The sequence below is a fragment of the Ferruginibacter sp. HRS2-29 genome (genome assembly GCF_024343615.1).
In the GTDB taxonomy this organism is placed as follows: Bacteria; Bacteroidota; Bacteroidia; order Chitinophagales; family Chitinophagaceae; genus Ferruginibacter.
This window is the reverse complement of sequence record NZ_RJUB01000136.1, coordinates 1-57,671: the sequence shown is the minus strand read 5'-3', so window position 1 is coordinate 57,671 and position 57,671 is coordinate 1. Positions and strand designations below refer to the sequence as shown.

The 57,671-nt window shown below is 44.8% G+C and carries 54 protein-coding genes (1 of these 54 running past the window's edge); 22 read left to right on the top strand and 32 right to left on the bottom strand.

The features are described 5' to 3' along the window. Nucleotides 1–2,352, bottom strand: the 5' portion of a protein-coding gene (locus EGI32_RS14935) for a DUF2723 domain-containing protein (RefSeq protein WP_255156161.1). Its footprint begins 936 nt before the window's first position; the window shows 2,352 of its 3,288 coding nt (coding positions 1–2,352); its start codon is at nucleotides 2,350–2,352; its stop codon lies beyond the left edge, outside the window. A gap of 247 nt (nucleotides 2,353–2,599) precedes the next feature. Here EGI32_RS14935 and EGI32_RS14930 point away from each other — a divergent pair, with 247 nt between their 5' ends. Next, nucleotides 2,600–3,469 (top strand): DMT family transporter, encoded by an 870-nt coding sequence (locus EGI32_RS14930; protein WP_255156160.1) that lies wholly within the window; start codon nucleotides 2,600–2,602, stop codon nucleotides 3,467–3,469. A 136-nt stretch (nucleotides 3,470–3,605) separates the two neighbouring features. Here the strand turns inward: EGI32_RS14930 and EGI32_RS14925 are convergent, their stop codons facing one another. After that, nucleotides 3,606–4,022, bottom strand: coding sequence for an OsmC family protein (locus tag EGI32_RS14925; RefSeq protein WP_255156159.1), 417 nt, complete (start codon nucleotides 4,020–4,022; stop codon nucleotides 3,606–3,608). A 135-nt stretch (nucleotides 4,023–4,157) separates the two neighbouring features. On the opposite strand from EGI32_RS14925, the gene rpmB reads away from it, so the two are divergent. From rpmB to ftsY, 4 genes are all read left to right on the top strand, one after another. Further along, complete coding sequence (gene rpmB, locus EGI32_RS14920) at nucleotides 4,158–4,394, top strand: 50S ribosomal protein L28 (protein ID WP_255156158.1); 237 nt, start codon at nucleotides 4,158–4,160, stop codon at nucleotides 4,392–4,394. A 26-nt stretch (nucleotides 4,395–4,420) separates the two neighbouring features. Then, nucleotides 4,421–4,603: a 50S ribosomal protein L33 gene (gene rpmG, locus EGI32_RS14915; RefSeq protein ID WP_255156157.1), complete on the top strand. Its 183-nt coding sequence runs from the start codon at nucleotides 4,421–4,423 to the stop codon at nucleotides 4,601–4,603. A 68-nt stretch (nucleotides 4,604–4,671) separates the two neighbouring features. Next, the gene (locus EGI32_RS14910) at nucleotides 4,672–4,842 is read left to right on the top strand and encodes a DUF4295 domain-containing protein (RefSeq protein WP_255156156.1); all 171 of its coding nucleotides are present in this window, start codon (nucleotides 4,672–4,674) and stop codon (nucleotides 4,840–4,842) included. 194 nt (nucleotides 4,843–5,036) lie between these two features. After that, a complete protein-coding gene (gene ftsY, locus EGI32_RS14905; protein ID WP_255156155.1) occupies nucleotides 5,037–6,005 on the top strand; it encodes a signal recognition particle-docking protein FtsY in 969 nt (322 codons plus the stop codon). Between the two features lie 358 nt (nucleotides 6,006–6,363). Here ftsY and EGI32_RS14900 read toward each other — a convergent pair whose 3' ends face one another. The 5 genes from EGI32_RS14900 to EGI32_RS14880 all read right to left on the bottom strand — a co-directional run bounded on the left by EGI32_RS14900 (nucleotide 6,364) and on the right by EGI32_RS14880 (nucleotide 11,121). Further along, nucleotides 6,364–6,666: a hypothetical protein gene (locus tag EGI32_RS14900; protein ID WP_255156154.1), complete on the bottom strand. Its 303-nt coding sequence runs from the start codon at nucleotides 6,664–6,666 to the stop codon at nucleotides 6,364–6,366. Then, on the bottom strand, nucleotides 6,663–7,478 hold the full coding sequence (surE, locus tag EGI32_RS14895) for a 5'/3'-nucleotidase SurE (protein WP_255156153.1): 816 nt from the start codon (nucleotides 7,476–7,478) through the stop codon (nucleotides 6,663–6,665). Before surE ends, EGI32_RS14900 begins: the two co-directional genes overlap by 4 nt. 10 nt (nucleotides 7,479–7,488) lie before the next feature. Beyond that, nucleotides 7,489–7,956, bottom strand: coding sequence for a hypothetical protein (locus EGI32_RS14890; RefSeq protein WP_255156152.1), 468 nt, complete (start codon nucleotides 7,954–7,956; stop codon nucleotides 7,489–7,491). Between the two features lie 224 nt (nucleotides 7,957–8,180). Then, nucleotides 8,181–9,533, bottom strand: coding sequence for a hypothetical protein (locus tag EGI32_RS14885; RefSeq protein WP_255156151.1), 1,353 nt, complete (start codon nucleotides 9,531–9,533; stop codon nucleotides 8,181–8,183). 19 nt (nucleotides 9,534–9,552) lie between these two features. Beyond that, entirely contained in the window at nucleotides 9,553–11,121 is a 1,569-nt protein-coding gene (locus EGI32_RS14880) for a tail fiber domain-containing protein (protein ID WP_255156150.1), read from the bottom strand. Between the two features lie 310 nt (nucleotides 11,122–11,431). Between EGI32_RS14880 and EGI32_RS14875 the strand changes: the two genes are divergently transcribed. Then, the gene (locus tag EGI32_RS14875; RefSeq protein WP_255156149.1) at nucleotides 11,432–12,187 is read left to right on the top strand and encodes a LexA family transcriptional regulator; all 756 of its coding nucleotides are present in this window, start codon (nucleotides 11,432–11,434) and stop codon (nucleotides 12,185–12,187) included. A gap of 315 nt (nucleotides 12,188–12,502) precedes the next feature. Continuing rightward, nucleotides 12,503–12,955, top strand: coding sequence for a single-stranded DNA-binding protein (locus tag EGI32_RS14870; protein ID WP_255156148.1), 453 nt, complete (start codon nucleotides 12,503–12,505; stop codon nucleotides 12,953–12,955). Between the two features lie 92 nt (nucleotides 12,956–13,047). Here EGI32_RS14870 and EGI32_RS14865 read toward each other — a convergent pair whose 3' ends face one another. The 4 genes from EGI32_RS14865 to EGI32_RS14850 form a co-directional block, all read right to left on the bottom strand. After that, nucleotides 13,048–13,326, bottom strand: a complete 279-nt coding sequence (locus tag EGI32_RS14865; protein WP_255156147.1) for a hypothetical protein — start codon at nucleotides 13,324–13,326, stop codon at nucleotides 13,048–13,050. Nucleotides 13,327–13,525: 199 nt separating this feature from the next. Beyond that, the gene (locus EGI32_RS14860; protein ID WP_255156146.1) at nucleotides 13,526–17,194 is read right to left on the bottom strand and encodes a T9SS type A sorting domain-containing protein; all 3,669 of its coding nucleotides are present in this window, start codon (nucleotides 17,192–17,194) and stop codon (nucleotides 13,526–13,528) included. 379 nt (nucleotides 17,195–17,573) lie between these two features. Beyond that, nucleotides 17,574–18,098: a DUF4199 domain-containing protein gene (locus tag EGI32_RS14855; protein WP_255156145.1), complete on the bottom strand. Its 525-nt coding sequence runs from the start codon at nucleotides 18,096–18,098 to the stop codon at nucleotides 17,574–17,576. A 118-nt stretch (nucleotides 18,099–18,216) separates the two neighbouring features. Further along, complete coding sequence (locus EGI32_RS14850; RefSeq protein WP_255156144.1) at nucleotides 18,217–18,702, bottom strand: response regulator transcription factor; 486 nt, start codon at nucleotides 18,700–18,702, stop codon at nucleotides 18,217–18,219. Nucleotides 18,703–18,753: 51 nt separating this feature from the next. Between EGI32_RS14850 and EGI32_RS14845 the strand changes: the two genes are divergently transcribed. Then, nucleotides 18,754–19,818, top strand: coding sequence for a DUF2891 domain-containing protein (locus EGI32_RS14845; protein ID WP_255156143.1), 1,065 nt, complete (start codon nucleotides 18,754–18,756; stop codon nucleotides 19,816–19,818). A 162-nt stretch (nucleotides 19,819–19,980) separates the two neighbouring features. Here EGI32_RS14845 and EGI32_RS14840 read toward each other — a convergent pair whose 3' ends face one another. From EGI32_RS14840 to EGI32_RS14825, 4 genes are all read right to left on the bottom strand, one after another. Further along, nucleotides 19,981–20,742, bottom strand: a complete 762-nt coding sequence (locus EGI32_RS14840; protein WP_255156142.1) for a LytTR family DNA-binding domain-containing protein — start codon at nucleotides 20,740–20,742, stop codon at nucleotides 19,981–19,983. 6 nt (nucleotides 20,743–20,748) lie between these two features. Beyond that, nucleotides 20,749–21,777, bottom strand: coding sequence for a sensor histidine kinase (locus EGI32_RS14835; RefSeq protein WP_255156141.1), 1,029 nt, complete (start codon nucleotides 21,775–21,777; stop codon nucleotides 20,749–20,751). Nucleotides 21,778–21,844: 67 nt separating this feature from the next. Beyond that, nucleotides 21,845–22,780, bottom strand: a complete 936-nt coding sequence (locus EGI32_RS14830; protein WP_255156140.1) for a fasciclin domain-containing protein — start codon at nucleotides 22,778–22,780, stop codon at nucleotides 21,845–21,847. Between the two features lie 182 nt (nucleotides 22,781–22,962). Further along, a complete protein-coding gene (locus EGI32_RS14825; protein WP_255156139.1) occupies nucleotides 22,963–24,615 on the bottom strand; it encodes an amino acid permease in 1,653 nt (550 codons plus the stop codon). A 140-nt stretch (nucleotides 24,616–24,755) separates the two neighbouring features. Between EGI32_RS14825 and EGI32_RS14820 the strand changes: the two genes are divergently transcribed. The 5 genes from EGI32_RS14820 to EGI32_RS14800 all read left to right on the top strand — a co-directional run bounded on the left by EGI32_RS14820 (nucleotide 24,756) and on the right by EGI32_RS14800 (nucleotide 30,755). Beyond that, nucleotides 24,756–26,330, top strand: coding sequence for a dicarboxylate/amino acid:cation symporter (locus tag EGI32_RS14820; RefSeq protein WP_255156138.1), 1,575 nt, complete (start codon nucleotides 24,756–24,758; stop codon nucleotides 26,328–26,330). A gap of 278 nt (nucleotides 26,331–26,608) precedes the next feature. Continuing rightward, nucleotides 26,609–27,583: a DedA family protein gene (locus EGI32_RS14815; protein WP_255156137.1), complete on the top strand. Its 975-nt coding sequence runs from the start codon at nucleotides 26,609–26,611 to the stop codon at nucleotides 27,581–27,583. Continuing rightward, nucleotides 27,580–28,812: an MFS transporter gene (locus EGI32_RS14810; protein WP_255156136.1), complete on the top strand. Its 1,233-nt coding sequence runs from the start codon at nucleotides 27,580–27,582 to the stop codon at nucleotides 28,810–28,812. The genes EGI32_RS14815 and EGI32_RS14810 overlap by 4 nt, the downstream gene beginning before the upstream one ends. A 169-nt stretch (nucleotides 28,813–28,981) precedes the next feature. Next, nucleotides 28,982–29,995 carry a glycosyltransferase family 9 protein gene (locus EGI32_RS14805; protein WP_255156135.1) on the top strand — a complete coding sequence of 338 codons (1,014 nt, stop codon included), beginning with the start codon at nucleotides 28,982–28,984 and terminating at the stop codon, nucleotides 29,993–29,995. Nucleotides 29,996–30,179: 184 nt separating this feature from the next. Continuing rightward, nucleotides 30,180–30,755, top strand: a complete 576-nt coding sequence (locus tag EGI32_RS14800; RefSeq protein ID WP_255156134.1) for a hypothetical protein — start codon at nucleotides 30,180–30,182, stop codon at nucleotides 30,753–30,755. Here the strand turns inward: EGI32_RS14800 and EGI32_RS14795 are convergent. Together EGI32_RS14795 and EGI32_RS14790 are read right to left on the bottom strand one after the other, a co-directional pair. Continuing rightward, nucleotides 30,745–32,625, bottom strand: coding sequence for an Nramp family divalent metal transporter (locus tag EGI32_RS14795; protein WP_255156133.1), 1,881 nt, complete (start codon nucleotides 32,623–32,625; stop codon nucleotides 30,745–30,747). The genes EGI32_RS14800 and EGI32_RS14795 overlap by 11 nt on opposite strands. After that, nucleotides 32,622–33,278, bottom strand: coding sequence for a metal-dependent transcriptional regulator (locus tag EGI32_RS14790; RefSeq protein WP_255156132.1), 657 nt, complete (start codon nucleotides 33,276–33,278; stop codon nucleotides 32,622–32,624). The genes EGI32_RS14795 and EGI32_RS14790 overlap by 4 nt, the downstream gene beginning before the upstream one ends. A 156-nt stretch (nucleotides 33,279–33,434) precedes the next feature. Here EGI32_RS14790 and glgP point away from each other — a divergent pair, with 156 nt between their 5' ends. The 4 genes from glgP (at nucleotide 33,435) to EGI32_RS14770 (ending at nucleotide 38,415) form a co-directional block, all read left to right on the top strand. After that, nucleotides 33,435–35,087 (top strand): alpha-glucan family phosphorylase, encoded by a 1,653-nt coding sequence (gene glgP, locus EGI32_RS14785; protein WP_255156131.1) that lies wholly within the window; start codon nucleotides 33,435–33,437, stop codon nucleotides 35,085–35,087. 76 nt (nucleotides 35,088–35,163) lie between these two features. Then, entirely contained in the window at nucleotides 35,164–35,595 is a 432-nt protein-coding gene (locus EGI32_RS14780) for a thioesterase family protein (RefSeq protein WP_255156130.1), read from the top strand. A gap of 11 nt (nucleotides 35,596–35,606) precedes the next feature. Continuing rightward, nucleotides 35,607–36,821, top strand: coding sequence for an MFS transporter (locus tag EGI32_RS14775; protein ID WP_255156129.1), 1,215 nt, complete (start codon nucleotides 35,607–35,609; stop codon nucleotides 36,819–36,821). A 76-nt stretch (nucleotides 36,822–36,897) separates the two neighbouring features. Continuing rightward, a complete protein-coding gene (locus EGI32_RS14770) occupies nucleotides 36,898–38,415 on the top strand; it encodes a hypothetical protein (protein WP_255156128.1) in 1,518 nt (505 codons plus the stop codon). Nucleotides 38,416–38,482: 67 nt separating this feature from the next. On the opposite strand, the gene EGI32_RS14765 is transcribed toward EGI32_RS14770, so the two are convergent. Continuing rightward, nucleotides 38,483–39,310, bottom strand: coding sequence for a DUF6263 family protein (locus EGI32_RS14765; protein ID WP_255156127.1), 828 nt, complete (start codon nucleotides 39,308–39,310; stop codon nucleotides 38,483–38,485). 131 nt (nucleotides 39,311–39,441) lie between these two features. After that, on the bottom strand, nucleotides 39,442–39,645 hold the full coding sequence (locus tag EGI32_RS14760) for a cold-shock protein (protein ID WP_255156126.1): 204 nt from the start codon (nucleotides 39,643–39,645) through the stop codon (nucleotides 39,442–39,444). Nucleotides 39,646–39,785: 140 nt separating this feature from the next. Between EGI32_RS14760 and EGI32_RS14755 the strand changes: the two genes are divergently transcribed. Beyond that, on the top strand, nucleotides 39,786–40,349 hold the full coding sequence (locus EGI32_RS14755) for an isoprenylcysteine carboxylmethyltransferase family protein (protein ID WP_255156125.1): 564 nt from the start codon (nucleotides 39,786–39,788) through the stop codon (nucleotides 40,347–40,349). 40 nt (nucleotides 40,350–40,389) lie between these two features. Further along, entirely contained in the window at nucleotides 40,390–41,463 is a 1,074-nt protein-coding gene (locus EGI32_RS14750) for a 3-oxoacyl-ACP synthase III family protein (protein WP_255156124.1), read from the top strand. A 94-nt stretch (nucleotides 41,464–41,557) separates the two neighbouring features. On the opposite strand, the gene EGI32_RS14745 is transcribed toward EGI32_RS14750, so the two are convergent. The 3 genes from EGI32_RS14745 to EGI32_RS14735 all read right to left on the bottom strand — a co-directional run bounded on the left by EGI32_RS14745 (nucleotide 41,558) and on the right by EGI32_RS14735 (nucleotide 46,155). Further along, a complete protein-coding gene (locus EGI32_RS14745) occupies nucleotides 41,558–41,875 on the bottom strand; it encodes a hypothetical protein (protein WP_255156123.1) in 318 nt (105 codons plus the stop codon). A gap of 224 nt (nucleotides 41,876–42,099) precedes the next feature. After that, the gene (gene gcvP / locus EGI32_RS14740; protein ID WP_255156122.1) at nucleotides 42,100–44,982 is read right to left on the bottom strand and encodes an aminomethyl-transferring glycine dehydrogenase; all 2,883 of its coding nucleotides are present in this window, start codon (nucleotides 44,980–44,982) and stop codon (nucleotides 42,100–42,102) included. Nucleotides 44,983–45,369: 387 nt separating this feature from the next. Next, complete coding sequence (locus tag EGI32_RS14735; protein ID WP_255156121.1) at nucleotides 45,370–46,155, bottom strand: universal stress protein; 786 nt, start codon at nucleotides 46,153–46,155, stop codon at nucleotides 45,370–45,372. Between the two features lie 81 nt (nucleotides 46,156–46,236). Here EGI32_RS14735 and EGI32_RS14730 point away from each other — a divergent pair, with 81 nt between their 5' ends. Next, nucleotides 46,237–46,716, top strand: a complete 480-nt coding sequence (locus EGI32_RS14730; protein WP_255156120.1) for a YkgJ family cysteine cluster protein — start codon at nucleotides 46,237–46,239, stop codon at nucleotides 46,714–46,716. Between the two features lie 78 nt (nucleotides 46,717–46,794). Here the strand turns inward: EGI32_RS14730 and EGI32_RS14725 are convergent, their stop codons facing one another. The 5 genes from EGI32_RS14725 to folK form a co-directional block, all read right to left on the bottom strand. Then, the gene (locus EGI32_RS14725; protein ID WP_255156119.1) at nucleotides 46,795–47,304 is read right to left on the bottom strand and encodes a DUF1572 family protein; all 510 of its coding nucleotides are present in this window, start codon (nucleotides 47,302–47,304) and stop codon (nucleotides 46,795–46,797) included. 160 nt (nucleotides 47,305–47,464) lie between these two features. Beyond that, nucleotides 47,465–48,376 (bottom strand): MBL fold metallo-hydrolase, encoded by a 912-nt coding sequence (locus EGI32_RS14720; protein ID WP_255156118.1) that lies wholly within the window; start codon nucleotides 48,374–48,376, stop codon nucleotides 47,465–47,467. Between the two features lie 130 nt (nucleotides 48,377–48,506). Then, nucleotides 48,507–49,748 carry an MFS transporter gene (locus EGI32_RS14715; protein ID WP_255156117.1) on the bottom strand — a complete coding sequence of 414 codons (1,242 nt, stop codon included), beginning with the start codon at nucleotides 49,746–49,748 and terminating at the stop codon, nucleotides 48,507–48,509. A gap of 130 nt (nucleotides 49,749–49,878) precedes the next feature. Next, nucleotides 49,879–50,511, bottom strand: a complete 633-nt coding sequence (locus EGI32_RS14710; protein WP_255156116.1) for a deoxynucleoside kinase — start codon at nucleotides 50,509–50,511, stop codon at nucleotides 49,879–49,881. Nucleotides 50,512–50,547: 36 nt separating this feature from the next. Next, entirely contained in the window at nucleotides 50,548–51,027 is a 480-nt protein-coding gene (gene folK, locus EGI32_RS14705; RefSeq protein ID WP_255156115.1) for a 2-amino-4-hydroxy-6-hydroxymethyldihydropteridine diphosphokinase, read from the bottom strand. 183 nt (nucleotides 51,028–51,210) lie between these two features. On the opposite strand from folK, the gene EGI32_RS14700 reads away from it, so the two are divergent. Further along, nucleotides 51,211–52,326 (top strand): ABC transporter permease, encoded by a 1,116-nt coding sequence (locus EGI32_RS14700; RefSeq protein ID WP_255156114.1) that lies wholly within the window; start codon nucleotides 51,211–51,213, stop codon nucleotides 52,324–52,326. A gap of 1 nt (nucleotide 52,327) precedes the next feature. Further along, nucleotides 52,328–52,846 carry a hypothetical protein gene (locus EGI32_RS14695; protein ID WP_255156113.1) on the top strand — a complete coding sequence of 173 codons (519 nt, stop codon included), beginning with the start codon at nucleotides 52,328–52,330 and terminating at the stop codon, nucleotides 52,844–52,846. 175 nt (nucleotides 52,847–53,021) lie between these two features. Here EGI32_RS14695 and EGI32_RS14690 read toward each other — a convergent pair whose 3' ends face one another. The 5 genes from EGI32_RS14690 to EGI32_RS14670 all read right to left on the bottom strand — a co-directional run bounded on the left by EGI32_RS14690 (nucleotide 53,022) and on the right by EGI32_RS14670 (nucleotide 57,575). After that, nucleotides 53,022–54,215: an anhydro-N-acetylmuramic acid kinase gene (locus EGI32_RS14690; protein ID WP_255156112.1), complete on the bottom strand. Its 1,194-nt coding sequence runs from the start codon at nucleotides 54,213–54,215 to the stop codon at nucleotides 53,022–53,024. 2 nt (nucleotides 54,216–54,217) lie between these two features. Next, the gene (queG, locus tag EGI32_RS14685; protein WP_255156111.1) at nucleotides 54,218–55,156 is read right to left on the bottom strand and encodes a tRNA epoxyqueuosine(34) reductase QueG; all 939 of its coding nucleotides are present in this window, start codon (nucleotides 55,154–55,156) and stop codon (nucleotides 54,218–54,220) included. A 186-nt stretch (nucleotides 55,157–55,342) separates the two neighbouring features. Next, nucleotides 55,343–56,146, bottom strand: a complete 804-nt coding sequence (locus EGI32_RS14680; RefSeq protein ID WP_255156110.1) for a hypothetical protein — start codon at nucleotides 56,144–56,146, stop codon at nucleotides 55,343–55,345. A gap of 129 nt (nucleotides 56,147–56,275) precedes the next feature. Next, a complete protein-coding gene (locus tag EGI32_RS14675; RefSeq protein ID WP_255155385.1) occupies nucleotides 56,276–56,893 on the bottom strand; it encodes a hypothetical protein in 618 nt (205 codons plus the stop codon). 85 nt (nucleotides 56,894–56,978) lie between these two features. Next, entirely contained in the window at nucleotides 56,979–57,575 is a 597-nt protein-coding gene (locus EGI32_RS14670; protein WP_255155386.1) for a Pr6Pr family membrane protein, read from the bottom strand. Nucleotides 57,576–57,671 lie beyond the last annotated feature (96 nt).

Here is a 57,671-nt window from a genome sequence, read left to right as displayed (position 1 = left end):
ATTGTACACCACATCGCGTTTCGAACCTTCGATCTGTTCTGCGCTCCAGATCGGATCCATCGGGTCGCTGTCGTTTACTTTATAACGCAGCTGGTTGATGTACCAGTCGGTACCCAGCAGGCTGCTGTTGATCACCCTTACATCGGTACGGATGCCCTGCACTTCCTGTGCGTACCAGAGCGGGTAAGTATCGTTATCGCCGAATGTGATGAGGATAGCGTTCTTTTCGCAGCTCTGCAGGTAATCGATCGCCAGATCCCTTGCCAGTACTTTTTTGCTCCTGTCGTGGTCATCCCATTCCTGGCTGGCCATCAATACCGGTACTGCCAGCAGGCAAACCAATGCGGCTGCATAACCCGCGGTCTTTGCATTTTTTGTAGCAGAGAAAAACAGGTCTTTTACATACAGCACGCCCAATCCGATCCAGATGCTGAATGCGTAGAAAGAACCTACAAACGCATAATCCCTTTCCCTTGGCTGGTTGCCCGCCATGTTGAGGTAAAAAGCAATGGCGATACCGGTAAAGAAGAAAAGCAAGCCAGTTACCAGTGCATCGCGGTCGTCTTTTTTAGCCTGGTAAAACAGGCCAAGAAGCCCGAGGATGAATGGAAGGGCGAATAATTTATTGTTCGCTTTGTTATTTTTAAGCGTATCCGGAAGGGTGCTTTGATCGCCCAGCCTGATCTTATCGATGAAACCGATGCCGGTCTTCCAGTTGCCATCGCGAACATTGTTCATATAAACACCCTGGTTATCGTTTTGTTTGCCGGCAAAATTCCACATGAAATAACGGAAGTACATCCAGTTCATCTGGTAGGCCATGAAGAATTTGAAGTTGTCGCCGATAGATGGTTTGGCTACTTCGCCATCTTCTGTGAGGTAATTGCCATCGCTGTCTTTTTTGAAAGAATCGGTGCCGGGGTTTTGCTGCAGCCCCATCCAGGCGGCGTAATAATCAGCCCTACCCTGGTCGTTGCTGGCATCCCACATTCTTGGGAAGAAATGTGTTGCGCCGGGCGCATATACGTAAGATTCCAGTTTCCTTCCGGAAAGTTCATATTTATCTTTTCCTTTTACATAGGAATTAACCATTTTATAATCCTGTACCTGATCGGTAAAATCCTGTCCGTACAGGATCGGCCAGTCGCCGTATTGCTCGCGGGAAAGGTAGCTTAAGAAGTTCACCGGGTTATCTACTTCGTTCATATCCAGGGCTACGTTGGCGTTACTGCGAACAAGCGTGGTGAAATATGAAGAGAAGCAACCCAACAGTATGAACAGGAAGCACCACAGGCTGAGTTTCAAAAATTTGAGGTTGGATAATTTTACAAAATACGTACCTGCTACCGCTGCACCGATAATGATGATCCGTACAAAGATCCTTCCGCCCAGGCCGTCATCGCCTGAATAAAGGATGGCAGGGAGGATCAGGAATGCAATCAGGGATCCGAACCAGATACCCATTTTGGCCTTGGTCACTTTTTCTTCCCTGAACCTCAGCCCGATCAGCAACAATAGAACTACTACGATGAAATAGAAGGCGAAACCGGAGAAGAAAGGCAATCCGAAGTTATTTTTGAAAAGGATATCCAGGTTGCCCGCATCTTTAACGGTCCACTGGATAAGGGCCTTCTGCATGAAACCGGTGATGACACAACCGATGATGAATGCGAAGAAAGTCCTCCATTTGGTTACCCTGTACCTTTTGAAATAATAGATCATTACGATCGCCGGGATGGTAAGCAGGTTCAATAAATGCACACCGATCGACAATCCCATCAGGAAAAATATAAGGATGATCCACCTGTCGGCTTTGGTAAAATGGCCTTTGATACCGGCCAGTTGTTCGGCGGTAACATTGTTTTCCCATTTCAGCATCAGCCAGAAAAGCAATGCGGTGAAGAAAGAGGAAAGAGCGTATACTTCGCCTTCTACAGCGCTATACCAGAATGAATCGGAGAAAGTATATGCCAATGCTCCCACAACACCTGCAGCCATGATGGCGAACAATTTTCCTCCATCGGGTTGTTCGTTATCTTTTACCAGCAGTTTTTTTGCAAAATGAGTGATGGTCCAGAACAGGAATAAGATGGTAAAACCACTGGCGAGCGCACTCATCAGGTTGATACCGGTGGCGGCATGTTCAGGGCCAAATGGCGCCATGAAAAGCCTTCCTATTAATACGAAGAAAGGTGCACCCGGCGAGTGCGGAACCTGGAGCTTGTAGGCACTGGAGGCAAACTCGCCACAATCCCAGAAGCTTCCTGTAGCTTCCATGGTTAAAATGTACACTGAACAGGCAATGATGCAAACTACCCATCCGGTAATGTTGTTGATGCGTTTAAAGGTCATATCTGATAGTTGATTAAAGTGGGCAAATATAATAAAGTTTGGTTAAGAGTTTAGGGATTAGGGATTAGTGGTTATTTGCAGGTGCGTGCCTGTGGTGCGTACATCATGCAGGTTTAAATATCAGGTGAAAAAGATTGTTGGGTTTTAGAGAAATATAAGTGCTATGGAATGTAGTATTTTTGCAGATATAACAATTCTAAAATAACAAAATAAAGTACGCGCCACAGGCACGCACCTACAAACCAATTTGAAGAAAGCTTTTCTACAACTCCATGCAGCCGTATTTCTAGCCGGATTTACCGCGATCCTGGGCAAACTTATCGAACTCAACGAAGGCCTGCTGGTATGGTACCGCATGTGGATGACGGCATTGATGCTGGGAATATGGTTGCTGATACGGGGACAGCTGAAAAAACTCCCTTTCCGCGATGTGGCCAAAACAGCCGGGGTGGGACTGGTGATCGCGTTTCACTGGGTGGCTTTTTATGCCAGTGTAAAATATTCAACCGTATCGGTAGCGCTGGTGTGTTTTTCGGCTACGGGGTTCTTTACGGCAGTTTTTGAGCCCATTATGTTGCGCAAGCGGATCGTCTCGCAGGAATTGCTGCTCGGCATGCTCGCTATTTCAGGTATATATGTGATCTTCGATTTTCACCCGCAATATAAAGTGGGCATCGCTTTCGGCATCATCGCGGCTATGGGCAGCGCACTATTCCCGGTGATGAACAAACAATTGCTGCTCCGGCTGGAGCCACGTACGCTTACTATTTATGAAATGGCGGGCGGATGGGTGCTTTTCAACTTATTATTGCCGGTTTATCTTCATTTTTTTCCGGCCACCTATTACATACCCACCGGCGCCGACTGGGGCTGGCTCATCATTTTATCTGCGCTCTGCACGGTGGTATGTTTTGACCTGCAATTGAATGCGTTGAAAAAGATCTCCGCGTTTACGGCAAATCTTACCTACAACCTGGAGCCGGTTTATGGGATCATCCTGGCGTTCATTTTCTTCCAGGAGGGAAAAATGCTGAACGAATGGTTTTATCTCGGGCTGGGGCTGATCATGCTGGCGATAATATTACAGATGATCCGCGTGTCGCGGAATAAGAAATAAGGAATATAAAATAAGAAATAAGGAATCAGGAATGGGGCGAAAACCCCGTCAGCGGTTGAAAACCCTGACGGCGGTTTAAGGCAAGGAACCGCCGTCAGGGTTTTCAACCGCTGACGGGGTTTTGTTTTCTTATTCCTTATTCATACTTTATCTCCGTCTCCACTTTGGCGAAAGCCTTAAACATCGCCATTACCCCACAGTATTTATCTTCCGACAGGCCTACCGCCTTTTCCATTTTGGACCGGTCGGCTTCTGTCAGCTTTATTTTATAAACAATTTTCACCTGGTGGTAGATTCGGGGGTGTTCTTCCGTGAGAAAACCTTCCACATCCATGGTGAAATCGGAAAAACTAACTTTCATTTTGTTGAGGATAGACACTACATCAATGCCGGTACATCCTGCCAGGCTGGTGAGCATCAGCTTTTTAGGCCCCGGCCCGCTGTCGATGCCGCCTTCGGTAGGGGAAGCGTCCATCAACACTTCATGATCGCCGATCCCGGCATTGAAAGCCATGCCGCCTGTAAATTTTGTGGTAATAAAATGACTTGCCATAGAGATTATTTGGGTGTAAATTGCATGAAAATTAGGAGATTGGAAGTTATTTACAGGGGTTTTGTAAAATAATTAGATTTTATTAGTTGTATATGAACATTTTTCATTACTTTTGCCGTCCAAAATTTTAGGACAATGGCTAGAGTATGTCAACTTACAGGAAAGAGACCAATTACAGGTAATAAGGTATCACATTCCAACATCAAAACAAAGCGCAGGTTTTTACCAAATTTGCAAACCAAGCGTTATTTCCTTGCAGAGGAAGACACATGGGTGACCATGAAAGTTTCTTCAGAAGCTATCAGGACCATCAATAAGAATGGTTTGTATTCTGTGGTTAAAGAAATGCGTGCTGCAGGCGTAAAAATCTAATTTAAGCGTTTTTAAAATAAATAACAATGGCAAAGAAAGGAAACAGAGTACAGGTAATTCTGGAATGTACGGAGCACAAGACCAGTGGTCAGCCCGGCACAAGCCGTTACATCTCTACCAAAAACAAAAAGAACACTCCTGAGCGTCTGGAGTTAAAGAAATTTAACCCGATCCTTAAGAAAGTAACTGTTCACAAAGAAATCAAGTAATCAATCTGCTGATCATCGAAAGATAGTTAGCTGATTATATATCATTACAATTTTTAAATTAACTACCAATGGCAAAAGCAGCATCAAAGAACGCTAAGGTTAAGGATTTGAAAGCAGCAGCAGATGCGAAGAACTGGACAAAAGTGATCCGCACTGTACGCAGTCCTAAGACTGGTGCGTATACTTTCAAAGAACAGATCGTTCACAAGGATAAGGTTACCGACTTCCTCGCTAAATAATCGTCTTATTTTTTGATAAATTTATAGAAGCTGTTCCGTTTACGGGATGGCTTTTTTAGTTTCTCAAATGTAAGATCTATGATGTATGATGTATGATCTGAAGAACGTTCTAAGGGTCATACGTAACGTATCATACATCATACATCTTACATCATACATTATGTTATCTTTGCCCTCTAAAACAACCACCACCAATGGGTCTTTTTGATAAATTATTTGGAAAAAAACAACAGCAGGAAACCATCGACCAGGGGCTTCAGAAGACCCGGGAAGGTTTTTTAGGAAAAATCACCAAAGCCATCGCCGGCAAGAGTACTGTAGATGCTGAAGTGCTTGACAACCTGGAAGATGCACTCGTTAGCGCCGATGTTGGGGTAGAAACTACCGTACAGATCATAGAAAAGCTGGAAAAAAGGGTGGCGAAAGATAAGTACCTGAACACCGCCGAACTGAATACCATCCTCCGGCAGGAGATCCAGGACATCCTGGTGGCTGCGCCGGGCGATACCAGCTACGAAAATTACGAGCTCCCCAAAGGGCATTCGCCACATATCATATTAGTAGTGGGGGTAAATGGGGTGGGCAAAACCACCACGATCGGCAAACTGGCGCATAATTTCTCCAAAGCCGGCAAATCCGTATTACTCGGTGCCGCGGATACCTTCCGTGCCGCCGCGGTAGATCAGCTGACCATCTGGAGCGAACGCACCGGCGTGGATATCGTTAAAAAAGAAATGGGCAGCGATCCTGCATCCGTAGCATATGATACCGCCATCAGCGGCGTTGCCAAAAAAGTGGACGTGATCATCATCGATACCGCGGGAAGGCTCCACAACAAGCTTCACCTGATGGATGAGCTTACGAAGATCAAACGTGTCATACAAAAAGTGATTCCCGAAGCACCCCATGAAGTGTTGCTGGTGCTCGATGGCAGCACAGGGCAAAATGCACTCGAACAAGCCAAACAATTTACCGCTGCCACGGAGGTAACAGCACTTGCCATCACCAAGCTGGATGGCACCGCAAAAGGCGGGGTGGTGTTGGCCATTGCCAATCAATTCAAGATACCGGTAAAATTTATCGGGGTGGGGGAACAGGCAACGGATCTGCTGGTGTTCGATAAGCAGCAGTTTGTGAACGGGCTTTTTAATCAACCGATATAAAGGTTCAAAAGTTCAAAAGTTCAAAAGTTTACTACACTTCATTAGAATGTTAAGCTTTTGAACCTTTTGAACCGGCTACAAAAAAAGAGGAGCCCCCAAGACTAGGGGCTCCGTTTACCAAAACTAACTGCTTATGAGAAATTCTTAATTGTAATATTGAGATACAAATCTCGCAACATTGAGCAACATTCGCTGTTAATAAATAGCCAATGATGTATTAAAGGAGCGTTAAGAAAGTCAAAGACGATCACCGACCAACGGCAACAGGCCACAGCCGATATATGCAAAAGGACTTTCGAATGAAAGTCCTTTTGCATATATCGGCTGTAGTCCGTCGTCCGTAGTCTGTCGTCGTTCTTTACGAAAACGTTTTCATCAGCAGTATCACCAGGCCATATACACAGGTAAGTGCGAATATACCTTTAGCCGTTTTGTCCCTGCGGCCATTGATGTAAACGGTGAAGAGTATAGCATTCACCAGCAAAGCCAGGCTGAGCGCTACAGATATGGTTCTGTGCCCCTGCTCCTTATACATATATTCGATCGTGTTGGCGAAAGTAAAAGAAGAAAATTTTGTGAACTTGAATATCAGCAATCCTACCAACGGGCCTATGAAGCCCAGGATAGCCCCGAAAATCAGGTTGTCTTTTTTAAAGATCATTGGAACAGTTTTGATTTTTCTAATTGTTTTTTCAACTCGTAATTCGTCAGGTCGAATTGTACCGGTACTACACTTACATAATTATTTTTGAGTGCCCATACATCGGTGTCTTTACCCTTGTCGAAGTTTTTGAATTCACCGGTAAGCCAGTAATATTTTTTCCCGTGAGGGTCCAGCCTTTCCGAAAAATCTTCTTCATATTTTGCATAAGCCTGTTTACAGATCTTGATGCCTTTTATTTTTTCAGGCGGAGCGATCGGGATGTTCACATTCAGCAGGAAATGTTTGACGAGTTTCTTGTTTAAGATAGCGCTCACCATTTTATGTACCACCTGTTTGGCGGCCGTAAAATCCGCGTCGTATTTATAATCCAGCAAAGAAAAACCGATGCTCGGAATTCCTTCGATGGCTGCTTCCATAGCTGCCGACATGGTGCCGCTGTACAACACGTTGATGGAATGGTTGGCACCGTGATTGATCCCGCTGAGGCAGATATCCGGCTTGCGGTGAAGTACTTTGTCTACCGCCAGTTTTACGCAGTCAACAGGCGTGCCGCTGGTTTGCCACGACTCCACATCATCTCCAAAGAAATTCACTTTATTCATCCTTAGCGGAAACCCGATCGTGATAGCATGTCCCATTCCGCTTTGCGGCCTTTCGGGCGCTACTACCACTATTTTGCCAAGCCCGCGTACAGCATCCACGAGGCTGCGTATACCCGGGCTGGTGATATCATCGTCATTGGTGATCAATATGATGGGCTGTTCTTTTTTTAGTACTGTTTTTTTTGCAGCAGCTTTTTTTGTCGCCATAAGTTTTAGTTTAATTGAACCACCTGAAAAGTGGTCTTGCTATCTCGTTACGAAACGGCCATGGAATAGAAATAAATATGATCAGTAAGGCAATGCCAAAAAAGATCAATGTCTTTTTGTGTTTTGCGGCAGAAGTGGTAGCTCTTTTTGCCGATGCCCGCCCGATGTGTACAAACACCAATGCTATCAGCATCATGGCCGCATGCTCTACGGTAAAGAACCGATCGTAGGCATTTTTCATGGTGGCACCCATGCCGTTTGTTTTGATCTTATCCAACCAGGAGTTGAGGAAGAACAACAGCAGGCCGAATAACAACTGAATATCGCAAAATATCATGAACAGTAAACTGCTCCTGTTATCACTTGCCGAATAAGGCCGTTTGGATGCAACTCCTGAAATGGCGCCAATCAAAGCCCATAGCCCGAAAATCAATACACCCCAGCGAAGGATGTTGTGTAAGATCAAAACTGTTTGCATAAAAATATTTTTTGCAAAAGTAATATAAATGATCTGTAACTGGATGCAGGTGCCGCCATCGTATATTGCCCCTCCCCTCAAAACTTTAAATATACCAAAAGCACCTGGAGTGTATCGGCGACATGGCTATGATCGTTTATCACTTGCCCCCATACATTCCGTTTTCAATAAACTAAATATAAAAAGGGCCGAAGCCCCTTTTTTAGATCAGGTAACGATATGATTTATTTTACAAAAGGAACCGTTTCCTTTGTACCATCCTCAAAAACAATGATAAGGTAGTAGCTTCCTGCAGGCAGGCCCGCGAGGCTGGGGGAGAGCTTGTTAATGCCTGGTTTTACAATAACTTTCTGCCTGATGAGTTCTGCACCTGCGGCGTTGATGATCTTCAGGTCGCCCGTAGTTTCTTTCACACTGCTGATGACCACAACAGAATTATTTGATACCGGCACCGGTTGGATCTTTACTGCAATATTCCTGTTTTTGCACGCACTTACTCTCTGCACGGCAGAAAAGGTAAATGAGCCATCTGCGTCAACAGATTTCAGGCGATAGTAATTTACCCCACCAACAGCGGAGCCGTCGGTAAAGCTGTATTCTCTGCCCACACTGCCGCCCGATGGCACCTGCGTATTTATATCATACCATTGCGCAGCGTTGGAACTGCGTTGCACTACAAATTTTTCCATATTGATCTCTTGTGCTGTTTTGAACCTGATGACAGTGTTGTCATGCTCGCAGGATGCAGTAAACGAAACGATCAAAACAGGCAAAGTGAAAGCATCACTTGTTAGTGTAAATCTTGCAAAGCTGTTCACGTTGCTTTTATTTACAAAATTGGAAGTGGTGTTCCTGCTGTTGAATCCTTCATCTGTAAAGCTCACACCGTTGTTGGTACTTTTGAAGAATTTGAGGCCGTTTTCATCAATGCCATCCAACTCCGCATCCAGGTAGTTGATGCGGAATATGGTGCCAAGGTTCACATTATTAGTTGGTGTGATGTCGTAATACCTGAGAATGCTTTTGCCGGGCCCTGCGACCTGCTGCTTATGCCCACGCCTGATGACTACGTTCCCAAAATCTTCCGCGGAAGTAAAGGTGGCTCCAAGGTTGCCCGGATTTTCAGCCAGCGGGCCGTTCAGGTTTACCGTAAGCCCGATCGTTCCGCCCAACGGTGAGATAATCCTATTGGTTTCCGTTTCACCGGCAAGGCTGCCTGTAGGGGAAAGATTTATATTTTTTCCGTTGAGGTCCAGTATACCTGCCTGTAACACTACCTGGTTCTGCACTGCGAGGTCGTTTCCTATTTTTGCAGTGCCCGCAGTTTTATTGATGTACAGGTTTTGAATGCTGAGCGGAGTAGTACCGCTTAACATTCCATCGGTAGTGCCGCTGAGAAAAATGCTGGAAGATGTTATGTCACCGTTACCGTTGTTAACAAGATTACCGTTGTTAACAACAATGGAAATATTGCCGGTTGTTCTTAATGTGGCACCACTCTGGATCGTTAAGCCCTGCGCCAGTGAGGCCATGGCAGGCAGCATCAGCAGGGCAGTAATGAGTATTTTATTTTTCATTTTACTGTGTGCTTTTGACTTATTGGTTTAAAGAGGTTCTTACAGCGTTGATGGATGTTTCTTTTGCAGCGGCTATCTTGGCATCGTTCAATTGCTGCTGCATGGCAATGATCTGTTCCTGCATCTTATTGATTTTTGCGAGCTGATCTTTCAATGCTTCATTTTCCTCTTTCACTATTTTTAGTTCAGTTGCCACGTCTACGAGCCGCGTTTTGAGTAAGGCATTTTCTTCCTTCTGTACGGTAGTTCTTTTTTCAAGTCCCTGCAGCATGATCATCATGATGCCGTCCATATCAGCCCCTGCAAGTAATGTATCGCACCCGATATTGCCATATTTATCTTTACCGAATGAAGAGTAAATCTCCTGCGCCATTGGCCCGTAATGCCTGTAGGCGGCAGCACCCTTATAATTCCAGGAACCAAGTTTCAGGTTTGCAAGCCTGTTTAAAAAATATTCTTTGTCAGCTGCCGCAAATTTTTCTTTTTTAGTAGAATCCGATATGGATGACCAGGAGTTTCCGTTTGCAGCAAGCACGACGCCTGTTGCAGCGGTACCACCGGAAGTCAGCGCGCTGTAAAACCGGTATCCGCCGGCATATCTTGCTACAAACTGGTTATCGGCCAATGCCCTTACGGAATCAGTAGTCGATTCATCACCCATTACCATTGTTCCTGAATGGCCATTGTTAGTGGCGCGGTACCCTAAAGACACACAATAATCCTGTAAGGCCGTACAACGATAGCCGATTGCTACAGATCCCTGTCCGCCCGCTTTATTTGTATACCCGATAGCCGTGCCGCAAAAGCCTGACACGGTGTTGGATGCCCCCGAGCTGAAACCTGCCGTACCGGTAACCGTTACCGCAGAGCCAAATCCAACGCCTACTGTAGATGTAACATTCACCTGGTCTCCATAAGCAAAAGCGCCATACCCGCTTGCCCTCACCTGGTTGCCTCCGGCAAAAGTAAAGTCGTCCAGGTTAACATCATCCCATTCCGTACCGGTTGCACGCCCAAACCTCAGGGCGCCTCTTGGTGCAAACCACATGAACCTGGTGCCTGGTCCGGTGACGGGGATCTTGTTAGCAGCGCCGGTTGTATTGCCTACATCGAGTACTTTACCTACCGCAAGGATATTACCTACGGTATCGAAGCGAAATGCTTCGGCATCAAAAGTGATTCCATTCACAATGTTTTTTGTCTTGATGCTCACGCCACCGTTATCCAGTATCCTGATGCCGTTGGCAGTACCAGTTTTTGAAATATAATTGTTGCCAGCAACAAGATTCTGGAGCATTATGTGATTGCCCAGGTGATCCTGCATAGGTCCCCATGTGCTTCCGTTGTAATAATAAAATCCCGGTGTATTATCTGTCTGGTAAATGATAAGGCCGGTAGCAGGTGAGCTGATAAGGTTTCTTGCGTTGAGGTCCATACGGGGGATCAGTAATCCTTTGTTCGCGGATTTTACATCCAGGACCGCAGATGCGTCAGCAACGGTACCGTCCGTATTGATAGCAATGCTTTGAGCACGGACGAAAGATACGCTAATCAATAGCGCCGATAAAAAAAGCGAGAACTTCTTCATTGGAATGAGTTTAGCCGATTGGCGGTGAAAATTAGTTTTTAGAAGCAATTTACTTTGCTTAATACTATCAACCAATACCCTTTTTGGGTTATTAAATTTTTGCGATTTGCCCGGCCGCATGGGCGCATTTACCCGGTTTCCCCCGGAGGCTGATTTTTCTTCCGGCATGATATTCCCAAAACATCCATCGCATTGTATTTTTTATTTTTGCCTTTGCGCGAAATTCGGTGTGTATCTGCAATAAAAAATATCCTCAAAATTTTGTTTAACTAAAAAAATTAGTATATTTGTACTAATCAAATTAGTTGTCATGTCACAAGCCGGATTAAATTTGAAGTACCTGCGCAAGTTGCGTGGTTGGACGCAGGAAGAATTTGCCAATAAAGTAAACATCAAACGTTCGTTGGTAGGCGCTTACGAGGAAGAGCGTGCAGATCCGCGGCTGGATGTACTGGAGATCGTGGCCGATATTTTCAAGCTAAGTCTTGATGAACTGTTGCTGAAGGACCTCAGTAATCAATCCGGCAGTTACCTGATGAAAAGGCGTCAGCAAAAAATGATGACCGCCGACAGGAACGTGATCCATTTTGTACCGGTGAAAGCGGCTGCGGGTTATTTAGCCGGTTATGCCGACAGTGAATTCATCGACGAGCTGAATACATTTACCCTGCCGATGCTCAGCGGGGGCAACTACAGGGCTTTTGAGATCATCGGGGATAGTATGCTTCCTACTCCAAGTGGCAGCATCATCGTAGGCGAAAAAGTATCGGGTGGCATAGATGAAGTGAAATCCAATGCGGCCTATATAGTGGTGAGCCGCAATGAAGGGATCGTCTATAAAAGGATCGTAAAAAGTAATAAAACAAAAAATAAAGTCTCCCTGGTCAGTGATAATCCTACCTATCAGCCTTACCAGGTAAATACGGAAGATATCATCGAATTGTGGCAGGCACAGGTAGTGATCGGGAAAATAGCCCAGCAGCAACGTTGGGATGTGAATTCCCTGGCCAGCCTGGTCAATAATTTACAGGACCAGGTAAGCACATTGAAAAAGAAAATGAACTAAGTAGTGAATGGTGAATGGTGAAATCATCGTACTTTATAATGTGATAGTAGGCCCTGAATTGAGAAAAAAGTTACTTCTCTCAATAAGAGCCACGTTGTATGAGAAGTTCTTTGTACAATAAACGTTGGAATTTTACAAACTGCATTTAATTCGTGTAATTCGCGAAAATTCGTGTAATTAGTGTTAAGAAAATATGCATAACCTGTTCCGCCATTCTCAACATCTGTGATTAATTTTAAGGCAAAACCAGATACATCGATTAATAAACAATTCCGGCTGATCATCTGATGATCAGCGGGAGCAAAATTCACAGTTATGATTAAGTTACAAGTGATCGGCAACCTCGGAGGAGATTGCATTCAAAAAGAAGTGAACGGTAAAACCGTTATCAATTTCAATGTGGCGCACAGTGAAAAATTCAAGGATGCCCAGGGGAATTTAAAAGAAAGGACAACGTGGGTAAATTGCGCCTACTGGACAGATCGTACCGCGATCGTACAATATCTCACAAAAGGTAAAACCGTTTATGCCGAAGGAACACCCGAAGCAGATGGTTATACAAATAAAGAAGGCCAGGTAACCGCCACCCTTCGCATGAGGGTGCAAAATCTGCAATTGCTGGGTGGTAATCAGCAAGGCGAAGGAGGAAGTAATGCAGGGAATGTTTCCAACGTAGGGTACAACAACCCACCGGTAGCAAGAACACAACCATCCACGCCTTCACCGGCACCGGCATCAGTGTCATTGGATGATGACCTTCCGTTTTAAATTTTATCCGAAATGGCAAAAAATAAAAAGGCGTCCCGAAAACTTCGGGACGCCTTTTTATTTAATACTTTAACTATTTACGTTGAATAAGCTTAGGCCGTAGGATCCTGCACCGCGGCCAGGTTATTTTTCGTGTAGAAATTATCCCGGTGTTGCTGAAATTCTTCCACCAGGGTCCCCATAATTTCTATACTGGAATCCACCTCCGTATGTATATCAGGCAACTTATCATCCAGTATCGCTACCCCAAGATTGATATTGTCCGCTTCTATCTGGGCCAGCTTCTTTAATACGGAAGTCTGGCTGTTTTTCAGGTCATCCAGCTCCCTTAAAATCTTATCCATCAGGTCTAATTGCTGTAATTTTTCCATGTCTCTTTTTTTTAGTTAACACAGACTATCAAACAAGAACCATGCGGGGATCTATGATCTATGATGTAAGATCTATGATCTCTTAAGTATTGAAGGACTAACTATTAGCAGTTACTTCAATCCATACGTTTTACAGATCCCCGTTCGGACTATGTTCACCCGGGCTGGCCATCATACATCATACATCATAGATCATACATCACAGATATACGATTTTCTCTTTCACCACTTCCGCGGTTTCCACATCTTCGATCCTGAGTATATACATTCCTTTGATCATGGCAGCAGTTCGTGGCAGTTGTAATTTGCTGTTCCCATCTGCCGTGAAATTTCTGTTGCCGATCACCTGGCCAACTGTGTTGATAAGGCTGATCCTGTAATTATGTTTCCTGGTCACTTTGAAATCTATCGTAAGCATATCCCTTACCGGGTTCGGATAAATGCTGTACCATTTTTCTTCTTTATCATTTTGCAACATTACCACGCTGCTGTAAGTGATGGTTCCGTTTTTATTCACCAGGCGCAGGCGATATTGATTGGTTCCTTTCGACGGATTAACATCAGTGAACGAATAGCTATGTTCCGTACCGGTAGACAAAGAAATATCCGTTCTTCCAACAGGGGTATAAATTCCGTTGCCATTCTTTCTTTCAATAGTATAATGGCTCAGCGAACTTTCATCGGAGGCTTCCCATGTCAGCAGGTTGCCCGCGGCTGTTACCTGCCCTTTGAAATCCTGCAGCTTCACCGGAAGTACGATGTAACACAATCCATCGAGGTGGAACCAATAAGCCCTGTTGATACATCCGGAATTTACCGATACATAACATACATACCAGCCGGTTTCAAACAAGGTTACTTCAGGTATATAATAACTTGTAGCCGAGCCGATATAAGTGCTGTCCGCACTGTTGATCGTAGTTTTTTTATACCACGAATAAGTTGCATTGAGCATCGGGTCTATGCTGAGAGTAGTAGGTTGGGTAAAACAATTGCCGGTAGCTTCAATGCCCGTCATCGCCAGAGGCAGTATGCTGGCATCGCCTAAAGTGGCATTGCCACAGGCATCCAGCGCACGCAGCCTGATCAACGAATAGGTAGTGCCATTGTTGATATTGAAAATAGGGCTTGCTTGCGGGACACTGATGATCGACGGGAATGCCGGAATGCTGCCGATGATCTCGTAAGTAAATGGCGGCACACCACCCGAGGCGATAGCGCTCACACTAAATCCGTTTACATCACATTGATAAGCCGAAGACCTGCTCAGGTTGGGGAACTGGTAAGGCTGGATCGTGATGGTATCGCTGAATTTTTTATTGCAGCTATTTTCCGATGAAGTAAGAATATAAGTCCCTGGCCCCAGATCAGTGAAGGTGAAAACACCTCCGGATACTGAATTCGGAACAAGCGCCGGTGAATAGGTTACGCCATCTTTTTTAACGATACGGACAGTCAAGGCACCAAGGTTGGTATTCACCGCTATCTGGATATCACCGGACCCGTTTGCCCATGATGATCCCGGGCATTTTGGCAATACGGCAGGAACATGCGTGAAATAACTTGCCGGAGCGCCAAGCATTAATGTGTCCTTATTGCCACAATTATCAGTTGCGATGATGGTGTAAAAATTACCGGTAGGAATGCCCGGAATACTATCGATTGTAACACTGTTGGTGTTGTAGGAAGTGTCCATCAGCAGAGTGCCATTCGGCCTGATGATCCGGATGTTTACCGGTAAAGTTCCGCCACCCATGTTCAGGTTGAATTTGGCATATCCGAATGAGCAGGATCTTCCGCCACTTCCGTTAAGTGATACCACCACAGGGGCTTTTGAAAAACATTTGGTAATAGTGGTATCGTAACACCCATCCTTGACTTTTACGCAATAGCTGCCATAAGGAAGATCGTCGAATGTGCCCGTAAGGTTGCAGCCGATCAATACATTGTTGTTATCGTATAAACAAAATTGAGGATCGGTAAAATTGTTCATTCCGGTTACTGTTGCAGAAAAAGTACTGCACGAAGGATGATGCGTACTCACACTGGCATTGATGGCTGGCAGGGGAGGGGTAGCGCTGAAACAACGGATCAGCGTTGTATCCGGGCACATCACGCTGGCCTTGATGCAATAATCTCCATAAGGAAGATTGGCGAATACACCGGTACTGTCGCAAGCCAGCAACTGGTTGTTACTGTTATACAAACAATAGTTAGGCCTGATAAAATTATGGCTGCTTGCGGTAACGGTGAACGTGCTGCAGGTCCTGTTGGTGATGGCCGTCACCATATCATTGCTGATGGTAGGCATTGTTATCGAAAAGCAGCGGGTGATGGTGGTGTCCGTACAATCGTCGTGAACACTTACGCAATAATTTCCCAATGGGATGCTGTCAAAAATCCCCGTGTTGTTACAAACGATCACCACACCCGCGGTATCCAGCAGGCAATATTGCGGAAGCGTCATGCTATCGCCGTTTACGATGATGCCAAATACCGTACAGGTCACGTAAGCCGGGATGATCACATCCGGTAATACCGGAATGGGCGGTAATGGCTCGAAACACCTGGTGATAGTGGTGTCGCGGCAATTGTCTTTTGTTTTGATACAATACGGCCCGTAAGGAAGATCGGTGAAAACGCCCGTGGTATTGCAGGTTAACAAAGAATCAGCTGCATTGTACAGGCAGTAATCAGGATTGGTAAGGCCTGTCTGCCCGGTGATGGTGGCAGTGAAAGTGGTACAGGTCTTGTTGGTGATCAGCACAGTATTATTCACTGAAATGGGTGGTGGCGTAGCGGTGAAGCACCTGCTGATGGTAGTATCTGTGCAGGCGTCATGCGCCTTGATACAATAGTTTCCGTAGGGGATGCCCGTGAAAATACCGGAGCTGTTACAACTGATCAGCACATCCGCTGAATCGTAGAGGCAAAAATCGGGCGTGAAGAAATTCGTAACAGACAGCGATGCGGAAAAGCTGTTGCAGAGATAATTGTAGGTAGTGACAGTGCCTGCTGTGGATGGAATGAGCACCAGGGTTACCGTAGCTTTTTTGATGAGCCCGCAATTATCTTTCACGATCACATCAAATGTATTTTGCCCCGCCAGCGAAAAGGCGAATGTGGCATCTGCTGACCAGATGGTATCTCCCGGCGAACGTACGATGCCGTAAGTAAAGCCGGGTATGCCGCTTACAGTGCTGATGTTTCCGCGGCTATCCATCACCTTGATGAAACCAGTAGCTTCATCGCAGGCGGTTTTTGTAAAGGAATAAGAATCTATCCACCAGCTGTAATTGCCCACAGTGATCTGCCTGGTTTGTATACCGCCGCAGGAATCGGTGAGCCGGATGCTGTAATCACCGGCTATGAGGCCGGTGAAGATTCCGGTATCATTGCTGGTGCCGATACCCATCGGCGAAGGTGCTACAATGCTGTATGTGAAAGGCGCGAGCCCGTATTGCAATCCATTTACCGTGATGCTTCCGTTGTTGCCGTTGTCGCAGGTAACATCCTGTTTGCTCAACGTAAACCGCGGATCCTGGTAGTTGCCCAATACTTCCACATTCGGAATGCTGATCGTACAATTGTTGGTAATGTCGTTGACAGTGATCGTGTAAATTCCTGCAGATAGGCCGGTGATGGAATCGGTGGTGGTGTAATTCGTGTTCGTTGGCCCCGTTACTTTGTATTTATAATCCCCCGAGCCACCGGTTGCCACGATCTTGATAGAACCTGTAGCGGCACAACGCGATTCGTATGTACTGAATACAGCCGTTAAAGTGCTGCAGTCCTGGCTCTTGCCAAGCTGGGGCAAGAACAAAATGCCGAGTAGGGTGAATAAAAGTTGGGTGTAAAGTTTTCTCATAGTCAGAAATTAATGCCGGAAAAATAACCCGGAACCGTAGGGTTGAGCAGGTTTTCTTACCGGAGGTTGCAGCCGGATCGTATTTCGAAGTGCTGTCCGGCTGGTTTTTACAACGTGTGACTATGTACTTTTAGTATCGCAGGGTGGATAAATCGCTGAAACTGTTATTGGTACTACATTGTGTAGAATTTGGACTACACATTTCTGATGGTAAATTCACGGTAAAAAACGTGAAAAGGTTAAGATAGTTCAACAGTTCAAGAGGTTTAAAAGGTTCAACAGTTCAAAAGGTTCAAAAGGTTGAAAAACGAAGAGATTCAAATGCCCGGTCTGCTCCATAGTACCCCAACTTTTTGAACCTTTTGAACTGTTGAACCTTTTACACTGTCTTGGCTTTTTTCTTGAGAATCAACGCGGAGATCAGTGAGACCAGTAGGCCTATCGGCAGTATTTCCGCATAAGTCATCAATATCCTGATAAGCGGATTTTTATACATTTCGTTCATGTTGTTCATGTCTTTGATCTCTGCAGCGATCTTTGCCTCAGAAGCGCCGGAGGCTTTCAGGTCGGCGATCACATGTGCACTGTATTTTTCCAGGTAGTCCGGCACAAAAAATTGAAAGTCTATCATCCATACCAGCACATAAATGGACGAGCCGATCAGGCAGATGAATAAACCGATCTTAAATGCTTTACCAAAACTGATGATTCCCTGGTTGTACTTATCCCGGTAATTTTTTACCGCTACAAATATCATGGAGAAGGATATCAGCATGCCTGCATATCCGACCACCATGCTACCTTCGTAGTTATCGCCATTATAGCAGAGGTTAATGGATACGATCAGCAGGATCGTGAGCAATAAACCTGAAATAAGTCCGAAGACCAATACGTTTCTTTTCATTTTATTTTTGTTGAGGTGAAATAACGATGTAAAAATGCGGGCAGATATTTTACAAGCGTTCATACTTTAGTATGATTTTGAAAAATGACCGCTTTTTTCATTCCAAAGGATGAATATTTCAGGCGATCAGGCCTGTTTTTTTTGCTTTTTCAACTGCCTGTGTCCTGCGTTTTACATCCAGCTTTTCAAATAAGCGGGCAGCATGTGTTTTGATAGTGCTCAGCGAAATGAACAATCGCTCCGCGATTTCCTGGTTGCTCAATCCTTCAGCCATCAGCTCCAGTACTTCCAGCTCACGTTTGCTCAGGCCGAGTTCCGCAATAGCTGTTTCGTTGATGACAATATTGGGCTGTACTACCCGAACTTCTTTTTCAACGATCACTTCTTTTTCGAGTATGATGGTTTCGGTTTTGGGTCTTGTCAATTTTAAAGCGAGCCAGATCCCGAGGGCGGTAAATAATATCGAAATGCATCCGATATAAACGTCCATGGCATGATTGAATATGAGGAAACGGAGTTCCAGCCATTTTAAGAAGAACAATAATACAGCCAGCAGGAGGCCGTATAACAGTACATGTTTGTTCTTTAAAATTAAATTCAACATAATTTGCTCCCGTTCATCAGTAGATTTGTAAAAGTAAAAATCTAAATCACCATGAGGAAATATATTTTTTTGCTTGCGTATGTATTCGTTTGTATGCGTTTGAATGCGCAGGCAGACCTGACAATTGACCAGGCCAACTGGTTGGCTGCATTACCCATGAAATGCATGCAGCAGCAATATCCCAACAAACTCAGCCAGTTGTTGAATGACCCTTCCGAACTGCTTTCGCCCAAACAATTGCACCCGGCGTTTTACGGCTGTTTCGACTGGCACTCTTCCGTTCACGGGCATTGGTCGCTGGGATACCTGCTGAATAAATTTCCTGCTTTGCAAAACCGTGATTCGGTGATTCAAAAACTCGCAACGAATTTATCGAAGGAGAATATCGATGCGGAGGTTGTTTATCTCAGTAAAAAACACGAGAAGTCTTTTGAACGTACCTATGGCTGGGCATGGGTGCTGAAACTACAGCAGGCACTGGATGAATCGAAAGATAGTTATGCCAAACCACTGGCCAGGAATCTCCAGCCGCTGACGGATCTGCTGGTACAACGTTACATCGAATTCCTTCCCAAACTGCTATATCCGCTGCGCATCGGCACACATGCCAACACGGCTTTCGGTTTGTCGTTCGCGTATGATTATGCGGTACACACCCATAATATCCCGTTGAAAGAATCCATTGCCGTCAATGCAAAAAGATATTTTTTGAAAGATGCCGGCTGCCCGCTCAATTGGGAGCCGAGTGGCACCGATTTTTTATCGCCTTGCATGGAAGAGATCAACCTGATGGAAAAAGTGTTGCCGGCAAATGAATTCATCGCCTGGGCAAAAAAGTTTGCGCCACAATTATTCAACAAAAAATTCGATTGGGAAGTAGCAAAAGTATCCGACAGGGAAGACGGTCATCTGGTTCATCTTGATGGATTGAACTTTAGCAGGGCATGGTGTTTCTTTTTGCTGGCGAAAAAGTTTCCTGCACAGCTGGGGCACCTGAAAGCGTTGGGTGAAAAACATTTCAATTATTCCATCGGCTCCATCACCGATGGGAATTATGAAGGGGAGCATTGGCTGGCTTCATTTGCGCTTCATACATACGAAGTCAGTATGCCTTGAAGATTTTGGGTTGTGTTCAGGAAAGGTAGTCAACCCGTGGTAGTCTACTCGTGGTAGTCAACTCCCGGTAGTCAACTCCCGGTAGTGTACTCGCGGTAGTCAACCCGCGGTAGTCAACCCATGGTAGTCAACCCATGGTAGTCAACCCATGGTAGTCAGCTATCAACCTTCTGCCCATTTTTTAAAATCCTGCACACGCTCCCGGCTTACAATGATCTCTTCGCCGAACGAAATGTTTTTCAGCGATAATTTCAGCCGGTTATTATTGTAAGGTTTGATCAGTTCTATCCCTTTGCTGTGAACGATCATCTTCCGATTGATGCGAAAGAAATAATGAGGGTCAAGAACTGATTCTAATTTTTCTATGCTGTAATTTATAATGAACCTGTTATTGTTTTTATCTACGAGGAAAACAGTTTTATTGTCAGCAATAAAACAACATACGTCTTCTGTTTGTATAAAAAATGTTTTAGCGCCTATCCTCGCCAGGAACCTGTCTTTGTACTGAATGCCTGTTATGCCTTTATACTTCTCCATCCATTCTGCTTCATCATATTGCGGGATGCGGCTGTTGAGTGCTTTATATTTTTGTATCGAACTCGCCAATGACTCCGCAGTTACAGGCTTGAGGATGTAATCGATCCCGAAATTCTTGAAAGCTTCTATGGCAAAGTTGTCGTAAGCAGTCGTAAAGATCACGGGGATATTTACGGTCGCCTGTTTGAATATTTCAAAACTATGTCCGTCTGACAATTGAATATCCATCAACAAAAGATCCGGGTGTTGGCGGGTTTTAAGCCAGTCCACTGTTTCTTCAATACTTTCGAGCGATCCAAGGATATTGATGGAAGGGTCATACCGTTTTACCAGTAACTGAACCCTTTCGGCAGCAAGCACCTCGTCTTCAACGATCAGGATATTCATCTTGCATCAATTATTATGGATTAATGGAATGATCACAGAAAAATCAGCCCCTCCGTCACTGATGACCAACTGCCGCTCGCTTACAAGACTGTAACGTTTGATGATATTCCTGAGACCTATTTCTGTAGAGGTTTCCGGCGTTTGTTTTGGTTGCAGGTTATTGGTGACCCTGATGGCATTCCTGTCGATCACCTGCAAAACAATTTTCAGGGGTTTGCTCCTGCTTACCACATTGTGTTTGATCGCGTTTTCAATGAGCATCTGTAATGCCGCCGGCACTACCAGGTATTCACTGAATTCCGCCGGAACATCTATTGTGACATTCAGCCCCTCGCCAAACCTTTTTTGCAGCAGGAATACGTAAGGGTTGATGTAATAAAGTTCGGTCTTCAACGGAACTAATTCCTTTTGATGATTCTGGAGAATGTACCGGTATACCACAGAAAACTCTTCTATAAAACGGTTCGCCTCCGAATTATTCTGCATCACCAGTGAGGCCAGCACATTCAGGTTATTAAAAAGGAAATGGGGATTTATCTGGTTCTTGATCAGCTGTAATTCTGCCTGTACCTGTATTCTTTTGAGTTCTTCCGTTTCGATACGCGTAGAAGAGTATTCCTTGTAATAAAAGATCACCGCATTGATGAGGTGATAGAGCAGGTTCACCAGCCACGCATACGTGAGGTTCAATTTAAGCGGGATGATATTCTCTTTAAAAGAAAATGAATGTAACCCCATTCCTACCGCGAATACCATCGCGGTGGAGATTATGGTAGCCGCAATGCTTCCCGAAATGAAAAAGAATCCAAGAAAGCGCAGCTTGTTTTTTTGAGGCAGAAAAAATTTGCGGATGAATTTTTCCAGCAGCCTGTTGACTTCCAATATGAACAATGTGGTGACCAATATGGTCCCAAATGCATACCATGCTTCTATCCTTATACCGAAATGATCGTAAAGATTACAGAATTCCGTATTCAGGTAAGTGTATACAGACAGCAAAAAGACAAATAAGTAGCGGTATTTGTGCGTAAACATATCTGTGAATTAAATACGTCAGCAGATACAGATCTGCTGACGTACATATTATCCGGGTGAAATAGTTTTATTGGAGCACTTTGTCTATCAGGTGTACAACACCATTTGTGGCAATAATGTTTACGCCGGAAGGTAAAATAATGTTGGAAACGGCATTGGCACTGCCGGTTATTTTTACCGACGGAGGGGTAAGGCCGATCGTAAGTGATGTACCGGTTTTAATGGTATTGGCAGTACTTCCCGCAATAAGATCACTTGAAAATACAGTGGTTGGCAGCACATGGGCCGTAACGATGCCGGTAACCGCCGCAGCGTCAGCTGAATTGATGGAGGCATCCGTAGGGAACCCGGCTGCTGCAAACGCGTCATTGGTCGGGGCGAATACAGTGTATTTTCCCGGTCCGCTGACTGCACCCGCTAATCCTGCTTTTACAACTGCCGTAAGCAGCCTGGAGAGCGTTGGTGTTTCGGCTGCGAGTTGAGCAATGGTTTTCGTTGGAGGCGTCAACACTGTGGAGATCACATGGATAGTACCGTTAGCCGCGGTAATATCAGCGCTTTTCACTTTGCTGCCATTTACAAATACGCCATTCGCATTTCGGGAAGCGTACAGGTTTTTTCCCTGCAATGTTTTCACCGTATCACTAACGGGTACGTTGGCTGCTTTAACATTCGCTGCTACCACGTGGTAGGTGAGCAGGTTGGCAAGATCGGCTGCCGAGAGTGAATTGATAGTGGCGCTGGTAATACCCGCAGCCGCAAAAGCCGCATCGTCAGGGGCGAATACAGTGAGGGTGCCTGTAGATAAAGCATCTGCCAGTCCGGCTTTGATCACTGCAGATTTGAGCAACGAAAAATTTGGATCGCTGCTTACGATCTCTGTGATGTTTTTTGCCGCCGGTGCCGTATCGTCATCTTTATCGCAGGAAGATGTAGTGACGATCAGGGATGTTCCCAGGGCCGTTGCCAATAAGAATTTCTGAAAGGTTTGTCTGATTTTCATGTTATGAAGTTTTTATAACATGATCAACAATTTTTACGCCTGAAGGATGTGCGATCGGTATGAACCGTAGCAAAAACGGGTGTGAGTTGTATTTCTTTCTGCGTTTATAAAAACCTGCTTTTGCAGAAAACAAAACTGCCCGGGTAAGACCGGGCAGTTGAGGAAATAAATTTACACGTAGATTATGCTGTTTCTTTTTTATTGGTGGCCAATTTATAACCAAATAATAAAAGATGGAGAATGGCGATGCCCAATGAAATATGGAATAACTCGTCTTCGGTACCTGCCGGCAAAGAAGAATTATGCAGGTAGGCAACTGCTACCAGTATCAACGAAAGGATGATACCCGTAATGTTGGCGATCCTGGTCCCTTTACGATTCGTTGTACCATCACCAAGGATACTGTATTTAGCGCCATAGAAAAGATAGATATCGAAACCGATCAGCATCCATACGATCAGCCTGATCCAGGTATCGGCAGGCAAAAATACCATCATGAATAAACAGGTAGCAACACCCAGCAACGGGATCAATGGTACCAGCGGTGTTTTAAATGCACGCGGAAGATCCGGCTGTGCTTTTCTCAGCACGATCACCCCAACACATACGAGGATGAAGGCGAATAGGGTACCGATGCTTGTCATTTCACCTACTACACGTGCAGGAACAAATGCCGCGAAAAGGCTTACGAAAAGCATGAACAGTAAATTGTTTTTTGAAGGCGTCCTGAATTTCGGATGCACGGCGCTGAATACTTTTGGTAAAAGCCCGTCTTTACTCATGCTATAGAATACACGGCTCTGGCCCATCAGCATCACCAGGATCACGGAAGCATAACCACCAAGGATAGCGATGATGATAGCTTTGTTCAACCATGGATAATCGGCGTGCACCAATCCATCTGCGCCAACTTTACCCATATGTTCGATCGCTACCGCAACCGGAGCGATACCATCCTGGCCCTGGAAACTTTTATAAGAAGTAACACCGGTCATTACGTGAGCGAAAAGGATATAAAGAACTGTACAGATAGCGAGTGAACCCAATATCCCTATAGGCATATCTTTCTTCGGGTTTTTAGCTTCCTGTGCGGCAGTACTTACTGCATCAAAGCCAATGTACGCAAAGAACACGATGGCCGCAGCCCGTATGATCCCGCTGAAGCCGAACTGACCGAAAGTGCCGGTGTTTTCAGGGATATAAGGAGTATAATTTGCAGTGTTGATATAACCCCAGCCCAGTGCGATGAAGATGATCACCACCAGTACTTTTACCCCCACGATCACCGCGTTTACTTTAGCGGATTCTGAAGTACCCCTGATCAGCAATAAACTCATCAGCACGATAATGAATACCGCAGGAAGATTAATGATACCGCCATCCCATGGTCCTACGGTGAAACGATGATCGAGATGATAACCGAAAGATTCGAGGAATTTGACGAGGTAACGGCTCCAGCTGATACCAACTGTAGCGGCACCTACTGCGTATTCCAATACCAGGTCCCACCCGATGATCCATGCGATGAATTCACCCATGGTGGCATAAGAATACGTGTAAGCACTTCCGGCAACAGGTATCATGGAGGCAAACTCAGCATAACACAAGCCCGCGAAAGCACATCCCAACGCGGCAACTATAAAAGAAATGGTGATAGCAGGTCCGGCCTGGTTGGCAGCGGCACCTCCGGTGATAGAGAATAAACCGGCACCAATGATCGCGCCTATACCCAATGCTACCAGCGACCTGGCGCCAAGGGTTTTCTTAAGGCCTTTTTCTGTATCGGCAGCTTCTGCCATCAATACATTCATTGGCTTTTTTACAAATAAACTCATACAGTTTGGTAATTTTTATGATCAATAAGGACGGAAAAATAAGCAATAAAATATAATAAATACCACCATTAGTACATTTTTTATAACGGGTTGTACACAACAAGGTTTAAATGCTATATTGCAAAATATATCATTTGCATATGGAACATCAGAAAACGAAACGCAGCCGGCTCACATTATATATAGGCATCGCGTTGGTATTAGGGATCGGGTTGGGGTTCATATTGAATAAAAATTATGTAGGTAAGGAAAACACAGCCATAGCAAATGCGGAACTCATACAGAATGGATTGCACCAGAAAATGAGCCCCTATGAAATACCTTCTCAAAAAGCATTATCCGGCCAGCTTACGAAATTGAAAGAAGCCGCTGCCGCCCAAAAGAAAGCGGCTGAAAAAAATATACTCGCCGATAGCACATCTTCTTCCGCCATGGAGGCAGTCAATCGCTGGTCCGATTCCTTGAAACAGCTCAATGTACAACTGGCCTCTCTCACCGATACCGGCAATGCAGCGTACAAATCGCTGGTAAAAGAAAAAGAACTGGTGCTGCTTCAAAAAAATGAAGTGGTGAAAGCCCGCGATAAAAAACTCGAATGGTTCAGCCTGATGGCAGATATATTTTTAAGGCTGATCAAAATGATCGTAGCGCCACTGGTGTTTACCACACTTGTAGTGGGGGTGGCCAAATTGGGCGATATCAAAGCCGTGGGCAGGATCGGTGGAAAAACCTTGCTCTGGTTCATCAGCGCTTCTTTGATGAGCCTTCTGCTGGGGATGATCCTCGTCAACTTTTTTGAGCCCGGCAAAGCGATGCATCTTCCGCTGCCGGAAAGCAGTGTGAACCTTGGTATCGATAAAGCCGCCCTTACGGTGAAAGATTTTTTCTACCATGTATTCCCTGCAAGTTTTGTAGACGCCATGGCAAAGAATGAGATCCTGCAGATCGTGGTATTCGCGATCTTTTTTGGCGTAGCCGCGGCGGCATTGGGCAAAGTGGCCGACCCTGTGGTAAAAGCGTTGGATGCGGTAGCGCATATCATCCTGAAAGTGACCGGTTATGTAATGAACTTCGCCCCGGTAGCGGTGTTTGGTGCCATGACGGCCATCATTGCCAAGCAGGGCCTGGGCATATTGAAAACGTATTCCATCTTCATCGGCGAATTTTATTTTGGCCTGGCCATTCTTTGGACGGTGCTGATATTGGCCGGTGGTTTATTCATCGGTAAACGTATACTTACGCTTATTAAACGAATAAAAGAGCCTGCATTGATCGCCTTCAGTACTTCCAGCAGCGAAGCAGCATTTCCGAAAACGATGACCGAACTCGAACGTTTTGGTTGTAAGAATAAGATCGTAAGTTTTGTATTGCCACTGGGTTATTCCTTCAACCTCGATGGCAGTATGATGTATATGACATTCGCATCGCTGTTCATTGCGCAGAGTTATGGTATCCATCTGGACATCGGCACACAGATCAGCATGTTGCTCATATTGATGCTCACAAGCAAAGGGATCGCCGGTGTGCCAAGGGCTTCGCTGGTGGTGATTGCCGGTACGCTGGCTACTTTCAATATCCCGGAAGCCGGACTGGCATTGTTGTTGGGCATCGATCCGTTGCTGGATATGGGCCGCAGCGCAACCAATGTTGTGGGCAACAGCATCGCCACAGCAGTAGTGAGCAAATGGGAAGGAGAACTTACCGAGGGGGCATAAACCTGGAAAAACCCCGGAGGTTTCTTTCACCCTCCGGGCGTTTGCACCGGGAAACGCTCCGGGGTTAGTGGAAAACCCCGGAGGTTTCTTTCAACCCCCGGGAGTTTGTGCCGATCAAACGCTCCGGGGTTAGCGAAAAACCCCGGAGGTTTCTTTTCACCCCCGGGAGTTTGTGCCGGGAAACGCTCCGGGGTTAGTGGAAAACCCCGGAGGTTATATTGGAAACCCAGCAGGCTGATTTTATTAACGTAGAAAAGTTCAAGAACGAGAAAACAGACATGAAAAAATTAAGCATATTATCTATAGCCCTGCTTTACGCCATCACCGGTTTTTGCCAGGATACTGTCACTATCAAATTCCGTAACCAGTACAAAGCAGAAGTGAAATCGGCGGAAGTCAGTTTCCACGATTCTATCTTTAAAACAGACGATAAGGGAAATGTAAAGCTGTATCTCTCAGGATCGGATTCTTTTTCGGTGAAAGGAAAAGATTATGATGCCCGGTATTTTTCTCTCGCAAAAGCGGATAAGGATAATACGATCTACCTGCACAAAAATTTTACCTGGACAGATCTGCTTACGCCGATGTTCTACATCATCTTCGGTGGCATCTGGTTCATCGTGTTTGTGGTATTTGCTGAAACAGGTTTGTTTGCAGGGTTCTTCCTTCCCGGGGATTCCTTGTTATTCGTAACGGGCATTTACAGTCTCGAGTTAGTAGAGTCGGGGTTGGGCATACAGGGTACAGGTGGTTTCTTAAGCCTCATCATTTTAGGGGTCATCATTTCGGCCGCGGGTATACTGGGGAATTTTGTGGGGTATTGGTTTGGTAAAAAAAGCGGCCCGTTCCTTTTTGAAAGAAAGGATACGTTCTTCTTCCGGAAAAAATATTTACTGCAGGCAAAAGATTTTTACGAAAAACACGGGGGCGGCGCTATCGTGATCGCCAGGTTCCTTCCCATCATCCGCACATTTGCGCCCATCGTAGCGGGTATCGTAGGAATGGATAAGAAAAAATTCACCTTCTATAATTTTGTCGGATGCATCGCATGGGTATTTACGATGTTGTTTGCAGGGCATTACCTGCAGCAATTGTTCCTGCGCTCATTCAACTTCGATCTTCGCGAACACCTGGAAGTGATCGTGATCGGCATCGTGCTGGTCACCACATTACCCATCATCATAAAATTATTTTTCTCTAAAAAGAAACCTGCCGAAACCCTGGTTGAAATTCAAAAAGACCTGGAACCATGATCCAAAAGCAATCACATCCTATTTTCAATATCACCGTGCTGGTGGCGGCACTCGGATATTTTGTAGACATTTACGACCTGCTGTTGTTTGGCATCATCCGCGTACCAAGCCTTGAAGCTATGGGGCTTTCACCTGCGATGATCACTACCGAAGGGGAGAAGATCATTTCCTGGCAGATGATCGGATTGTTGATCGGGGGAATCCTCTGGGGCGTGATAGGCGACAAAAAAGGCCGGCTCTCTGTTTTGTTCGGTTCTATCATCTTGTATTCACTGGCAAATATTGCTAACGGTTTCGTACAAACGACAGATCAATATGCGCTCGTAAGGTTTATTGCAGGCATTGGCCTGGCAGGCGAACTGGGTGCCGGGATAACCCTGGTAAGCGAACTGACCCCGAAAGAAAAACGCGGCATCGCCACATCATTGGTAGCTGGCGTAGGCCTTACCGGCGCTGTGTTTGCATTTTTTGTAAAAGAAAATGTAGATAAATGGCAGCATTGTTATTTTATCGGCGGCGGGCTCGGGCTTGCACTTTTGTTGCTGCGTATTTCAGTCTTTGAATCAGGATTGTATAACGAAGTAAAAAAGACAACTATCCGCCGTGGAAATTTCTTTCAGCTGTTTACCCGCTGGGCGACTTTCAAAAAATATCTGCAAAGCATCATGATCGGTTTGCCCACCTGGTTTGTGATCGGGGTGCTGGTTACCTTTTCAAAAGAATTCGGAGCAGCTTTTGGTATCAGGGATAAGATTGATCCTGGTAAAGCCATCATGTTTGCCTATGCCGCCATCGCCATCGGCGATATTCTCAGCGGATTGGTAAGCCAGTGGATGCGTAGCCGCAAGAAAGCGCTGCTGGTATTTTATGGCATCACCATTGCATTCATCGTATTGTTCTTTACAGCTTTATATAACGGATCTGCCATGTCGATGTACCTGGTATGCGCCGGACTCGGCTTTGGTACCGGTTTCTGGGCGATATTTGTAACGGTAGGTGCGGAACAGTTCGGTACAAATATCCGTGCCACTGCGGCCACTACAATCCCCAATATGGTTCGTGGAATGCTGGCGATCTTCATTCTGCCGGTGTTTAAAGCACTCAGCCACCAAACGGATTATGTAAGCGCCGGCTGGATCACCGCTATCATCGTAATGAGCATCGCGATCTTATCGGCGGTAACCATCAAAGAAACATTTGATAAGGATTTGAATTATGTGGAGGAATGAGGAAGACGACTGACAAATGACCACTGATGACAGACGAACGACGACAGACTGCTGCTGGTTTTCAATTTTTGAAGATTGGGTTTGAAGGTTGTCTTTAAAATAATTCGTGTAATCCCCCGCCTTTTGCGGGGCAGGCTGTGTAATTCTAAAAATTCCTGTAATAAAAAAAATGCCTAAATTTCTCATCATACGTTTTTCTTCCATAGGTGACATTGTACTTGCAAGCCCTGTATGGCGTTGTATCAAAAAGCAGGTACCCGATGCGGAGATACATTTCCTTACCAAAAAATCTTTCCGCGTTGTAACGGAACATAGCCCTTACATCGATCAATTTTTCTATTACGAGGATAATATGAAAGAACTGATCGAAGAACTTAAAAAGGAAGACTACGATGCGGTGATTGATCTGCATAAAAACTTTCGCAGTTCAAAGATCAAACGAGCCTTAAAAAAGAAATCTTACACGATCGATAAATTATCCTTACAAAAATTTCTGCTCACCAAATTATATATCAACGTGATGCCCAAAAGGCATATCACCCAACGCAGCCTGGATACTGTAAAGCCACTGGGGGTGAAGGATGACGGGCTCGGGCTCGATTATTTCATTCCTGAAAAAGATGTAGTTAAAAAAGAAGATATCCCAACTTCTCACTGGCTGGGTTATATTGCCCTTGTGATTGGAGCATCTTATAATACCAAAAAAATGCCGGTGCACAGATTGCAGGAATTGTGCAGGAAGATTGAACATCCGATTATTCTATTGGGAGGAAAAGAAGATGCGGAGGCCGGAGAACAGATCGCTTCCGTGGATACGACCAAAATTTACAACGCCTGCGGTAAGTTCAACCTGAACGAATCTGCCGACCTCATACGCCAATCTAAAATGGTGGTTTCGCACGATACAGGTTTGCAATACATCGCCTGCGCCTTCAAAAAACCGGTATTGGCCATCTGGGGGGCTACCACGCCGGCGCTGGATGTAGAGCCGTATTACGGTTCGGCTTACCTGCAGCATAATGCGATGCCATACGAAAATATCTATCTTAAACTTGCCTGCCAGCCATGTAGTAAATACGGTACAAGAACCTGCCCGCTGGAGCATTTCAATTGTATGGAAAAACAGGACATAGATTCCATTGTTGCGAAAGTGTATCAAAGGCTCGCTACTGTAAAAGGTTAGAAATTACGAATTACGAATTACGGATTTTTGCGAATGGATCATTACAATCAAACCTCGAAGGTTTCACTATTCACTATTCACTATTCACCATTCACCATTCACTTTGTTAATGTATTTGTAATACTTAAATTCTTAATGTTTTATTTAGAGATTACCACGTTCTTTTGTCGACAGGAGATCCGCTATGAGGTATATTTTTCTTTCTTTCATTTTATTTTTTTCAATTGCTGCGCAGGCGCAGATAACCACCAACATTAGCTGGACGGAAAAAACTTCCATGCCGGCATCGCAGGTCATTTATTACAATCCGTCGAAAAAATTACAATGGCCGGATTTTAAAGGTGAGCCTAATACAACAGGCATTGTTGCTGCTATCACCATGTCGGGCTTCGGTTACAATGCTTCCATGAAACGCAATGGGAATAAAGGGGAGATCAACATTTCGGTATATTGTTATTTCAGCAAGGATAAATCATGGGTGAAGCCAGGTAAAACGACTGCTTACATCCTGAACCATGAGCAACATCACTTCGACATCAGCTTCATTGCCGCGAGTATTTTTGTAAATCGCCTGAAGGGAATGGAGATCACCACAGGCAATATCAACACCGTGTTGCCCCGTTTGTACAAAGAATGCTGCGACATCATGAACAAGATGCAGGATGATTACGACGGACAAACAAAGAACGGTCAGCTGAAAGATATCCAGGCAGACTGGGACCTTAAATTACAGGATAAACTCGCGGAAGTTACAAAGTAACCACCAGCACGGGAACCTTGAGTTCATGTCGTACAGCATTTACCGTTTCGCCATACAAAAGATCTTTCAGCCCGGCGTGGCCATGGGCACCGATCACCAGCATGTCTGCATCATTTTCCACGACTATTCGCACGATCTCTTTTACGCGGCTTCGAAAACCGATCTGTCCTCTCACATGATACCCTTTTTCGGATAATTGCCTGACATATAATTCCATCCGCTCCTTATCTTTCCTGGTCTCATAATCATCACTTTCCTTGCCATGTAATTTTGCGGAAGCACTCTCTACGATGTGCAGCAGCAAATAATTGGTATCACCCGATCCTTGTCCGAAGGCAGCGGATAAGATCTTCGGATCATTCTCGCTGAAATCCAATGCCACCGCGATCTTTTTGTATACCGGGATCGAAAGTTCAGGTAACAATACATTTTCATTGTGCATCGCGATGGATTTCTGCAATCGTTTTTTATTGATGTAAGGAAAGAATATTATATAAAATAACAGTCCTCCAAAGAACAGTCCGGCTGCTATGAGGGCGATCTTACTTGCTGTTGCATCCGTTGAAAATACAGGCATTGCCTGATCTACCAGCATTTTTACATTCAGGAATACCAGCACGCTTGCTATCAGCCATGCGGCAATCTGGGTAATGGGCCTGATGACGAATTTTCCCATCGTTTTTTTATCACTCACAAAATGAATAAGCGGAATGATGGCGAACCCAAGCTGCATGCTTAACACCACCTGGCTCATGAGAAGCAATGCTGTCACTTCATCTTCTCCATAAATAAGTATGACAATGATGGCGGGTGTGATGGCGATGAGGCGTGTGATGAGCCTTCTCAACCAGGGATTGATGCGCAGGCTGAGATAACCTTCCATGATGATCTGCCCTGCCAGTGTGCCCGTGACCGTACTGCTTTGCCCGGCAGCGATGAGGGCCACTGCAAAGAGGACTGGTGCCGTGTTGCCTAAGAATTTCGGCAGCAACTGGTGAGCATCTTTTATTTCAGCGATGTGTGAATTGCCGCTGGTGAAGAATACGGATGCTGCCAGGATAAGTATCCCGGCATTAACAAAGAACGCGATATTAAGTGCGATGGTGGTATCGATCCTGTTGAACTTCAATGCCTGCCTGATACCAAAGTCGGAACGGTCGATCTTTCTCGATTGTACCAATGCCGAATGCAGGTAGAGGTTGTGGGGCATCACGGTGGCGCCAATGATACCGATGGCAATAAAAAGCGCCTGCTTGTCGGGGATCGACGGAACAAATCCTTTCACCACATCTTTCACTACAGGCCCGGCCTGTATTACCTGCACAAGAAAGGCAAGTGCAATGATGGCCACCAATGCGATGATGAATGCTTCCATTTTACGCATGCCCAGTTTTTGCAGGTAGAGTAAAAGAAAAGTATCCAGCACCGTGATACTTACGCCCCAGATCAGGGGCAGGCCGGTGAGTAATTGTATACCGATGGCCATACCCAGCACTTCTGCAAGGTCGCAGGCGGCAATGGCAATTTCGGCGAGGATGTACAAAATAAAATTCACATATTTCGGGTAGGCTTCCCTGTTAGCTTGCGCCAGGTCGCGGCCACGTACTATTCCCAATCTTGCTGAAAGCCCCTGCAGCAACAATGCCATGAGGTTGCTCATCAGCAATACCCATATCAGTGAATACCCGTATTTACTTCCACCCGCAAGATCGGTGGCCCAGTTTCCCGGGTCCATATATCCCACACTTACCAGGTAAGCCGGCCCCAGGAAAGAGAATATTTTTCTCCAGCCTTTTTTCGGAGAGATGGTATCTACCGTTCCGTGTACTTCTCCCAGCGAATTGTCGTATCCTATATGCGTTATCTTCATATCGTACAGAATATATTTTTTGCAACCTGTTCGCTCAGAATGGCGGCAGGCACTTTCTCCATTTTAATTTCTACAGATCCGTCAAACTCAAAACGTTTGTTGATCCTGAGCCTTGTTCCGATGCTGATGTTGTAATGTTTGAGCAACTCCAGCATCTCATTGCTCTGGTCCCTGATGGAGGAAACGGTAGCCATCTTTTTTAATGGCGTTTCGATAAGATTTTTTTGTTTGAGTTGTTTTATCCTTCCGTTCTTATCAGGTATAGGATCGCCGTGCGGATCAAAAGAAGGATTGCCGAGGTAGTTATCCAGCCTCGTGATCAATTCCTTGCTGCTGATATGTTCCAGTTCTTCAGCAATATCGTGTACTTCATCCCAGTTGAATCCCAGTTTGCTGACGAGAAAAAATTCCCACAGGCGATGCTTGCGGATGATCTCCAAAGCTGTCTTCACGCCTTTATCCGTGAGGGTGAAACTTTGATACGGTTTATAATTCACCAGCTTTTTCAACTGGAGCTTCTTGAGCATATCCGTTACGGAGGCGGCCCTGGTATTCACCGCGGCGGAAAGCAGGGTAGCAGATACTTTTTCATGAGTTATCTGCAGGTGGTATATGCTTTTGATGTAGTTCTCTTCGGCTTCCGTAAATTTCATTGGTTTAAACTAAATATTTAGACAAATCTAAAAATTATTTTTCGTAAATAAAAATTATGGATAAGGCTTGTTTCGTGTAATTTTTACACGTTTGCCTTTTTATTACCTAAAAATGCAAAAACGTTTTATATTGCAGCCAAATCAATATTAACTAGTATGAATTTTTCTCAATTTCAGGTGCCTTATTCGGTTGATCCGGCTTATGCGAAAAAAGTTGCTTATTTTTCTATGGAGTTTGCAATCAAGCAGCCATTGAAAATTTACAGTGGCGGGTTGGGGTATCTCAGCGGTTCTCACCTCAGAAGCGCTTATGAGTTAAGGCAAAACCTGATCGGTATCGGCATATTGTGGAAATACGGGTATTACGACCAGGCCCGTAATTCTGATCAGACCCTGCAGGTACAATGGAACGAAAAAATATACAATTACCTGGAAGATACAGGTATCAAATACCAGATCGATATTCACGGACATGCCGTTTGGGTGAAAGCATTGTACCTTAATCCGGAAACCTTCAAATCGGCGCCTTTATTTTTGCTGACGACCGATCTTCCGGAAAATGACCACATGTCGCAAACCATTACTCATCGCCTGTACGATGCCAACGTAGCTACTAAAGTAGCGCAGTTCATCCTGCTGGGAGTTGGTGGTGCCAAACTGATCGATCTGCTGAATTACAATCCTGAGTTGTATCACCTCAATGAAGCACATGCGATCAGCTCTGCATTTTACCTGTACAAAAAATTCGGGAATGTGGAAGACGTGAAGAGAAGGATGGTGTTCACTACACATACCCCTGAAGAAGCGGGTAATGAAAAGCATGATATTTACCTCTGCGATAAAATGAGTTATTTCTGTGGTGTGCCACTGGAAGAAGTGCGTAAGATCACCGGTATTAATGACGATCAGTTCAATCATTCATTGGCGGCATTACGTTTTGCACATCTCGCCAATGGTGTAAGCCAGCTCCATGGCGAAGTGAGCCGTAAGATGTGGAGCAAGTACAGCGGTATTTGTGAGATCAAAGCGATCACCAATGCGCAGAACTGGCAATACTGGGCTGATAAACAATTGTACCGTTTTGCCGATGAAAATAATGAAGATGGGTTCATCGATCGTAAAAGATACCTGAAAAAACGTGCATTCGATATCATTGCCGATCAGACGGGAAAATTGTTGAACCCTGATGTTCTCACGATCGTGTGGGCACGCAGGTTTGCCGGTTATAAAAGGGCCGCGTTACTTACAGAAAATATCGAACGTTTCAATGCATTGCTGGGCAATACCCGCTACCCGGTGCAGATCGTATGGGCCGGAAAGCCTTATCCTGTTGATTATCCTGCTATCAGTGATTTCAATCACCTGGTAGATCTTAGCAAACGTTACCCGAACGTAGCCGTTTGCACAGGTTACGAACTGGATCTCAGCAAGCGCCTGAAGCAGGCTTCGGACGTGTGGCTGAATAATCCACGTGTACCAAGGGAAGCCAGTGGAACCAGTGGTATGACTGCCGCGATGAATGGCTCCGTGAATTTCAGTACCAACGATGGCTGGATCTGCGAATTCATCAACCATGGCAACAACGGCTTTGTGGTTCCGCCGATCGACTATGAAAATGTAAGCGTTCACGAGCAGGACCAATACGACCTCGAAAAATTATACGAGATCCTGGAGAATCAAATTCTACCTTTATATTATGACAATCAGCATGTATGGCGCGACATTGTGAAGAATGGCATGAGGGACGTACGTTGGCAGTTTGACAGCAACCGCATGGCGAAAGAGTATTATGAGATTTTATATAAATGATGATTTATAAAAAATTTTGAAGATCCTTTTCGATTGGTTGCGGAAAGGATCTTTTTTATTTATTAAAATACTAATAATGGAATTTGAAAAGAAAGTAGAGCTGCGTTGGTCCGACCTGGATCCCAATTTTCATGTGCTGCATTCCAAATATTATGATTTTGCTGCCAATTGCCGGATGGCATTTCTTACCGAACATGGGTTCGGGATGCCGGTGATGATGAAGTACCAGATAGGCCCGATCTTATTCAGGGAAGAAGCGGTGTTCAGGAAGGAAATACGATATGGCGATGAGGTGCGGATCAACCTGAAAGTGAAAAGTGTGACGGCAGATTACAGCCGCTGGTCGATGGTACATGAATTATGGCGGGATGCCGAAACACTGGCGGCCGTCATCACCGTAGATGGTGCATGGATGAATACCGCTTTGCGGAAACTTGCAGTGCCACCGGAAGAAATGAAAATGGTGTTTGAAGCAGCACCAAGGACTGATGACTTTATGATTATTTAGAATCCAGAACAATGATTGCAGCTACAGCAAATTTATACAAACAGGCATACAGCGGACTTACGAGGAAAATGTGGCTGCTCAGCATTGTCATGCTTATCAACAGGAGCGGCACCATGGTATTGGCATTTATGACCCTGTATTGCAAACATCGTGGATATAGCATCGAGCAAGGGGGATTTGTGGTGGCAGTGTATGGAGTAGGTTCTGTTCTTGGAGCACTGGGAGGAGGAAAGCTTGCCGATAAGTTCGGGTTTTATTATGTCCAGTTTGGCGCACTCTTTCTCGGGGGGATATTGTTCATGGTGCTCGGGCTAATGGATTCGTTCCTGTCTATTTGCGTTTGTACGTTCGCGTTAGCGATGGTGAATGAAAGTTTCAGGCCGGCCAATTCCTCTGCCATAGCCTATTATAGTACACCGCAAAACCGTACCCAGTCTTTTGCATTGGTCCGTCTTGCCATTAATCTCGGGTTTGGTGTAGGGATTGCTTTGGGCGGTTTCCTGGCTTCCATCAATTATCATCTGCTGTTTTGGGTAGATGGCTTTACCAATATTTCCGCGGCATTTTTGCTGTTGCTCATTTTACCGAAAGTAACACTGAAGCAACAGCATTCAACGATCACTTCCAAAACAGAAGTGAAATCGACGAAGTCTGCTTATACAGATAAAAATTTCTTGTGGTTTCTCTTTTTTCAATTAGTGTTTGCCATCTGTTTCTTCCAGTTGTTTACTACCATTCCTATTTTTTTTAAAGACGGGTTAAAACTGGATGAATTCTGGATCGGGGTGGTGATGTCGGTCAACGGGATCATCATCGCTGTGATCGAAATGGTGCTGGTCTTCAAGCTTGAAGGAAGGCGGCCATATCTTTTACTGATGAGTTACGGCTCTGTGTTGATGGGGCTTTCGTTCCTGCTCCTTAATATACCATTGTCGAGTGGTTTGCTGGTAGCGCTTATTTCAACAGTGGTGATCACTTTTTCTGAAATGTTGTCGATGCCTTTCATGAACTCGTATTATATTTCCCTGAGCACGGAAAAAAACAGGGGGCAGTATGCAGGCATGTATACGATGTCGTGGAGCCTTGCACAAGTCATTGGCAGCAGCACGGGCGGTGTGTATGCAGAAAAATTCGGGTTCACAAGCCTGTGGACGCTTGTGTTTATCTTATGCCTGGTGGCCGCGGGCGGTTTCTATTTGCTTCAACGCAGGAAAAATCTAACCTAAAAGGGGGATTGGACAAGGATATTTATTATTTTATCTTACGCGCCGGATCTTCATCGTAAAATCAAAATAATAATAAATGAAATTCTTATTTACCATCGGAGCGTTTTTTCTTTCCTCATATTTATTTACTGTCAATGCACAAACCGGCAATACCGGTATCGGAACTATAAATCCCGAATACAGGCTGCATGTGATCGACACAGGTGCTGCTGCCAAACGGAATACCTTGTTTGGTGTTTTAACTGCACTGCCGCCTACAACCGTTATCACCAGTGCAACTATCTACGGCACTTCCACTACAGGTATTGGATTATTGGGCGTAAGCGAGTCGCAGAGTGGTATTTATGGCCTTACTTCAGGGGGCTATGGTGGTGTTACGGGGGTAAACAGCGGGGGAGGTTATGGGGTTTGGGGCGTTTCTACCGGATCCGGAGCCGGCGGGTTTTTCGATGGTGGATCTGGCGCACGAGGTATCATCGTCAATAATGGTGCTTCTGGTTTTGGTACAACTACTCCTTTTGGAAGGTTGCATGTAGTTCAACCGGCAACGCCTGTACCGGCTGTCGACACTTTCGCCGCTATCATGGCATATTCCTATACAGCGCAAGGCTGCCTGAAAGGCGCACTGCAGGGAGAATACAATACGAGCAACTATGGCACAGGTATCCAGGGTATCGGCTATAATGGGATTAATAACCAGCAGGCAAATGCCGTATTTGCGTTGGGCAATCAGGACCTGGGCGTATATGGATCGGCTAACACAGCAGGCGTGCAGGGGGTGTCTGTTAATGGTATCGGTGTTGCGGGATATAATAAGAATGCTTTTTTTGCAGCAACAACCGGTGGAGGAAACTCTTATGGCGTATATGGATATGCCAATACCATTGGTGGCGCTGCAGTGCCAACAGCGCGGTACGGTGTGTATGGATTTGCTACAGGAGCCGCCACGAACTATGCGGGTTATTTTTCGGGTAATGTGCAGGTAACCGGATCTATTGCAAAAGGCTCGGGTACGTTCAAGATCGATCATCCGCTCGACCCCGCCAATAAATACCTCTATCATTCTTTTGTGGAAAGTCCCGACATGATGAACATTTACAATGGCAATGTAACTACCGATGCACAGGGAAAAGCTGTAGTAACGCTGCCTTCCTACTTTGAAGCGGAAAACAAAGATTTCAAATACCAGTTAACCATCATTGATGAAACACAATTCGTGCAGGTGCGTATTGCCAAAAAAATTACGGGCAATACATTTGTGATCATGACGGACAAGCCGAATATCGAAGTAAGCTGGGAAGTGACCGGTGTGCGGCAGGATAAATTTGCCAATGCGCACAGGGTTGTTCCGGAAGTAGAAAAAGAAAAAGAATTCAAAGGTTATTACCTGCATGCTAAAGAGTGGGGATTGCCCGACGAAAAGAGCATCGATTACCTGACACGGCCGAATAAAGCTACGTTGCAAAAAGATAAATTGGCAGCTGATGACAAAAACATCACCAAACCGGGAGCTGCAAAAACAACTAGTTCGGCAAAAGATAATACTCCTTCCTCAACGACTGCTGGTGGTGCTGAGATTAAAACAATAAAATAGCAATACGGCCATAAATAAACAAGCCCAGGAATTATCCGGGGCTTGTTTATTTATGGTCACAAAATTATTACTGATAGGTAGATTCAATCGTAGTCTTGCTTGTAAATGGTATATCCTGTCCCATTGCATTCATCGACCCTTCGATGTTGGCAGCATTACTTCTTTTTTTCACCAGGCTGGTTTTGGTATCTACAGTGATGGTGCCTGTAGTGGTAGTTTTCATCTTCATTTCCATCGACTGGCCTTGTGCTTCCATATTGGAACTTCCGTTGGCGGAGCCCACAGTTGAGATGGTAGCAACCCCATTATCGATCTTCTCGATCTTATAGGTATTGATGGTCTTGATCCCTTCTATAGCAGAGCTGTCAGTCCAGGTGGCACCTGCTTTCACTTCACCAGGTATCACAAAGAATATACTCGATACGGTGGCAGCACCGGTGTTTTGCGCAGCCCCGGTGATCATACCCTGTAAACCATCACCAGGGTTTGACCCTGCATTTCTTTCGGGGCTGAGGTCTTTCGCTTCACCTGTTTTTATATCAATCAGTAAAGTATCGGTTTTGTCGAGTGAAGAAGCAAATTCTTTCCCGTTATCTGATTCCCTGTCTTCTTTTTTATCTGAGTCAAAAGCGATGGTTTGTCCCATCATGCTGCCATCTACCACCAGTTTGCTCAATGTGCTTGTTACGGTATAATTTTTTGCATCGGCCTCCAGTACTTTTATTTTATAAGTGCTGGTGCTGTTGTTGGTCATCGGCATCATCATGTCGATCGTCATTTTGTTGGCCGTAACGATCGTGAGTTCCTGTCCCTTTTTAAGAATGGCCGCGTTGTTGTTTTGCGCATTAGCGGCAGCGGATAAAAGAAGGCATGATACCAGTAAATATTGCTTCATATGTAAAATTTATTTTTTGTAAATGTAACAGAAAATACAGCTATGGAAATGAATAATTTGTTAGTATATGGATAAAAAAAATGGGTTACTGTTTTACCAGTAACCCTTAAGAAATTTAAATGATTTTACATTTATCCTACAACTGTTACATTAACAGCATTCATTCCTTTTTTACCATTCTGCAGTTCGAATTCAACTTTATCACCTTCTTTGATGTCGTTGATAAGTCCGCTTACATGTACGAAAGTTTCTTTGTCAGAATCGTCATGTTTAATGAAGCCGAAACCTTTTTCAGAGTTGAAAAACTTAACGGTACCTTGATTTTTAGTGTCCATTTTAAATTTGTATTGTATTAATAATGTGCAAATATATGAGTTTTATTGATTAAAGCCGGCAAAAACTTATTTTCTTACAGCCGGATTCTTATAGGTAACTTAGTATCAACGTGGTAAGTGATCATATCATATTTTGTCTGTTGCTGATAACCTATTGTTTTTTGCATAGCGCCCTGGCTGCAACGGCGGTCAGGAATGTCCTAAAGAAGAAATTGAGGTTGTCGGATCGTGCGTATCGGCTGGCTTATAACCTGTTCGCCCTGGCAGGGCTCATCTGCATGATCTGTTTTTTGGTCACCATCAAAAGCCCTCGTATTTACACACCCGGTATGGCCGCATATATTATTTTGGGTATTTTGCTGGCTACGGGCCTTTCGGGTATGACCATATGTGTAATGAAATATTTCCGGCAAATGAGTGGTATCCGGTTGAATGGCCAACGCGAAAAGCTGGAAATATCAGGCATACATCGTTATGTACGTCACCCACTCTATCTCGCTACATTCCTGTTCATTATTGCCATAGCCGGCTATTTTCCTTTCGTGTCTAATGTGCTCGCTGCTGTTATCATCATTGTTTACACAGTAATTGGCATCTACTTTGAAGAACTTAAACTCGTGGATAAGTTCGGAGATTACTACAGGAATTATCAAAAGCGAACGGCCATGCTGATACCGGGTTTGAAGAAAAAAGTATCCGGTTAATGCACTTTATAATTTAATTTTAATCTTTAAATCACGCGATATGTCATCAATAAGAGCAGTAATAACCGGTACGGGAAGTTTTGTTCCGCCGATAATAAAAACGAATAAAGATTTCACCATTCATAATTTTTATGCGGAGGATAATGTGCGGATCGAAACGGATCCGACGGAAGTGGTAAATAAATTCGAACAGATCACCGGTATCGCCGAAAGGCGTTATGCCACCGCCACTATGGATGCATCTGATATGGGAGCTATTGCCGCAAGGATAGCACTCGAAGATGCCGGCTGCGACCCGGAAACTTTAGACCAGATCATCGTGGCTCATAATTTTGGTAACGTCATAAAACATACGATCCAGACGGATGTGATGCCGGCACTGGCATCGAGGATCAAACATGCTTTGAATATCAAAAATCCGAATTGCGTGCCGTACGATATCCTGTTCGGCTGCCCGGGGTGGATACAGGGAGTGATACAGGCGGATGCATTCTTTAAAGCAGGCATCGCAAAAAAATGTCTGGTAATAGGAACAGAAACACTCAGCCGTGTGCTCGACGATTACGACCGCGACAGCATGATATTTTCTGACGGAGCCGGGGCATGCGTGCTGGAAGCAAAAGATGAAACGGAAAGCGGGATACTCTCTGCTTCCGTACAGGCGCATTGCCTCGACGAAGTGAATTATTTGTTCATGGGCAAATCGAATTATCCTGATAGCGACCCACGCATCCGTTATATAAAAATGAAGGGGCGTAAAGTATATGAATATGCCATGAAACATGTGCCGATGGCAATGAAAGATTGCCTGGATAAAGCAGGTGTTGATATCAGTGTATTGAAAAAAGTTTTCATTCACCAGGCGAATGAAAAGATGGACGAAGGGATCATCAAAGCGATGTATAAATTATACGGCAGCACACCTCCGCCAAAAGACATCATGCCGATGAGTATCCATAAACTCGGCAACAGCAGTGTAGCCACGGTTCCTACCTTGTACGACCTGGTAACGAAAAATGAAATGCCCGAACATAAACTTGAAAAAGGCGATGTGATCTTATTCGCTTCAGTAGGGGCAGGTATGAATATCAACGCTGTTTGTTACAGGTTATAGGAATGTTGTGGGATGTAAGTTGATAGATGCCAGATGTAAGATGAGAAAAATTTAAATAAAATAGCCGCTCGTATTTTTAAGAGCGGCTATTTCATTATTTCCTCCAGGGAGAACGGCCATGAGGGCGTTTGTGATTTTTTTTATGTTTGTACCAGCCTTTATGTTTGCCGTTATCATGACGGTAATAATGTTTACGGTCATTACGGTTGTAGCGGTTGTATGAATTTCCCCTGTGACTGCTGTTTTTAGTACGGAATAACCCGTCGTTCCTGTTTCTTTCCGGGTTTTTAGCAATCTCGCTTTTTCTGATGGTATTATCCATTGCTCCCTGCAATCCGCTCTGGGCAAAAGCTGTCGATGAAAATAAAGCCATCGTACAGGCAATCAAGAGGGTTAATTTGATCTTTTTCATAACACTTGTTTTTTGTACGATACATATACAAATAACTGTGCCATGATTTTATCCGGTTGTTAAAAAAAATAACGTCCCATAGTTACAGGACGTTATTAAATTTTTTTTAAAGTGGTAACACGAATTACACGAAAGTGTTTGTCTATTTACTTCAAGAGTATAAATTCAGCTTAAAGTAAAAACTTCGAAGGTTTCACTATTCACTATTCACTATTCACTATTGACTATTCACTATCTGCATATGCACTGGTTGGCTCACAGGTGCAGATCAGGTTCCTGTCACCCACGGTATTGTTCACCCTGCTTACCGAAGGCCAGAATTTGTTATCCTTCACGTATTCCAGTGGATATGCGGCCTGTTGCCTGCCATAAGGCTTGCTCCATTCATCCGCTGTAATGATCAGTTGTGTGTGTGGCGCATTTTTCAACACATTATTTTGTTTGTCTGCAGATCCATCTTCCACCGCTTTTATTTCCTTACGGATATTGAGCAATGCATCGCAGAACCTGTCCAGTTCAGCTTTGTCTTCACTTTCGGTAGGTTCTATCATGATAGTGCCTGCTACAGGGAAACTTAATGTGGGCGCATGGAAATTATAATCCATCAGCCTCTTGGCTACGTCTTCCGCTTCGATACCGGCGCTTTGTTTGAACGGCCTCAGGTCAACAATAAATTCATGTGCGCAGGTTCCGTTCTTTCCGGTATACAATATTTTGAAATCATTCTGCAACCTGGCCTTCATATAGTTGGCATTCAGAATGGCATACTCAGTGCTTTTTTTCAATCCCGATGCACCCAGCAATTTTATATAAGCATAACTGATCAGTAATATGCTGGCGCTGCCGAATGCGGCTGCGCTTACCGCGTGAATAGCAGTACCCGGATTTTGTTGAGAAACATGCCCTGGTAAATACGGAGCGAGTTTTTCATTCACACATATCGGTCCCATGCCGGGGCCGCCGCCGCCATGCGGGATAGCGAATGTTTTGTGGAGGTTCAGGTGGCATACATCGGCGCCGATGAAACCGGGGCTGGTCAGTCCGACCTGCGCATTCATATTCGCACCATCCATATATACCAGGCCACCATTATCGTGAATGAGTTTGCATATGTCGATGATGCTTTCTTCAAATACACCATGCGTACTTGGGTAAGTGACCATCAGGCCTGCAAGACTGTCTTTGTATTTTTCAGCATTCAACCTCATGTCTTCCACGTCGATATTCCCCGCTTCGTCACATTTGGTAACCACCACCTTAAAGCCTGCCATTACAGCACTTGCGGGGTTGGTTCCGTGTGCGGAGATAGGTATCAGGATGATGTTCCTGTGTGCTTCATTCCTGTCGGCATGGTAGGCAGCGATGGTGAGCAGCCCGGTGTATTCACCCTGTGCGCCACTGTTAGGCTGAAGCGAAGTGGCTGCAAAACCGGTGATATTGCTCAATGCATTTTCCAGTTCGGTGATGATCCTGCGATAACCTTTCCATTGATCTGCAGGAGCAAAGGGGTGGATGGAGTTGAACGCAGGCCAGCTAACCGGTATCAGCTGTGTAGCGGCGTTCAGCTTCATCGTGCAGCTGCCCAGGGAGATCATCGAAGTATTCAGGCTGAGGTCTTTGTTTTCCAGCAGCTTGATGTAACGCATCATTTCAGTTTCGCTCCTGTGCGTATTGAAAACCGGATGAGTAAGAAAATCCGACGTCCTCGTAAGATTGGAAGGAATATTTTCCAGCAAAGTATCTGCGTTGAAATTAGCAGTGGCAGTATCACTGTTACGGATACCCGCAAACAGATGGATGATGTTCAAAATATCCCTTTGAGTAGTAGTTTCATCTACTGAGATACCTACTGCATTTTCGAAGTAATGGAAATTGAGTTCATTGTTGAGGGCAAGTTGTTTTACCTGCGCCACATCGTCCACTTTTATTTTCAGTGTATCGAAATAAGCCTTGTTTATATTTTCAAAGCCGAGTGCATCCAGCTCATGGCTGAGTGTCTGCGCCAGCAGGCTTGTCCTTTTCGCTATATTTTTCAATCCTTCGGCGCCATGATATACAGCATACATTGCTGCCATGTTTGCCAGCAAAGCCTGCGCCGTACAAATGTTGCTTGTCGCTTTTTCGCGGCGGATATGTTGTTCACGGGTTTGCAGTGCCATACGCAGGCAACGGTTGCCCTGTGCATCCACGCTTACGCCGATGATACGGCCGGGGATATTCCTTTTGAATTCGTCTTTGCAGGCAAAGAATGCGGCATGCGGTCCGCCAAAACCCATTGGTACGCCGAAGCGTTGTGAGTTACCGATGGCCACATCCGCTCCCAGTTCACCCGGAGGGGTAAGCAGCGTAAGTGCCAGCAGATCCGTAGCCATCACTACGAGCGCATTTACAGCGTGTGCATCGTCAATGAATTTTTTATAATCGCTTACCAGCCCATTGCTGTTGGGATATTGCACCAATGCCCCGAAGTAAGTTTCGTCCAGTTGAGCCGTAGCGTAATCGCCAAAAACAAGTTCAACATGTATCGGCAAAGCCCTGGTGATGAGGATATCTTTTGTTTGAGCAAAGATGGCTTCATCCACAAAGAATTTCGGCGAAGTGATATGGTCGGTATTTTTATTTTTATGATTGAAAAGCATCGCCATCGCTTCAGCGGCTGCAGTGCCTTCATCGAGCAGGCTGGCATTGGCGATCGGCAGGGCGCAAAGGTCGCTTACCATGGTTTGGAAATTCAATAAGCTTTCGAGGCGCCCCTGTGCAATTTCGGCCTGGTAAGGGGTATATTGAGTGTACCAGCCCGGATTTTCAAAAACCGTTCGGAGTATCACACTCGGAACGATGGTGCCGTAATATCCCTGGCCGATGTATGTTTTATAGATTTTGTTCAGTTTGGCCGTTTCAGCCAGTTGGGTGAGGTAGGCAAATTCGCTTAACGGGGCGCCGGTGTTGAGTGGGGAATGGTTTCTTATCGCTGCCGGAACGGTTTTGTCAATCAATTCATCTATGGATGAAACGCCGATCACTTTTAACATGGCAGCGGTTTCAGATTCATTCGGCCCTATATGCCTGGAAGCAAACTCGTGCTGCTGTTGCTCGAAAATATTCATAGTAGGTTATTATTATGAAGGTTGTGCGGAATTGTGTAAAATAAAGACGCCGCAAAATTACGTTTATATAATAACATTTCAGCACTGAAGAAAGATTAGTGGATAATAGGTGGAAGAGTAGGAGTTTGGAGGTTTAGGAGTTTAGGAGGTCTAGGGAGTGACGCGGGAAAACGTGTAGTGTGCCAGATTTTTTTTTGTATAGAGGAAATGGCACAAAAAGCGTGTCAAAAATGAGTTGGGCCTGCTTAATTGGCACAGAATAATTTTTTTCTTCAAAACCAATGTATTATAAAAAAAGTGCCCCATTACTGAAGCACTTCCATTATGAATTTTAATAATCTATATAGCTTTCCAGGCTTCTAAACCTCTAAATCCTAATCTCTAAACCTACTCATGTACTGCCAATACCGGCACTTTACTCTGGTAGATCATTTTCTTCGTATGCTGGGTCTTGAATAATTTTTCGTAGAAACTATGGTGTTGTGGCCCGATGATGATCATATCGATGTTTTTATCGTGGGCAAACAGGTTTACCGATTCGTGAAAATCAAATAAACGCATGAAATAAAATTCCGGCTTGAAGTCGATCAGCAGGGCCTCCATTTTATCCCTTTCCGCTTTAAAATCAGTGGTGAGCGAAATATAATGGCTTTCATCTACATTGAGGATGTGTACGGCCGGCCTGAAATCAGTCAGCACGCGTTTTACCGCCAGCAAAACCGGGGTATCTTCCACATACTTCATCTGCGAAGTGATCAAAACGTTGCTGATGCTAACATAAGCGGCATCTTCGGGCACGATCAATACCGGGCAAACGTTCTTTTCAGCCATCTTCAAAGTATTGGTCCCCGAAAAGCGTTGTTCCAGCTTCGTTTTTCCGGTCAGCCCCATTACGATCATGTAGGCTCCTTTTACATGTGCGAAGGCGCTCAGGCTGTCGATGAAATTGTCGCCCGATTCGGTTACAGCCTGGGTAAGGGTAGTGGAACCCACGGCAAGCTCGGCCTGTAGGGTATCCAGGTAGTGCTGCGTGATTTCCTTATCTTCGGCAGCATGATAAAAATGATAGAGTATCAGCGCTACATCTTCGCGGTCCTTATACATATTGGCCGCATAATGTGCAGCATTGAAAGAGGTTTCAGAAAAATCCAATGGAACGATAACTGTTTTCATTTATAGTATTTTGATAAAAATAGCCATAAAAATTTCATTGTCAACATATCAGTGAAAATTTTTAAAGCGATATTTGCAACAATGGAAAAAGACCTGCTGAATAACTGGCAAAAGAAATCGGGTGACCGGCAGAAGCTATATACCAAGTTTTTGCATCGGGCCGATAAGAACAAAACGCTGAAGGTTTTGCCTGACCTGCATGAAGAGGCATTCAGTAAAATCGATTGCCTGGATTGCGCTGCCTGCTGCAAAAATTATTCTCCGAGGTTCAAGACGACGGATATAAAACGGGTTGCCAAACATCTCAGGATCAAAGATGGTGACCTTATCAATAAATACCTGAAAGTAGATGAGGATGGCGACTACGTGGTCAATTCAAAACCATGCCCTTTCCTGGGCGCCGATAATTTCTGTAGTATCTATGAGCACCGCCCAACGGATTGCGCCCGCTTCCCTTACACCGATGAAGACGTTTTTTTGAAACGGCCAAAGATCACGCAGAAGAACTCTACGTTTTGCCCGGCGGTGTATTATGTGCTGGAGAAATTAATAGAAAAGTAAATAATGGATAATGTTTCCTGTTTGAATCATTTACTGTTCTGAAACTCTTTACTGACGGAAGCATTATCCATTATGCCGTTATCCATTAATATTTTTCTTCTTAGGAATAGAAAGACTCTCAAACTCTTCCCCCTTCAGCATTTTGGCTATATACACAATCTGCCCCACATGCGAAGCATGATGCGCCAGTTGCCTGTTGATGGCATCCAGTACGGAATGCGCTTCTTTGCGGATGTAAACAGTTTCGGAAAGCTGCCCCGGCTGCAATTCATCCAGCGCTTTGAAAACGCAATCCCATCCTTTGTTCCATTGTTTTACCAGGTCAAAGCGGTTGTTGATCACCACTTCAAATTCCTCCTCCCTGTTGCGCCATTCCTTTTCTCCATCTGTGGTGAGAAAATCCGTAAAACGGGAGAGGAGGTTGCCTGCCATGTGTTGCACAATGATGGCGATGCTGTTGCTGCCCGCCGCCGGCGAAATGAATAGTTTTTCTTCTTCCAGTTGCTCCATGGCTTTTTCGGCCATCAGCTGGTAGGTTTTAAAATGTTTGATGGAGCTGGAGAGATAAATTTCGTTTATAGAAGACATAGAATGAATAATGAATAATTAATAATTAATAATTTTTTCGGAGTGGGCATTTAAGTGAATGACATTTTACTTTAAGAAGGAATTTTTTCTTTTAAATAATATGAACGTTGATTATTTATAAAAGTATAAGCCTGGTAACCTGATTATTAATTATTCATTATTAATTATTAATTGAAAGCGTCAGTTCTTCATACGCCGCTTTCAACGGCCTGTCTATCCCATCGCCTTTCCATTCAGGAGAACCGGGGATTTCTTTCGTGTTTTTTACAATTTCATCCAGTGTTTTTCCTGCTTTGATCTGCTCACCCGTATACTTCAGCACATTGGAAAGATAGTCCCTGAAAGCCAGCACATCGGCTTTTGTCAATACCACATCATATCCTTCGCCGGAGTGGCCGGAAATGTAGGTTGTCCTGGCCTTAAACGTGGAAGTGGCCTTTTCCAGCACAGTGATCCAGCTGCTGATATTCGCCCCGGCGGAACGGTCAACAAACGGGTGCCTGCGATTGAATACCAGGTCGCCGGCGTGTACGATGTTCGCTTTTTTGAAATGAACAAAAGCATCGCCGTTGGTATGGCCCGGGCCAAAATAACGCAGGCAGATATCCTGTCTGCCGATCTTTTCGCACCATACCCAACCAAAGATCTGGTTGGGATACAACTGTTTGTCTTCCGTTTTATTTTTTACCGCCACTTCCTGCTGGTTCTTTTTCGAATTTTCGTGAGCGAGTACATGCTGTGCCAGGCCTTTGAAAGCGATGTTGCCGCTGGTATGGTCACCGTGATGATGGGTATTGATGAGCAGCCGGAATGGTTTATCCGTTTTCTTTTTGATCTCGTCTATCAGGTGCGCCGCACTATCCGGAAACTGGCTGTCTACCACCACAGTCCCTTCTTTGGTAAGCATGAATAAAATGGTACCGCCTTTTTCTGTAAAAATGCCGATGTTATCCGTCAGCATCCTGATCTTGAAAGCAGGATCAGCAAGGAATTGAGCCAGTGTATCAGCATTCAGGAATGCCAGGGCGCCTAATGTGAGGCCGGTGTTTTTGAGGAAAGATCTGCGTTGCATGATAGAAACTTTAGTCTTTGAAATTAATAATTAATAATGAATAATTAATAATTCCTCAGATAGAAATGACTATGAAAAGAATGAAGGTTATAATGACAATAATTATTAACTATTAATTATTCATTATTAATTAATACTCCATCTTTCTCAAACTCGGTGCTTTAAACCACGTCGTCACCACAACACCCACCGTCATACATCCGCCAAAGATCACTGACGGTACCGTACCGAGAAGCCTTGCCATTACGCCACTCTCAAATTGACCGAGTTCATTGCTGCTGTTGATGAACATGCTACTCACGCTGAGTACACGCCCCCGAAGTTCGTCAGGGGTTTTCAGCTGCAGGATAGTGCTTCGTACGATCACGCTTACGCCATCCATACAACCGCTTAATACAAGCATCATAAATGAAATCCAGAATACTGTGGATACTGCAAATGATATCATGCACAAGCCAAAAATCCCGACCGCAAATAATAGTATTTTTCCCTGCCTGCGTTGCAAGGGCCATATGGAAAGAAAAGTAACGGTGCAGATAGAACCTATATCTGTAGCGGCATTCAGCCAGCTAAAACCTTCGGGGCCTACGTGCAATATGTCTTTTGCAAATACCGGCATCAATGCGGCAGCGCCGCCGAATAGTACCGCAAACATATCCAGCGACATAGCGCCGAGTAATTCTTTGGTTTTGAAAACATATTGCAAACCTTCTTTCACGCTTTGCCAGGTCTTGCTTTCTTTCATTTCAAAAACAGGCTTTACTTTTAGTTTTGAAAAAAAGAAAATGGAGGTGCTTATGAAGATGAGTACGACATAAAAAGTATTGTGTACACCGAGATGAGCGATAAGAAAACCTGCTGTAGCATGGCCTATGATAGAGGAGATCAGATAACCGGAAGAACTTAAGGAAACCGCACCAGGCAAAATTTCTTTTGGAACGATCTGTGATATCATCGCCGACATAGAAGGCCCCGAGAATGCCCGCACAGCACCAGTGATAGCAATTATAGTACACATGATGCCCGCTATTACCCAATGATTCAGCACGCTCCTGGTGTAATCGGTGGAAAGAAAGAACAATACTCCCATGCAGCATAGATAAATCGTCATGCAGGTAAGTAAGAGTTTTCTTTTTTCATTGCGGTCGATATAATGTCCGGCGTATAAAGCCAAAGAAATGGCGGGTATCACTTCCGCCAGGCCTACCAGGCCGAGCGCGAGCGTATTGTTGGTCAGCTCATACATCCACCATGCAATAACACCGGTTGTCATACGAATCCCCATTGTGAAAATGAACCGGCCGATGATGAAGTGTTTAAACTCTGGTATCCGTAAAGCTAAATATGGATTCTGTTTAGTGAACGAAGGCAATTTGTTATTCTTTTGAACAAAGATAAAGAAGAGAGCCGATACGGGATCCTGATTACCCGATGCCGGATGTTCTTTGAGATTAAGTTTCGTTTAAATCTTCGCCACGATATCCAATAATCAGTAACCTGTCTTAAGGCAGCGTAAGATAATGTTGCCCAACTTCATATTCCCTATCCAGCGCATCCACGATCACCTGCAGATGCTTTTCATTCCCGAGAAAATCGGCATTGCTCGCATCCACGAAAATGGTCTTGATATTATGTTGCTTGATATATTGCGTGTAGGTTTCCTGCAGGCTGAAGAGGTAGTCGTTCGGGATGCTCAGTTCGTATTGGCGGTTCCGTTTTTTGATATTTTCCTGTAATTTATTTACCGGGGTATGCAGGTAGATGAGGATATCCGGCTGTACGATCTGTGGGTTGATGATCTCAAAAAGTTTCTGGTATAATTTGAATTCTTCATCGGGCAGGTTCACTTTTGCGAATAGCAGGCATTTGGTAAAAAGGTAATCGCTGACCGTGATATTCTGAAACATATCTTTTGTCTGCAGCAATTCTTTCAGCTGTTTGTAACGTTCCGCCATGAAAAAAAGCTCCAGCGGAAACGCGTACTGCTCGGGACTTTCGTAAAATTTTGGCAGGAAAGGGTTGTCCGCAAATTCTTCCAGTATCAGCCTTGCGTTGTAATGTTTGCTCAGTAAATGTGCCAGCGTGGTCTTGCCCGCGCCTATGTTCCCTTCGATCGTTACAAAATTATACTTCATTCGGGCGCAAAATAAGAGGAAACCGTTTATCCGCCATCAAATTTTTTTCACATCCAGTTTGTCGGGGCAAATTGTGAGTAGTTGGTGAATTGTTTTATTCAATACCGGGTGTTTCATATTCGGCGACAGTTCGTTCAGCGGCACCAGTACGAACCGGCGGTTGGGGATTTCAGCATGCGGTACGGTCAGCGCAAAATCCTTCAGAACCAGTTTGCCAAAAAAGAGTATATCGATGTCGATGATCCGCGGGGCGTTCTTCACCGTACGAACGCGTCCCATCGCAGATTCTATACCGAGACAGGCAGCAAGGGTTTCCCGGGGCGACAAAGCAGTTTCGATGATGATAACCTGGTTCAAAAAGTCAGGTTGCTCCAGCATTCCCCAGGCGGCCGTCTGGTAAACGGACGATTCGCGGTGGATGCTGCCCACGGCTTTTTCGAGTTTCTTTTTTGCGGTACGCAGATTTTTAGCCGGATCGCCTTCGTTTCCCCCCAGAAGTATGTAGACTTTATTCATGGACTTGAAAATGGATATTAATGAATGGATAATTGGATAACGGATAATATTTTTCGCGAAGATAAATTATCTATTATCCATTATTCAATTATCCATTCTCTCTTATAAAGATACTTCCCCTATTACACATCCGCCGGATTTTATGATCTTTTTGCGATAGCTTTGCTGCATTAAATTTCATTTATGAGATATAGCCAGCTTACCGCGATGTGGGCGATCACCAAAGGAAGCCTCAGATCGATCACCCGCAGCCCATCTGCCGTGATCTTCAGCTTTGCTTTTCCATTTATTTTCATCCTCGTATTTGGATTTATCGGTAACAATGGCGGCGGCAGGTCTTATCGGATCGTAATGGATAAAAATTCGGACACGAATAATATCCTGTACACGGTGATGAAAAATTCGGATGCGATCAAAATGGTTACTTATCCGACTGAAAAAGAAATGCAGACGGATATTCAAAAAGGAAGGGTAGCAGGGATTATCAGCATAACAAAAAGTACCGATAGTGCGGCACCTTATAAAGTAAGCATGCACACTACCAGCGCCAGCGACGATCAATGGCCACAACTAAGGGTCGTGCTGGAAGGGATGATCAATAATGTAAGCAACCAGGTGTACAAAGGAAGGCCGGTATATGCAACTTTCAAATTTGATCCGGCTAATAAAGCCGACAGGGAAGTGGTGAGGGAATACAAAACGATCGATTTTATTTTACCCGGCCAGTTAGGGTTTTCCTTATTGAGCTCAGGTGTGTTCGGTGTGGCATTCATGTTCTTCAACCTCCGCAACCAGCTGATCTTAAAACGTTTTTTTGCCACTCCTATCACCAAAACATACATCGTTTTGGGGGAAGCGTTGAGCCGTATCATATTCCAGATGATCACTGCGGTGGTCATCATCCTGGTTGGATATTATTTCTTCGGATTTACACTGGTGCACGGTTTCCGCACATTGCTCGAAATGCTGGTGCTGAGTTTCCTGGGGCTGGTGGTCTTCATGGGTTTTGGCTTTATCGTAAGCGGATTGGCAAGGAGCGACAGTTCGATCCCGCCATTCGCCAACCTGATCACGCTGCCACAATTTTTGCTGGGAGGCACATTCTTCTCCATCGCGGCATTTCCAAAATGGCTGCAGCCGATCTCAAAAGCATTACCGCTTACACATCTCAATACTGCCATGCGCAGCGTAGCTTTTGAAGGGCAAAATCTCTGGCAGGTGAAAGGCGAAATCGGGATTTTATTATTGTGGGGCATCGGTGTGTATATAGTGGCAGTTAAAGTTTTTAAATGGGAATAAGATGAATAAGATAAAAGGTGTTTTAGTAGTGTTGACAGGGCTTTTCCTGCTCGTGACAGTCATGTCGTTGTTCATACCATCAAAAGTGGTAACCGTCCGCGGAATGCCGGTGCATGCGCCAGAAGCCAAAATACTGGCACAGGTAACCGACCTGAAAGCCTGGAAAAACTGGCACCCGGTTTTCATGCAGGACAGTAACGCCGTTTTCAGCACACCATCTTCCGGCGCCAATGCTTCGGTGCAATGGAATACGGCAGGTAAAACAAATACGATCAGGATCACAGAGCAATCCACTTCGGGAATAAAATTCTTACTCATCCGCCCCGGGGAAAAAGATGTGGAAAATATTCTTTCACTGGCACCTCTGCAGGATGGCAACGGTTACCAGGTAGAGTGGCAGGCGCTCACACATTTGAAATGGTACCCGTGGGAAAAATTTGCAGGGATATTTACCGATAAGATGACGGGGCCGGGGTATGAAGTGGCGCTGGAGAGCCTGAGGAAGAAGATAGAAAATTAAGAATTACGAATTACGAATTAAGAATTAAGAATTACGAATTACGAATTACGAATTACGAATTACGAATTACGAATTACGAATTATTTTTTTTAACGGTTCACATTAGCCCGAAGGGCTTTAATCTACAATAACCACGGGTGAAACCCGTGGTTATTGTAGATCCCTACTCAACTTCTTAATTGGGAAAACTGATCTTTCCCATCGCGATTGCCGGGAAATTTTTGATCCCCGACACAAAACTATCCGCATTTCCTGCTACACATTCATTGGCCAGGATGGCAAACAGGATCGCTTCTTTCGCATCAGGATGGATATTTTTTTCTGCTGTGGAATCTATGGTGGCGTTCCGGATATTTTTTATCAGGTGCTCCATCAGCAAAATGTTGTGCATGCCACCCCCGCTTACGTATACCTTCGTTTTGCCTTTTCGTGAAGAGAGCTGATTGATCGCATCGCAGATGGCATCGGCGGTAAATTTATTGAGCGTAGCCATTGTATCGTTGATGCTGATGGAAGATGTTCCCGATTTTTTTTGCGCAGCGTACAGGTAATCCAGGCTGAACAATTCCGGCCCGGTGGTTTTTGGAAAAGGCAGTTTGAAAAAATCATTTTCTTTCAATGCGGATAACAATCCATCATGTATGTTGCCTGCTCTTGCGATGAAAGCGTTTTCATCAAATGAGAACATGGAAAAATTCTGTTGCATCCACGCATCCATCAGTGTGTTGCCCGGGCCGATGTCGGTGCTGAACATATGCCCTTCTATCGGCAGGTAAGTAAGGTTGGCTATGCCGCCAATGTTGAGCAGTATCACATTGGTGTCTTTTTCTTTGAATAACAGGTAGTCGCCGTATGCGGCCAGTGGTGCGCCTTCGCCGCCAGCGGCGATGTGTTTTTGCCTGAAATCGCTGATCGTGATGATGCCGGTCTTTACCGCTATATGATCCCCATCGCCGATCTGTAAAGTGCCATTGCCGAATTCATCCTGTGGATGAAGATGTTTGGGCGCATGATAGATCGTTTGCCCATGGCTGGCGATAAGATCCACTTCTTCTTTTTTTACGCCCCATTCTTCCAGGCAATGGTTCACTATTTCTGCATGTTTTTCGCCGAGCCATTCATTCAGCAGGCAGATGGTTTGCAGGTCTGCCTGTCGTTGCGAAAAAACTTCCCGTACCCTCGCTTTGAACGTGGCGGAATAATTTTTAGTAGAGAAATTTTTCAGTATGAGCCGGGTGCTGGCCCCGCTTCCTTCTATTTCGCAAAGCGCCACGTCCAGCCCATCCAGCGATGTGCCGCTCATGAGGCCGAGTATGTGGCGTTTTTTCTTACCAGCTATCGCGTAAAGTTTTTCTATCTGTGCATTCATAATTATACATTGATTTGCCGGATGAACTGAAGGTTTCTTTTGATGCCGTTGAATTTGGTACGTTTGATAGGGGAGTGCCTGAAGATTATTTTGAAACTTTCTTCCGTCAGCTCTTCCCAGTCATCCGGGGAGAAATGTAATATCTCCGGATTGGCTTTGAATTTTGCTTCCTGCGTGGGTTGCGAAAAACGGTTCCACGGACAAACATCCTGGCAGGTATCGCATCCGAATAACCAGTCGTCGAATTTGCCTTTCATGCCTTCCGGCAACAAAGCTTCTTTGAGCTCGATGGTGAAGTAGGAAATACATTTGCTGCCATCCACTACTTTGTCGGGAAGGATAGCTTCTGTGGGGCAGCTGTCGATGCAGCGGGTGCAGGAGCCGCAATAATCTTTCGCGTAGCCGTCATCGTACGTCAGTTCCACATCAACGATCAGCGAAGCGATAAAAAAATACGAGCCTTGTTGTTTGTTGATGAGGTTCCCGTTTTTTCCGATCCAGCCCATGCCTGCTTTTTGCGCCCACGATCTCTCCAGCACCGGGGCACTGTCTACAAAACCACGCCCCTGTATCCCGCCGATCTTTTCTTTCAGTAAAAAGAAAAAATGATTCAGCTTTTCCCTGATCACTTCGTGGTAATCGTTGCCATAAGCATATTTGGCTATTTTGGGGGCATCTTTATCTTGTATGGTTTCGGGAAAATAATTGAGCAGTAAAGTGATCACCGATCTGGCCCCCGGAACAAGTTTGGTAGGGTCTACCCGCAGATCGAAATGGTTCTGCATGTAATGCATATTACCATGCATGCCTTTGCTGAGCCATGTTTCCAGCCTTTGTGCATCCTGGTCGAGAAACTGTGCTTTCGCGATACCGCAAAATTCAAACCCCAGCATCGCGGCGGTTTGTTTTACAAAAGCGGTATGTGTTTCTGTTGCATTCATTGAGGTGTAAAAATACAAAAGCCGTCCGGATTTTTCCATTTGAAAATCAGCTGTCAGCCTGAGCTTGTCGAAGGTAATTCCGGTCTATCCCGCCTTCGACAAGCTCAGGCTGACAGTATAGTGAGCTAAGGGTGGAAGAACTAAAAATCCCTGCTGTTGTGCAGGGATTCTGATAAAAAACATATTTTAAAAATTGATATCGTAGCCAATCAGTCCAATCAGTTCAAAATAGCCGAAACCTTGATGAACCCTGCTTCCTTTCAGCGAAGCGGTGTTGGCCAGCGCATTTATGTAATGCACATAACCACTTTTTGCCGTGCCTTCGATGAACAATCTTTTCAGCGGATAATATCTTGCACCCGCTTCGGCACTCAGGTTGTACCCGGCGATGTGGAAATTATTGTTCAACCGTTCGCCTCTCCAGGTAAAATCTGTACGGGGGATATTGATACCGGCACCGGCCTTCCAGATGAAATTCACCAACGGCCTGCTTTTGTCGCGGTTGCTTACCAAAGTCTTTTGCTCCACATAATTGATGTGTAATAAATTTCCGCCATCGGTGTGTTCCAGGTGCAGGAATGTAGCTGGATTGAGGATGCTGTCGCCATTTACCTGCACGCCATCGATCTGGCCGGTAACACGGGCCTTTTGAAAATCGGTCACTACATATTTGATGTGATCGAAGTTGATCTCGATTGCCCTGGTACGGCTTTTATTGAGATAAAAACCAAAACGATAATTGTATTGCGGAATGGAGATCTGACCCGGTTCTTTCAGGATGGCATCCATATCAGGCTTGTCATGCGCTTTCACATGATGAAGCGTGAATTTATTTCCGTTCCCCATTTTGAAATGAACATTGCTTTTGGTATACCATTCGGTATTGTACCCCCATTGAATATACATCCCTTTGAAGAGCGGGCCTTTGTTTTGGGCATTTGCCAGTACAGCTATATTGAGCAGCAGTAGTGTTAGTAGTATTTTTTGCATGATGATGCTTTTGCTTGACGCCGCAAATTTACATCAGAAATATAGAAAAGGATGTAATTATTTGAAAGCAGGAATTTGAGGGAAATCCTTTCACAACGAAGAGTTTATATATAAAATTACCCCGGATGGTTACTTTACTCCGTAAGTTCTGCACCATTTATCCAGTAAAAGTGGTTTGCCATGAGGATCGGAGATGGCTTTATCAATGATCTCAAATAATTCAGGAGTTAACAACACAGCAGCTCCATCATTACCACCATTATATAAAAATACCCGTTCGTCTTTTTCCTGTAAAAAGAGCTGTTCATTTACAATTTCCGCAAAAGCCTTTGCTGCTTCGCCCCAGCCATAGCCAGGAAAATCTTTAAAGATGACATAATCTTTTCCATTTACGATCATACTGTGATTGACCTTTTCGAGATCTGCTTCTTCAATATGGTTCGTGACTTCAAATTCAAGGCCGATAGCATCAAATACATATTGTAGATATTTGAAGGCATCTGTAAAACCACCATCTTCAAAAAGAGTTTCACCATCAAGCATGTAATAGCGGTAATCTTTCGAATGGTTAGCGAGAGTGTAAAAATGAGCGGTATTCAAATAATTATTCCGTAAGCCTTCGCGCAATTCTTCTTTTATTTCCGCAATATCTTCCTGCGCTGCATATTTGAAATAACCGGCTTTTTCCAATAGTTCAATGACATCGTTGTTCTCCCGTAGGTTGGGCGTTTCGGGTACTTGATCCATTTGTGACGGTTCAGTTATTTTCTTTTTCTTAAAAAAATTAAACAGATTTATGCATGAATTATTTTGATTTCGGAATACCCGTAATTTATCTTTTGATGACCGATTTGCCAATAAAAAGAAACAATGCCGACATGGCCAAAAATCCCACCACCAGCAAACCCGAATTGATGAGCACCTGCCCCATGCCAAACCTGCTCACATTTACAAAAGGATAAGGATAATAATTGGTGGAATTTCCATAAGCTAAGGTGTAAGCGAGATAGAGTAACGGGTAGATCGTCCATAAGAAGATCACTCCGTAACCCACGGGTTTGGAGCGCTGATACATCACCCAGAATACAAGCGTCAGTATCGGCAGCAGCGTATGCAATAATTCATCGGCCAGCATGTCCCAGCCATGCAGCTCTACCAGTCCCCTCAGCAGGAACTGGTACACCAGGAATACCGTGGTAAGATATACCGTGACAGCAGTATGGGTAGCAGGTTTCACATTTTTGCCGAAGGCAACCGCGGTGAAATACACGGCTGTCAGCGTATTCGTCAGAATCGTAAAAAATCCAAAGTAGCGGATAGTCGTATCCAGCGTGCTGCGGCCAGGACTGTTTTTTAAAATAAGTATATACTGAAGTACGAGCGCAAACCAACCGATCAGCCCAAAGAGCGTTGCAAGTTTTGTTTTCATAACGCAGTTTTATTCTTAAAGGTAGAAAACCTCCGGGGTTTTTCTCCCAACCCCGGAGTGTTTTGGATCAAACGCCCGGAGGTTAAAAGAAACCTC

What these genes read in the sequence shown, in the direction of transcription:
- EGI32_RS14925 (WP_255156159.1), bottom strand. Translation starts at nt 4,022, where the DNA reads ATGGCAAGTCATTTTATTACCACAAAATTTACAGGCGGCATGGCTTTC.
- rpmB (WP_255156158.1), top strand. Translation starts at nt 4,158, where the DNA reads ATGGCTAGAGTATGTCAACTTACAGGAAAGAGACCAATTACAGGTAAT.
- rpmG (WP_255156157.1), top strand. Translation starts at nt 4,421, where the DNA reads ATGGCAAAGAAAGGAAACAGAGTACAGGTAATTCTGGAATGTACGGAG.
- EGI32_RS14910 (WP_255156156.1), top strand. Translation starts at nt 4,672, where the DNA reads ATGGCAAAAGCAGCATCAAAGAACGCTAAGGTTAAGGATTTGAAAGCA.
- ftsY (WP_255156155.1), top strand. Translation starts at nt 5,037, where the DNA reads ATGGGTCTTTTTGATAAATTATTTGGAAAAAAACAACAGCAGGAAACC.
- EGI32_RS14900 (WP_255156154.1), bottom strand. Translation starts at nt 6,666, where the DNA reads ATGATCTTTAAAAAAGACAACCTGATTTTCGGGGCTATCCTGGGCTTC.
- surE (WP_255156153.1), bottom strand. Translation starts at nt 7,478, where the DNA reads ATGGCGACAAAAAAAGCTGCTGCAAAAAAAACAGTACTAAAAAAAGAA.
- EGI32_RS14890 (WP_255156152.1), bottom strand. Translation starts at nt 7,956, where the DNA reads ATGCAAACAGTTTTGATCTTACACAACATCCTTCGCTGGGGTGTATTG.
- EGI32_RS14885 (WP_255156151.1), bottom strand. Translation starts at nt 9,533, where the DNA reads ATGAAAAATAAAATACTCATTACTGCCCTGCTGATGCTGCCTGCCATG.
- EGI32_RS14880 (WP_255156150.1), bottom strand. Translation starts at nt 11,121, where the DNA reads ATGAAGAAGTTCTCGCTTTTTTTATCGGCGCTATTGATTAGCGTATCT.
- EGI32_RS14875 (WP_255156149.1), top strand. Translation starts at nt 11,432, where the DNA reads ATGTCACAAGCCGGATTAAATTTGAAGTACCTGCGCAAGTTGCGTGGT.
- EGI32_RS14870 (WP_255156148.1), top strand. Translation starts at nt 12,503, where the DNA reads ATGATTAAGTTACAAGTGATCGGCAACCTCGGAGGAGATTGCATTCAA.
- EGI32_RS14865 (WP_255156147.1), bottom strand. Translation starts at nt 13,326, where the DNA reads ATGGAAAAATTACAGCAATTAGACCTGATGGATAAGATTTTAAGGGAG.
- EGI32_RS14860 (WP_255156146.1), bottom strand. Translation starts at nt 17,194, where the DNA reads ATGAGAAAACTTTACACCCAACTTTTATTCACCCTACTCGGCATTTTG.
- EGI32_RS14855 (WP_255156145.1), bottom strand. Translation starts at nt 18,098, where the DNA reads ATGAAAAGAAACGTATTGGTCTTCGGACTTATTTCAGGTTTATTGCTC.
- EGI32_RS14850 (WP_255156144.1), bottom strand. Translation starts at nt 18,702, where the DNA reads ATGTTGAATTTAATTTTAAAGAACAAACATGTACTGTTATACGGCCTC.
- EGI32_RS14845 (WP_255156143.1), top strand. Translation starts at nt 18,754, where the DNA reads ATGAGGAAATATATTTTTTTGCTTGCGTATGTATTCGTTTGTATGCGT.
- EGI32_RS14840 (WP_255156142.1), bottom strand. Translation starts at nt 20,742, where the DNA reads ATGAATATCCTGATCGTTGAAGACGAGGTGCTTGCTGCCGAAAGGGTT.
- EGI32_RS14835 (WP_255156141.1), bottom strand. Translation starts at nt 21,777, where the DNA reads ATGTTTACGCACAAATACCGCTACTTATTTGTCTTTTTGCTGTCTGTA.
- EGI32_RS14830 (WP_255156140.1), bottom strand. Translation starts at nt 22,780, where the DNA reads ATGAAAATCAGACAAACCTTTCAGAAATTCTTATTGGCAACGGCCCTG.
- EGI32_RS14825 (WP_255156139.1), bottom strand. Translation starts at nt 24,615, where the DNA reads ATGAGTTTATTTGTAAAAAAGCCAATGAATGTATTGATGGCAGAAGCT.
- EGI32_RS14820 (WP_255156138.1), top strand. Translation starts at nt 24,756, where the DNA reads ATGGAACATCAGAAAACGAAACGCAGCCGGCTCACATTATATATAGGC.
- EGI32_RS14815 (WP_255156137.1), top strand. Translation starts at nt 26,609, where the DNA reads ATGAAAAAATTAAGCATATTATCTATAGCCCTGCTTTACGCCATCACC.
- EGI32_RS14810 (WP_255156136.1), top strand. Translation starts at nt 27,580, where the DNA reads ATGATCCAAAAGCAATCACATCCTATTTTCAATATCACCGTGCTGGTG.
- EGI32_RS14805 (WP_255156135.1), top strand. Translation starts at nt 28,982, where the DNA reads ATGCCTAAATTTCTCATCATACGTTTTTCTTCCATAGGTGACATTGTA.
- EGI32_RS14800 (WP_255156134.1), top strand. Translation starts at nt 30,180, where the DNA reads ATGAGGTATATTTTTCTTTCTTTCATTTTATTTTTTTCAATTGCTGCG.
- EGI32_RS14795 (WP_255156133.1), bottom strand. Translation starts at nt 32,625, where the DNA reads ATGAAGATAACGCATATAGGATACGACAATTCGCTGGGAGAAGTACAC.
- EGI32_RS14790 (WP_255156132.1), bottom strand. Translation starts at nt 33,278, where the DNA reads ATGAAATTTACGGAAGCCGAAGAGAACTACATCAAAAGCATATACCAC.
- glgP (WP_255156131.1), top strand. Translation starts at nt 33,435, where the DNA reads ATGAATTTTTCTCAATTTCAGGTGCCTTATTCGGTTGATCCGGCTTAT.
- EGI32_RS14780 (WP_255156130.1), top strand. Translation starts at nt 35,164, where the DNA reads ATGGAATTTGAAAAGAAAGTAGAGCTGCGTTGGTCCGACCTGGATCCC.
- EGI32_RS14775 (WP_255156129.1), top strand. Translation starts at nt 35,607, where the DNA reads ATGATTGCAGCTACAGCAAATTTATACAAACAGGCATACAGCGGACTT.
- EGI32_RS14770 (WP_255156128.1), top strand. Translation starts at nt 36,898, where the DNA reads ATGAAATTCTTATTTACCATCGGAGCGTTTTTTCTTTCCTCATATTTA.
- EGI32_RS14765 (WP_255156127.1), bottom strand. Translation starts at nt 39,310, where the DNA reads ATGAAGCAATATTTACTGGTATCATGCCTTCTTTTATCCGCTGCCGCT.
- EGI32_RS14760 (WP_255156126.1), bottom strand. Translation starts at nt 39,645, where the DNA reads ATGGACACTAAAAATCAAGGTACCGTTAAGTTTTTCAACTCTGAAAAA.
- EGI32_RS14750 (WP_255156124.1), top strand. Translation starts at nt 40,390, where the DNA reads ATGTCATCAATAAGAGCAGTAATAACCGGTACGGGAAGTTTTGTTCCG.
- EGI32_RS14745 (WP_255156123.1), bottom strand. Translation starts at nt 41,875, where the DNA reads ATGAAAAAGATCAAATTAACCCTCTTGATTGCCTGTACGATGGCTTTA.
- gcvP (WP_255156122.1), bottom strand. Translation starts at nt 44,982, where the DNA reads ATGAATATTTTCGAGCAACAGCAGCACGAGTTTGCTTCCAGGCATATA.
- EGI32_RS14735 (WP_255156121.1), bottom strand. Translation starts at nt 46,155, where the DNA reads ATGAAAACAGTTATCGTTCCATTGGATTTTTCTGAAACCTCTTTCAAT.
- EGI32_RS14730 (WP_255156120.1), top strand. Translation starts at nt 46,237, where the DNA reads ATGGAAAAAGACCTGCTGAATAACTGGCAAAAGAAATCGGGTGACCGG.
- EGI32_RS14725 (WP_255156119.1), bottom strand. Translation starts at nt 47,304, where the DNA reads ATGTCTTCTATAAACGAAATTTATCTCTCCAGCTCCATCAAACATTTT.
- EGI32_RS14720 (WP_255156118.1), bottom strand. Translation starts at nt 48,376, where the DNA reads ATGCAACGCAGATCTTTCCTCAAAAACACCGGCCTCACATTAGGCGCC.
- EGI32_RS14710 (WP_255156116.1), bottom strand. Translation starts at nt 50,511, where the DNA reads ATGAAGTATAATTTTGTAACGATCGAAGGGAACATAGGCGCGGGCAAG.
- folK (WP_255156115.1), bottom strand. Translation starts at nt 51,027, where the DNA reads ATGAATAAAGTCTACATACTTCTGGGGGGAAACGAAGGCGATCCGGCT.
- EGI32_RS14700 (WP_255156114.1), top strand. Translation starts at nt 51,211, where the DNA reads ATGAGATATAGCCAGCTTACCGCGATGTGGGCGATCACCAAAGGAAGC.
- EGI32_RS14695 (WP_255156113.1), top strand. Translation starts at nt 52,328, where the DNA reads ATGAATAAGATAAAAGGTGTTTTAGTAGTGTTGACAGGGCTTTTCCTG.
- EGI32_RS14690 (WP_255156112.1), bottom strand. Translation starts at nt 54,215, where the DNA reads ATGAATGCACAGATAGAAAAACTTTACGCGATAGCTGGTAAGAAAAAA.
- queG (WP_255156111.1), bottom strand. Translation starts at nt 55,156, where the DNA reads ATGAATGCAACAGAAACACATACCGCTTTTGTAAAACAAACCGCCGCG.
- EGI32_RS14680 (WP_255156110.1), bottom strand. Translation starts at nt 56,146, where the DNA reads ATGCAAAAAATACTACTAACACTACTGCTGCTCAATATAGCTGTACTG.
- EGI32_RS14675 (WP_255155385.1), bottom strand. Translation starts at nt 56,893, where the DNA reads ATGGATCAAGTACCCGAAACGCCCAACCTACGGGAGAACAACGATGTC.
- EGI32_RS14670 (WP_255155386.1), bottom strand. Translation starts at nt 57,575, where the DNA reads ATGAAAACAAAACTTGCAACGCTCTTTGGGCTGATCGGTTGGTTTGCG.